Raw genomic sequence first — 55,587 nt, forward strand, 5'->3', positions numbered from 1 at the left:
AGCAGCCGCCGGTCGCTGTCGAGGCCGAGGGCGGGCCGGCCGAGCCGCAGTTCGATCCGCAGCTGGTCGTAGTCGACCTCGAAGCGGGAGTGCTCGGCCTTGCCGAGGAGCACGTCCTTGGAGAGCGGCGGACGGTCGTAGGGCGGGTGCGCCTCGGCCCCGAGCAGTACCAGGCCGCCGCCGTAGCCGCGCTCGCGCAGCGCGACGGCGGTCTGCAGCCCCGCCGTCCCGGCCCCCACCACGACGATCCGCTCCACTGTCGACTCCTCGGTCCGGCGCCCCGCGGCGCTCCGGCGCGGAACCCTGCGTCCGGCCCCGGCCACTGTACGGCCGGGCTCGCCCCGCCGGGCTCGAACGGTGAGCGACTACAGTGGGTTGCGCAATCACGGGAGCCCGGCGTTCCGGGCTGAGAGGCGGATGTCCGGGCGGTGACGCCCGCGGTCCGCGACCGTCCGAACCTGATCCGGATCATGCCGGCGAAGGGAGCGCAGGACAGTTGGCACGCGCCGAGAACGCGGACCCGAACCGCGGTGTCGACTCCAACCGCGGTGACGTGCTGGTCGTCGGCGGCGGCATCATCGGCCTCGGCGTCGCCTGGCGCGCGGCGCAGCGCGGCCTGGACGTCACCGTGCTCGACCCCGATCCGGGCCGCGGCGCCAACCGGGTCGCCGCCGGGATGCTCGCCCCGGTCACCGAACTCCAGTACGGCGAGGAGCAGTTGCTGCGCCTCGGGATCGCCTCCAACGAGCGCTGGGCGGACTTCGCCGCCGAGCTGACCGAGGCCACCGGCCTGGACACCGGCTACCGGGCCTGCGGCACCCTCGCCGTCGCCCTGGACGCCGACGACCGCGCCGAGCTGCGCGAACTGCTCGCCTTCCAGCAGCGCCTCGGGCTGGCCTCGGAGTGGCTGGGCGGACGCGACTGCCGTCGGCTCGAACCGATGCTGGCGCCCTCGGTGCGCGGCGGGCTGCTGGTGGCCGGGGACCACCAGGTCGACGGCCGGCGGCTGGGCACGGCCCTGGTCGAGGCCTGCGTCCGGGCCGGGGTCGCGCTGCGCCGGACGCGCGCCGCCGAGCTCACCGTGGACGGCGACCGGGCCACCGGCGTCCGGACCGAGGACGGCGCGCTGCTCACCGCCGGACAGACCGTGCTCGCGGCCGGCAGCTGGTCCGGCGAGCTGCCCGGGATCCCGGCCGAGGCCCGGCTGCCGGTCCGTCCGGTCAAGGGGCAGATCCTGCGGCTGCAGATGAGCAGCGCCTTCGGCGAGCCCTTCCTCTCCCGCAATCTGCGGGCCGTGGTCAAGGGCGTCCACCTCTACCTGGTGCCCCGCGCCGACGGCGAGCTGGTGGTCGGCGCGACCATGGAGGAGCAGGGCTTCGACACCGTGGTCACCGCCGGCGGTGTCTACGAACTGCTGCGCGACGCCCATGAGCTGGTCCCCGGGATCACCGAGCTCCCGCTGCGGGAGAGCAGCGCGGGCCTGCGCCCCGGCACCCCCGACAACGCCCCGCTGCTCGGCCCGACCGCCCTGCCCGGACTGGTCGCCGCGACCGGGCACCACCGCAACGGGGTGCTGCTCACCCCGGTCACCGCCGACGCCGTCGGCGGCTACCTGGCCACCGGCGTGCTGCCGGCCGAGGCCGCCCCGTTCACCCCCGCCCGCTTCCACCGCACCGCCACTCCCGCTCCGGAGGCCCTCCGATGACGTCCCAGCCCATCACCTCGCAGCCCGTCGCTTCGCAGCCGCTGACAGCGCTGCCCATCCGCGTCAACGGCGCCGCGCGCGGGATCGCGCCCGGCACCACCCTGGCCGAGGTCGTCGCCGACCTCAGCGCCGCGCCCTCGGGCGTGGCCGCCGCCGTCAACGAGGCCGTCGTCCCGCGCAGCGCCTGGGCCGGGACCGTGCTCGCCGCCGACGACCGGGTCGAGATCCTCACCGCCGTCCAGGGGGGCTGAGCCGCCATGGCCGACGACATCCTCACCATCGCCGGCCGCGGCTTCGGCTCGCGGCTGATCATGGGCACCGGCGGCGCGCCCAGCCTGGAGGTGCTGGAGCAGGCGCTCCGGGTCTCCGGGACCGAGCTCACCACCGTCGCCATGCGCCGGGTCAACCCGGCGGCGCGCGGCTCGGTGCTGGAGGTGCTGCAGCGCGCCGGCATCCAGGTGCTGCCGAACACCGCCGGCTGCTTCACCGCCGGCGAGGCCGTGCTCACCGCCCGGCTGGCCCGTGAGGCGCTGGGTACGAACTGGGTGAAACTGGAGGTGGTCGCGGACGAGCGGACGCTGCTCCCCGACCCGGTCGAACTGCTGGACGCCGCCGAGACCCTGGTGGACGACGGCTTCGTGGTCCTCCCGTACACCAACGACGACCCGGTGCTGGCGCGGAAGTTGGAGGACGTCGGCTGCGCCGCGGTGATGCCGTTGGGCTCGCCCATCGGCTCGGGGCTCGGCATCCGCAACCCGCACAACTTCCAGCTGATCGTGGAGCGGGCCGGGGTGCCGGTGATCCTCGACGCCGGGGCGGGCACCGCCTCCGATGCCGCACTGGCCATGGAGTTGGGCTGCGCGGCGGTGATGCTCGCCACCGCGGTCACCCGGGCCCAGGAGCCGGCGCTGATGGCGGAGGCCATGCGGCGCGGAGTGGAGGCGGGCCGGCTGGCGTACCGGGCGGGACGGATCCCCCGGCGCTTCCACGCGGAGGCGTCCTCGCCGATGGCCGGGCGCGCCGAGTTCGACCCGGAGGCGCCCGCGTTCTGAGCGGAAGGCGCAGCCCATCGGCCCCGCAGGCGGCGGCGCGGTTCTTACCGTTGCGCAACGATCGTGTCGCCCCTCAGCGTCCGACCCCCTTCCGGCCCTCTAAACTCGGTGGGATGGACACGACCCTGCACGACCCGCTCCTCGGGCGGATGCTCGACGGCCGCTACCGGGTCGAGCAACGCATCGCCGTCGGCGGCATGGCCACGGTCTACCGCGCCATGGACACCCGGCTCGACCGGGTCGTCGCCCTCAAGGCGATGCACACCGGGCTGGCCTCGGACCCCGACTTCACCGACCGCTTCATCCGCGAGGCCAAGGCCGTCGCCCGGCTGTCGCACCCCAATGTGGTCAATGTCTACGACCAGGGCGCGGACAACGGGGTGGTCTTCCTGACCATGGAGTACGTGCCCGGCTGGACCCTGCGCGACCTGCTGCGGGACCGGGGCGCGCTGAGCCCGCGGATGGTGCTGGACGTGCTGGAGCCGATCCTGGCCGCCCTCGGCGCCGCGCACCGCGCGGGACTGGTGCACCGCGATGTGAAGCCGGAGAACGTGCTGCTCAGCGAGGACGGCCGGGTCAAGGTCGCCGACTTCGGGCTGGTCCGGGCCATGAGCGGGGACAGCGCGGTGACCTCGGGTCAGGTCATGGGCACCGTCGCCTACCTGGCCCCGGAGCAGATCGAGCAGGGCGCCACGGATCCGCGCACCGACGTCTACGCCTGCGGCGTGATGATGTTCGAGATGCTGACCGGCGGCAAGCCGCACCAGGGCGAGTCGCCGATGCAGGTCCTCTACCAGGCGATGAGCAACGACGTCCCGCCGCCGTCCACCCTGCTGCCGGGCCTGCCCCCGCAGCTGGACGCCATAGTGCTGGCGGCCACGGCCCGCGACGCCGACCGCAGGCCGCGCGACGCGGTGGAGCTGCTGGCCACGCTCCAGCACATCCGGCCCGGCCTGACCCAGCAGCAGCTGGACGCCGAACCGGGCGCGACGCTGCACCTCCGCGTCCCCGGCGCCGTCCCCGGTCCCGCCGACAGGCAGGCGGTCGCGGACCGGACCACGGTGCTGCCGGCCGGCATGCCCGCGCCGCTGCCGCCCGATCCGGGGCTGGAGGCGCAGCTGAACCGCACCAGCATCATGCCGAGCATGCGCGACCTGCCGCCGGAGCTGATCATGCCCCGGCGCGAGGAGCCGGAGCAGTTCGCCCCGCCGCCGCCGCGCCGGGGCGGGCGCGGCGGCGGCCGGTCCAAGGGCCGCCGCAACCGCTGGGCGCTGCCGGTGACGGTGCTGGTGGTGCTGGCCCTGATCGTCGGCGGGGCGACCTGGGCGCTGAACAACGCGCTCTACACCACCATGCCCGGCGTGGTCGGGCTGACCCAGAGCGCGGCGCAGACCCAGCTGACCGCCGACGGGCTCTCGGTGAGCACGACGCCGGAGTTCAGCAGCTCCGTCCCGGCCGGCCAGGTGATCGCCAGCGACCCGGGGGCGGGCTCCCGGGTGCGCAAGGACTCGACGGTGACCCTGGACGTCTCCAAGGGCCCGAACCGCCCCAAGGTGCCGGACGTGGCCGGGAAGTCGCTGTCGGCCGCCGAGGCGGCCATCAGCGCGGCCGGCCTGACGCCGGGCACGGTCACCGAGCAGAGCAGCAGCACCGCCCAGGGCGACGTGGTCGGCACCGACCCGGCGGCCGGCACCGCGCACACCCCGAACACGGTGGTCAACCTGGTCGTCAGCTCCGGTCCCGCGCCGGTGGCCCTGCCGAACGTCGTCGGCGAGCCCCAGGACCAGGCCACCGGGGACCTCCGGGCGGCGGGCTTCAACGTCCAGGTGCAGTCGGGTGCGGTCAACTCCGGCGTGCCCGGCGGGTCCGTGGTCAGCGAGAGCCCGAACGGCCCCACGGCGGCGGCGGGCTCGACGGTGATCCTGACCATCTCCTCCGGACCGGTGCAGGTGACCGTGCCGGACGTGTCGGGCGACACCGAGGCCCAGGCCAGGGCGGCGCTGACGGCGGCCGGCTTCAAGGTGAAGGTCCACCGGTTCCTGCCCTTCGGCACGCCGACCGTGGCCGACCAGAGCCCGGCCGGCAACTCCCAGGCCGACCAGGGCAGTACGGTGACGATCTCACTGTTCTGAGCCGTGTCGGACGGCCCCCGCCCACAGCGCGGCGGGGGCCGCTCGGTAGGCTTCGGGCGCATGAGCTCATCTGCCCCGAATGACCTTTTCGAGAGCATGTCGACCATGCGGGCCATGCGTCGGCTGAGCACCGAACCGGTGCCGGACCACCTGCTGGAAAGACTGGTCCAGGCCGCCGTCTACGGTCCGAGCGGGGCCCACGCCCAGGAGTACGACTACCTCGTGGTGACGGACCGCCAGGTCATCGCCACCCTCGCCCCGCTGTGGACCCGCTGCGTCGACGCCTACCTGGGCTCGATCGGCCGGATCGTCCCCGCCTCGATGGACGAACCCAGCTACGAACTGGTGCGCGAGGAGATCGAGTACCAGCGCGACCACTTCGCGGACACGCCGGCGCTGGTCATCCCCTGCTACCGGGCACCGAAGATCAGCTCCGACCTGGACGGGCTGCGCGGCATGGTGACCCAGCTGGGCACCGCCGGACTGGGCCGCCTGGCCGCGCGCGGCGGACGGATGAGCACCCTGGCGGAGGCCGCCAGCGTCTACCCGGGCGTGCAGAACCTGCTGCTCACCGCCCGCTCCATCGGCCTCGGAGCGCATCTGACGCTCTGGCACCTGATGCTGGAGCGCGAGTGGAAGACCGCCCTGGGCATCCCCTCCGGCATCCACACCTTCGCGGTCATCCCGGTCGGCTGGCCGCTGGACGACTTCGGCCCGATCCACCGCCACCGTCCCCTCGCCGAGGTCCTGCACCGCGACCGCTGGTGACCTGCGAAGGTCTGGCATCGCCCCCGGCTCCACCGGGCTGACGGAACCCACGTCCGGGGGCACCCGGGAGGCGTACCCTCCTCGGCGTGGACGACCTCTACCTCACCCACGCCGACCGGCCGAAGCGCACTTGGCCTCAGAAGGCCGGTCCGCTGTTCGCGCTGCTCTGGCTCGGGCTCGGCCTGGCCCGGCCGGGCTCCCCCAGCGCCCGCATCGTGCTCTCGCTGATCATGGCGCTGCTCCTACTGCTCGGCGTCGTCGTCCAACACCGGGTAAAGCGTGCCTGGCTCAGGGTCGACGCGAGCGGGATCGGCTCCTACAGCGGGATCCGGCGACCGCTCCAACTGACCTGGCCGGAGGTGAACCGGATCGAGGTCCGCGAACGCGCGGTCCAGCAGAGAACCTTGCTCTCCCTGCAGGTCAGCACCGTGGCCGGGAAACGGTACACCCTGCCGATCGTGAGCCATGCGTCGACCCTGCCGAACCCGCGCTTCTTCGACCTCGCCGACGAGGTCCTCGCCGCCTGGGAGCACTACGGGGACTTCGACGCCGAGGAGGAAGAACCGGAGGGGAGCGGTCGGCCGGAGGCGGCTGAGTACTGGGCTGATCGCGGACACCGGCCGCCCAGGAATCCGGTCCTCGTCGACTGGCGGTTCATGGTCGCCTGTCTGACCGTCCTCGGCTGCCTCGGGATGCTCGGTCTGCGGTCCGCCGACCAGGACTCGGCCCAGTCCTACGGCCAAGAGCTGGCGAACACCAGGGTCGACGCCGACCTGATGCTGGCCGACCCGCAGTTCGCCTCTCCCACCACCGACTCCCCGACTCCTGTGGGCGTCGACCAGGCACAGACGCCGGACACCGCATCGCTCTACACCGTCTGCTGGCGCGGGCTGCTCCGCTCCTACTCGGCCGGGGACCGGTCCCCGCTCTGTCCGGCGATGACCGTGCTGACCGTTATGCAGACCGAGCCCCCGACCGGCCGCACAGGTACCTTCGTCCTGCGCCTGGACGGCGGTCTCGACACGTACCGGGTCGGCATCCCGCTGACCGCCGGAAATGCCTGGCTGGACCGACTCGCCCCCGGAAACCAGGTCTCCGGCTACCTGTACGACGGGGCGGTCACCACCATATCCACCGCAGACGACTCGGTGGAGACGACCACGTCACCCGTCCGCGCCCCGGCCAGGGACCTCGCCGCGACGCTGGCCTGGGCGGTACTCGCGCTGCTGCTCGGCCTCTGGACTGTGCTGCACCACCTGTGGCGGCCCCGCGAACACGGCAGGCTCGTCGACTGGTCGGCTGTCTGCGGCATCGTCCCCGCGGCGGCCGCCGCAGCCATAGTGACCATCGGCCAGTGGAGTTCCCCCGTACCGCTCACCGCCACGAGCTACACATGGCCACTGGTGCTGCTGGGTGTCGGAGCAGCCGTCGGGCTCGCGCTCGGCACCCTTCGGGGGCGGCAGGTCGTCAACGACGTGATCCCGCCCGATTGGAACCCCCTGGACAAGCCGTTCTGACCCCGGTGTGCACCGGCTCCCGCGCCCCGGTCAGGGCTCGGGGCCGTCGCCCGGTTCCTCCTGGTAGGAGTAGCGCTGCTCGGACCAGGGGTCGCCGAGGTTGTGGTAGCCGCGCTCCTCCCAGAAGCCGCGCCGGTCGGCGGTCATGTACTCGATCGCGCGGACCCACTTGGGGCCCTTCCAGGCGTAGAGCATCGGTGCGACCAGGCGCACCGGGAAGCCGTGCTCGGCGGTGAGCGGATCGCCGTTGCGGTGGGTGGCGAAGACGGTGGAGGCATCCGCGAAGTCGGCCAGCCGGAGGTTGGCGCTGTAGCCGTACTCGGCCCAGGCCATGACATGGGTGACCTCGGGCGCCGGGGGCGCCAGGGCCAGCAGGGTCGTGGCCGCGATGCCGCCCCAGCGGCTGCCCAGCATGGTGAAGCGGGTGACGCAGTGGAAGTCCGCGGTGACCGTGGACCGCGGCAGAGCCGTGAACTGCTCGTGGTTCCAGCTGTACTTCTCGCCGGAGGCGGTGGCCCCGAATATCTGGAAGTCCCAGCTGAGCGGCTTGAACCGAGGCACCGGGCCGTAGTGCAGAACCGGCCAACCGCGCTGCGCGCGCTGACCCGGCGGAAACCGTCCGGAGCCGTCCGGGTGGGCCCTGGCCTGCTCGTTCTCGGACTGACCCATGCCTCCATGGTGACAGATCGCGCCATACACCCGTGCGGAGGGTGCGACGGGGGCGGCTGGACGCCACGGGTGAGGGTGAACTTACTGGAACTCGTCCGGCTGCGGTGGAACGATTCCCCAAAACGTCACGAACGGCGCAGAAAGGGTGCAATCCATGCAGGGCGACCCCGAGATCATCGAACTCCTCAACGAGCAGCTCACCGCCGAGCTCACCGCCATCAACCAGTACTTCCTGCACGCGAAGATGCAGGAGAACAACGGCTGGCCGAAGCTGGCCAAGTACACCCGGCACGAGTCCTTCGACGAGATGAAGCACGCGGAGATCCTGACCGACCGCATCCTCTTCCTGGAGGGACTGCCCAACTACCAGCGGCTGTTCCACATCCGGATCGGGCAGACGGTCAAGGAGATGTTCGAGGCCGACCGCCAGGTCGAGGTGGAGGCGATCGACCGGCTGCGGCGCGGGGTGGTGGTGATGCGGGCCAAGGGCGACATCACCTCGGCCAACCTCTTCGAGGACATCCTCAAGGACGAGGAGCACCACATCGACTACCTGGACACCCAGCTTGAGCTGGTGGAACTGCTGGGCGAGCCGCTGTACGTCCAGTCGCTGATCGAGCAGCCGGAGAGCAGCTGAGCGCGGCGCCCGCGATCAGGCGGCCACTTCCGCCGCCTCTTCCGCCTCCTCCGGGGCCGCGAGGCCGAGCCGGGCGGCGAGGCGGGCGGTCGGGCAGGGACGCGCGCCCTCGTGCCCCAGGATCGCCTGGATCCGGCGGACGCAGGAGCCGCAGTCGGTGCCAGCCCGGCAGCCCCCGGCGACCTGGCGCGGGGTGGTCGCGCCGTTGGCGATCTCCTCGCGCACGCGCTGCTCGGTGACCGCATGGCACAGGCACACGTACATCGAAGTCACTCCCGGTTCTGCCGCGGCCAGTCGAACAAGCCAACGTCAGTCCGAGTCAGCTAAGGCTTACCTTACCCAATGGTTTCGGATGCGAAAAGCCCCCCTCGGCACCGGATCACCGGAACCGAGAGGGGCGTAGGTCACATCCCGAGGGGCGGGTGCTGCTAGCCGCGCAGCATCTCCGCGACCAGGAAGGCCAGGTCCAGCGACTGGCTGCGGTTGAGCCTGGGGTCACAGGCGGTCTCGTAGCGCTGGTGCAGGTCGTCCTCGAAGACCTCGTCGCCGCCGCCGACGCACTCGGTGACGTCGTCGCCGGTCAGCTCCACGTGGATGCCGCCCGGGTGGGTGCCCAGCGCGCGGTGCACCTCGAAGAAGCCCTTGACCTCGTCCAGGACGTCGTCGAAGCGACGGGTCTTGTGGCCGGTCTCCGCCTCGTAGGTGTTGCCGTGCATCGGGTCGCAGATCCAGACCACCTGGGCGCCGCTCTCGGTGACCTTCTTCACCAGCTCGGGCAGTCGCTCACGGATCTTGCCCGCGCCCATCCGGGTGATGAAGGTGAGCCGGCCGGGGATGCGCTCCGGGTCGAGCCGGTCGATCAGCGCCAGCGCCTCCTCGGCCGTGGTGGTCGGGCCGAGCTTCACCCCGATCGGGTTGCTGATCTGCGAGGCGAACTCGATGTGGGCGTGGTCCAGCTGCCGGGTCCGCTCGCCGATCCAGACCATGTGGCCGGAGACGTCGTAGAGCTTGCCGGTCCGCGAGTCGGTCCGGGTCAGCGCGGTCTCGTAGTCCAGCACCAGGGCCTCGTGCGAGGCGTAGAACTCGACCGTGCGGAACTCCTCCGGGTCGACCCCGCAGGCGTTCATGAAGGAGAGCGCGCTGTCGATCTCCTTGGCCAGGCGCTCGTAGCGCTGGCCCGAGGGCGAGCTGCGGACGAAGTCCTGGTTCCAGGCGTGGACCTGGCGCAGGTCGGCGTAGCCGCCGGTGGTGAACGCGCGGACCAGGTTGAGCGTCGAGGCGGAGGCGTTGTACATCCGCTTCAGCCGCTCCGGGTCCGGGCGGCGGGACTCCTCGGTGAAGGCGAAGCCGTTCACCGAGTCGCCCCGGTACACCGGGAGGGTCACCCCGTCACGGGTCTCGGTCGACTTGGAGCGCGGCTTGGAGTACTGGCCGGCGATCCGGCCGATCTTGACGACCGGCACCGACGCGGCGTAGGTCAGCACCACGGCCATCTGCAGCAGGGTCTTCAGCTTGTTGCGGATCTGGTCCGCCGACACACCGTCGAACGCCTCGGCGCAGTCGCCGCCCTGGAGCAGGAACGCCTCACCCCGGGCAACGGCCGCAAGCCGGGTGCGCAGCTGGTCGCACTCACCGGCGAAGACGAGTGGCGGATAGGACGCGAGGTCCGCGAGGGACGTGCGCAGAGCCTCGTGGTCCGGCCATTCAGGCTGCTGCGCCGCGGGAAGGGACTGCCAGGAGTAGACCTGGTCCGGGGATTCAACGTTCACGGTCACGGGGCCAAGGCTACGGGGTCGGGCAACCGAATTGTCCCAGCTGCCCGCCGACTGAGACACGCGGTGGAACGTCGCACGTCGGGCCGTTCCATCCGCTAGGGTCAACAGCGTGAACCCGATCGCGCACTCTGTGCAGCACACCTGCTCCTGGTGGTGGACCGTCCCCGAGGCGGCCCACTGATCGCGCGTTCACGCGCAGACTCAACGGCCGCCCTTCGGGGCGGCCGTTCTGCTTTCCCGGCAGAGACCCCCCGAGCACGACGACCGGCACCGCAGCAACCCGCCCCCGCCGCCCGCCACTTCGCCCGGAAGGTCCACCGCCGTGACCGACAGCAGCCAGTACCCGCTCGCACCGCAGGGCTCGACGACCCCGCAGCCCCGCGTCCCGCGCCCGGCCGCGCCGACCGACACCGCCGCCCTGGTCGCCCGGCTCGCGGAGGGCGGCGAGCCCTTCGCCCTGCTGCACCGCCGGGCGCCGCGCCTGGCCCTGGACACCGTCGAGATCCTGTTCGGCCCGGTCGAGACCCACGACACCCTGGCCGAGCTGCCGCTCCCGGCCGGGGCTCCGGGCCGCCCGGTGCACGACCTGCTCGCCCTGGTCCCCTACCGGCAGCTGCGCGAGCGCGGCTTCGAGGCCCGCGACGACGGGACGCCGCTGCGGGCGCTGCGGATCACCGAGTCGTACACCCTGCCGCTGGCCGAGCTGCGCGGCGCCCTGCCGCAGCTGCCGGTCCGGCTGGACGACGGCGGCTTCGACCTCGACGACGAGCAGTACGCGGACATCGTCCGCCGGGTCGTCGAGGACGAGATCGGCCGGGGCGAGGGCGCGAACTTCGTCATCCGCCGCGACTTCACCGGGACGCTGGACGGCTTCCGCCCGGCGCTGGCGCTGACCCTGTTCCGCCGGCTGCTGGAGCAGGAGCGCGGGGCCTACTGGACCTTCCTGGTGCACACCGGCGACCGGGTGCTGGTCGGCGCCAGCCCGGAGGTCCACGTCCGGCAGACCGGCGGGACCGTGGTGATGAACCCGATCTCCGGCACCTACCGCTATCCCGCCGCCGGCCCCTCGCTGGACTCGCTGCTGGCCTTCCTCAACGACCCCAAGGAGTTGGAGGAGCTGACCATGGTGGTGGACGAGGAGCTGAAGATGATGTGCGCCGTCGGCGACCTCGGCGGCCAGGTCCTCGGCCCCCGGCTCAAGGAGATGGCCAACCTCGCCCACACCGAGTACGAGCTGCGCGGACGCACCAGCCTCGACGTCCGGCAGGTGCTCCGGGACACGATGTTCGCCGCCACCGTCACCGGCAGCCCGCTGCAGAACGCCACCCGGGTCATCTCCCGCTACGAGCCCACCGGACGCGGCTACTACGCCGGCGCGCTGGCGCTGATCGGCCGCACCGCCGGCGGCGGGCAGACCATGGACTCCCCCATCCTGATCCGCACCGCCGACATCGACCCGGCGACCGGACGGCTGGCGGTCCGGGTCGGCGCGACCCTGGTCCGGCACTCCGATCCCTACGCCGAGGTCGCCGAGACCCATGCCAAGGCGGCCGGCGTGCTCGGCGCGATCGGCGCGCTGCCGCCGCGCGCGGAGCGCGACCGCCCGGCCCCGCGCCCGCTGCTGGCGGAGCACCACCGGGTGCAGAGCGCGCTGGACGCGCGCCGGACCAACCTCGCGCCGTTCTGGCTGCGGATGCAGTCCGCCCCGGTCGGCGTGAGCGGGCAGCACGTGCTGGTGGTCGACTGCGAGGACACCTTCACCTCGATGCTGGCGCACCTGCTGCGCTCGCTGGGGCACCGGGTCACCCTCCGCCGGTACGACCTGCCCGGTCTCGACCAGGCCGTCGCCGACCACCGCGGACCGCTGGTGCTGGGCCCGGGGCCGGGCGACCCGGCCGACCTGGCCGACCCGAAGATGCGCCAGATGCAGGGCCTGATCGGCGAGCTGATGGCCACCGGCCGCCCGGACGGGCTGCTCGCGGTCTGCCTCAGCCACCAGCTGCTGTGCGCCTCGCTGGGGCTGCCGCTGCGCCGCAAGGCCACGCCGTACCAGGGCGCCCAGGAGCAGATCGACCTGTTCGGCCGACCGCAGACGGTCGGCTTCTACAACACCTTCACCGCCGTCTGCGACGACGCCGACGCGGACCGGCTGGCGGAGCGGGGCGTCGAGCTCAGCCGCGACAGCGTGAGCCACGACGTGTTCGCGGTCCGCGGTCCGGGCTTCGCGGGGCTCCAGTTCCACCCGGAGTCGGTGCTCACCCTGGACGGCGTCGCCATCGTCGCCGACCTCCTCGCCACCCTGGCCCCACAACCCGCCTGAACCCCCGCCGGGGGCTCACTTCGCGGCGTCGAGGGCGCTCTGGAGCGAGCCGATGTAGCCCTGGCTGGTGAAGGTCGCGCCGGAGACCGCGTCGATGTTCGCGTTCTGCGCCGCCAGGGTCTCCTGGGTGAGCAGCGGCACCGCCTGGGCGTTGATCTGCTCGTCGCGCGGGGTGCTGTCCGGCTCCTCCAGCACGTCGACGCCGGTGATCTTCGTGCCGTCGAAGGTGACCTTGACCTGCACCGGCCCGAGCGGAGTCGGCACCGCTCCGCCGGTGACGGTGTGGACGCCGTCGACCGGGCCGGTCGCGCCCTGTGACGGCGCGGCGACGGCCGGCGCGGCGGACTCGTCCGTGCCGCCGACATGGTGCGGCTTCGCCGCGAGCAGCAGCAGTACGCCCAGGGCGGTGCCGCCCGCGGTCAGGGCCGTCCGACGCATCGGGGGCGCTCCTCTCCTACAGTTGGAAGGCTCGGAACTGGTCAGAATTCGAAGGACTCGTGGTGGATCCGGCGGGCCGGGACGCCCGCCGTGTCCAGCGCCTCGCGGGCGGTGGCCACCAGGCCGGCCGGTCCGCACAGGTAGACGTCGTGCTCGCGCAGGTCGGGCAACAGCCCCAGCAGGGTCCTGGTCTGCAGCGGTTCGCCGATCTCGGCCCGGGTCCCGACCAGGTAGTGGACGGTCGCGCCGCGCGCCGCCGCCACGGTGTCCAGCTCCTCGCGGAAGACCAGGTCCTCGGCCCGGCTCGCCCGGTAGACCAGGGTCAGGTCGCCCGGCTCGGCCGGGAGGGTCTCGAACAGCGCCCGCAGTGGGGTGATGCCGACGCCGCCGGCCAGCAGCAGCACCTTGGGCCGGCTGCGCCGGGCCGCGGTGAACGCGCCGTAGGGGCCCTCGGCCAGCACCCGGGTGCCGGGGCGCAGCGCGGCCAGCGCTCCGCTGTGGCCGCCGCGCTCCTTGACGGTGAGCCGCAGGTAACCGTCGTTCGGCGGGGCGGAGAGCGAGTAGGGGTTGGCGGCCCAGGCCAGGCCGGGCACGAGGAAGCGCCAGCGGAAGAACTGTCCCGGCCGGGTGCGGGCCACCAGCTCGTCCAGGTGGCGGCCGGTGACGAAGACCGAGACGACGCCGGGGGCTTCGGTCCGCACCTCGGCCACCCGCAGCCGGTGCCGGAGCGCGTCGCGGGCCGGAAGGGCGAAGCGGAAGCAGAGGATCACCGCCGCCGCCCCCAGGTAGAGGGTGTACCAGCAGGCCCGCGCGGCCTGGTCGCGGAGGAACTCGTCGCCGTTGCTCAGCTGGTGGAAGAAGACCAGGAAGATCGAGACATAGGTGGCCAGGTGGAGGTAGTACCAGGTCTCGTAGCGCAGCCGGCGGCGCGCGGCGCGGGCGGAGACCGCGGCGACGGTGAAGAGCAGCAGCGTGCCGCAGGTCGCCTTGAGCATGTCGGGGTAGTGGAAGACGATCTGCGTGGTCTGGTGGACCACGTTGCTGTCGTCGGTGAGCGAGTAGCCCCAGATGATCAGCGTCACGTGGGAGGCGACCAGGCCGACCATGTAGCGTCCGCCCATGGCGTGCCAGCGGGCCAGCCGGTCCGTGCCGAGGGTCCGGTCCAGCAGCGGTATTCGCGACATCAGCAGCACCAGGACCGGCGCGGTGTAGCCGGCCAGCAGGCCGCAGAGCCGGGCGCCGTTGGTGATCCACTGGGCGGCGCCGATGATCGTCCCGGTGTCGTTCCACCAGAGCAGGAGGACGGCGGCGGCGCCCGCCGCGATGACGGCGAGGAGCACCCGCGCCACCGTGTCCGAGTGGCGCAGCGCGGGACCCGCGTCGGTCTCCGTGCGCGACGCGACGGTGCTGGTCATCCTGGTGTCCTCCCGAACTGCTGCCGGAACGACACTCTGCCAGCGGATTCTGTGGAAAGGCTTGGAGCGGTGCGACCGTGAGCGGGACAATCCTACGCACGCCCCGGGCAGCGGATCGCACCGCAGGGTGCGGGAGCCCGACTCAGCCGAAGAAGACGTCGAACTCGGCGTAGAGCGCCGGCTCGACCGTCTTGATCCGGGCGGTGGCGACCGCCAGCGGCAGCCGGACGATGTCGGTGCCGCGCAGCGCGACCATGCTGCCGAAGTCGCCGTCGTGGACGGCGTCGACCGCGTGCAGGCCGAAGCGGGTGGCGAGCCAGCGGTCGAAGGCGCTGGGAGTGCCGCCGCGCTGGATGTGGCCGAGGACGGTGGTCCTGGCCTCCTTCCCGGTGCGGGCCTCGATCTCGTGGGCGAGCCACTCGCCGATGCCCGAGAGCCGGACATGGCCGAAGGCGTCCCGGGAGTCGTCCTTGACCACCATCTGGCCCTCGATCGGCATCGCCCCCTCCGCGACCACCACGATCGGGGCGTAGTTGATCCGGAACCGCTGCTCGACCCAGGCGCAGACCCGGTCCATGTCGAAGCGCTGCTCCGGGATGAGGATCACATTGGCGCCGCCGGCGATGCCGGAGTGCAGCGCGATCCAGCCCGCGTGCCGCCCCATCACCTCGATCACCAGCACCCGCTTGTGCGACTCGGCGGTGGTGTGCAGCCGGTCGATGGCCTCGGTGGCGATATTGACGGCGGTGTCGAAGCCGAAGGTGTAGTCGGTGCCGTCGAGGTCGTTGTCGATGGTCTTCGGCACTCCGACGATATTGACGCCGTGCCGGTGCAGTTCCGCCGCGACGCCGAGGGTGTCCTCGCCGCCGATCGCGATCAGCGCGTCCACCTCCTGCTTGGCCAGGTTCTCCTTGACCCGGCGGATGCCGTCGACCACCTGCAGCGGATTGGTCCGCGAGGAGCCGAGGACGGTGCCGCCGCGCGGCAGGATGCCGCGCACCTCGGCTATCCCGAGCGGCATCACCGCACCTTCGAGCGGTCCGCGCCAGCCGTCGCGGAAGCCGGTGAACTCGTAGTCGTAGACCTCCACGCCCTTGCGCACGATCCCTCGGATGACCGCGTTGAGCCCGGGGCAGTCCCCTCCGCCAGTGAGCACGCCGATACGCATATCCGTCCCCTCACGTGAGTATGACGAACTGTCACTTCACGGTAACGGCGCGCGGCCGAACCCGACCCCGAGCGTCACCCCCGACCTCGCCGGCCGGCCCGGCCGCCACTGCTCCCCCTCGGCCCGGACCATTGGTCCCGTGCCGCTGCCGGTGCGCGGCAATGTACGAAACCGCGCACGGCCTCGGTCAGCGCTACTACGTCCAGGCCCTCAAGCTCGCGTCGGAGGCCGGGGACAAGGTGACCTACTGCCGCACTCTGCGCGGGATGGCGCTGCAGGCGTCGAGCCTGGGGTACGGGTCGCGCACGCTGGAGCTGGCGGATGCGGCGGCCGAGGCGTCTCCGCAGGCGGGTCCACGGCTCCAGGCGTTCCTGTCCGGCCAGCAGGCGCACGGCGCCGCGATGATGGGCGACCGCCGGATGGCGTTCCAGCGGCTCCAGGAGACCGAGACGTCGCTCTCGCGCGCCGACGGCCGCAATGATGCCGTCGGTGGGTACGACGCGGCGGCGTACCACTTCCACGCCTCGCACGTGCTCTACGAACTGGGCGACCTTCCGGGCTCCATCCGGGAGCTGACGCTGTCGAACCGGGTCCGCCTCCCCGGCGAGCGCCAGGGCCGGGTGCATGCCATGGGCCTCCTCGCGCGAAGGCAGATGGAACTGGGGCACGTGGAGGAGTCCTGCCGGACCTGGGGGTTGTTCCTGGACGACTACACCGGCATCAGCTCGGTGCGCGGCGACGAACACTTCCGTCTGCTCCGGTCCGAGCTGGGCCGCCATCAGACGGTGCGGGCAGTCGCGGAGATCACGCCGAGAGTCCGCACCGTGGCCCGGCTCAAAGCAGCATAGAAGGCATCCGTCACCAAGCCCTGAGCTGTGCCGGTGAGGCGAACCTGGTGCCCGTGCCACTCCCGACGCCGACTACGGGCCACCTGCAACTCGGCGTCGCCCGGAGTGCGTCCGGTCGGCGGAGCTTCTATTTCCTGGGCTCGGCGGAGCACATCTCCTGGTCGACGAGCGCGACCATGGCGTGTTGGGTGCCCAGGCTGGCTGTCTCGCCGTCGCCGGTCGCTTCGACCACTGCGGCGTGGCGCCCGTCGGGAGTGATGCCGTCGAGGGTGGTGTAACCGGGGACGTCACCGCCATGGCTGTAGACGCCTCCTCCACAGCTGAGCGGGAGCCACATCAGTCCCAAGCCGTAGCGCGCACCGGGCCACAGCGAGTCGAACTCGTGGGCCGGTACGGTCGTCTCCATCTCGGCCAACTGGGCGGCCGGCAGCAACCGGCCGCCGAGCAGCGCCTGGTGGAAGCGGATCAGGTCGATGGTGGTACTGATCATGGATCCCGACGCGCCGGCATAGGTCATGTCGGCCGAGGTGACGTCGATCGCCGGCCCGGAGCCGAAGGCGGAGTAGCCGTGCAGATGCGGACCGGAGATGGACGGGTCGGTGCCGGGCGCGGTGGTGTGCCGCAGGCCCAGCGGCCGGATGATCCGGTCGAAGACCTCCTGCTGCCAGGTGCGTCCGGTGGCCTTGGCGATGATCATGCCGGCCAGGATGTAGTTGGTGTCGGAGTACTCCCAACTGGTGCCCGGAGCGAAGTCGGGCCGGTGCCGCATCGATATCGCCACCAATTGCCCCGGCGTGTACGTGGTGTACCGGTCGGCCTCGAAGGCGGCGGTCGAGTCGATCTCCGGGAAGTCGTCGGCGTAGTCGTACAGCCCGCTGGTGTGCTGGAGCAGCTCCCGGACGGTGATCCTGCTGCCGTCGTTGCCGTTGCCGGACACCACGCCCGGCAGCCAGTGCGCAACGGTGTCGTCCAACGAGAGCCGGTGCTCGGCGGCCAACTGGAGGACCACTGTGGCGACGAACGTCTTGGTGGCACTGCCGATGCGGAACTCGTCATCGGCCTGGACCGGCGCCCCGGTGGCGGTGTCGGCCTTTCCGACGGTGGCATACGCGGATCCACGCGGGCCGACCACCTCGGCCAGCACACCGACGGTCCCGGTCTGCTGCACCGCGTCCACTTGCTGTTGTAACGCGCCCTGGCCTGCGGCACCCGCCTCCGCCGACGGGTTGAACGCCGTCGTGAGAACCGCGGCGGCGAGCAACGCGGTCGTAACTGCACGCATGGTCCTGGTCATTGACTGAAGACTCCCCGTATGTGGCCCACGCACCGCGATCGCGGTACGCCCACCACACTAGGAACGCGCCTCACGGCCCGCCGTGCGGCCCACCCCCCAATCCGACAGGGGGCCGACAGGCTTGACAGCGTGGAGTTGTCACGGAGCACCAGGCCGTGGGGCGGCTGGTCGGGCAGCCGGGCGGGGCGGGGCGGGGCCGTTCGGGGCAGGGCTATGCTGGCGCGTCGAACGGACGGGCGGGTTCGACCAGGGGGTCGCGGTGGACAGGAACAGCAGTTTTGCGCGGGCGGCGAGGGTCGAGCAGTACCGCGGAGCAGCGAAGCCGCCGACCTGGGGCGGGACGATCTTCCTCAGCCTGTTCCTGCTCGTCCTCGTCGCCCTCGGGGTCGGCTTCGGGGTGTCCGCGTCGGAGGGCGCCGTGCAGGGCATGGGCTACGCCCTTCGGGACAGCGGGGTGCCGGGCACCCTGGTCATCGACAACTGCCTGACCAGCGGCACCGGTCACACCCTGCACACCAGCTGCTCCGGCGGGTTCACCGCGACCGACGGCCGGAGCGGCAATGTGTTCGGGCAGATCGACGCGAAGGTGAAGATCGGCACCACCCTCCAGGTCCAGGAGGAACCGGTGAGCGGCGACTGCTACCGGGTGGGTCCGGAGTGGGTGGCCGGCTGGGCCGCTATGGGCTTCACCGCCCTCGGGGCGCTGCTGATCGGCCTGCTCGGCGTCTACGGGATCTTCGCGGCGTTCCGCAGCTTCCTGCGGCACCGCGCGAATCCGGCCCCGGTACCGGCTCCTACGGGGAAGGGGCAGTCGGAACCGAAGCGGCCGAAGACCCCTCGCGAGCGGTTCAACAAGGGCTACTTCCTCACCGTCGCGGGATGCTTCGGACTGGCCGCGCTGTCGGGGGTGGTCGCCGGGGTCGCCGCGATCGCCGGCTGATCCGGATCCACTCCAGGGAACGGGAACTCAGGCCGGGTCGTCCAGGCCGCGCTCGATGGCGTAGCGGACCAGCTCGACCCGGTTGTGCAGCTGGAGCTTGCCCAGGGTGTTCTGCACGTGGTTCTGCACGGTGCGGTGCGAGAGCACCAGCCGGTCGGCGATCTGCTTGTAGGAGAGGCCCTTGGCGACCAGCCGCAGCACCTCCGTCTCCCGGTCGGTGAGCTGCGGCGCGGCCGGGGCGCGGGAGTCGGCGGGCGCGGGCTCGGCGGCCAGCCGGCGGTACTCGCCGAGGACCAGCCCGGCCAGGCCCGGGGTGAACACCGGGTCGCCGACGGCGGTGCGGCGGACCGCGTCCAGCAGTTCCTCGCGGCTGGCGGACTTCACCAGGTAGCCGGTGGCACCGGACTTCACCGCCTCCAGCACGTCGGCGTGCTCGCCGCTGGCGGTCAGCACCAGCACCCGGGTGGCCGGCTGGTGCAGCATCAGCTGACGGCAGACCTCCACCCCGGGCAAGTCGGGCAGGTTCAGGTCGAGCACCACCACCTGCGGGGCGACGGCCGGCGCGCGGCGGACCGCCTCGCGGCCGTCGCCGGCGGTGGCGACGACCTCGCAGCCCGCGTCGGCGAGGTCGCGGGCCACGGCCTCGCGCCACATCGGGTGGTCGTCGACCACCATCACCCTGATCGGCTGCTCGTCGCTGGTCATGTGCTGCTTCCTTCCCTGCTGCGATCGCTCTTGCCGTTGGCACCGCCGCCGCCCGCCCGGGGACGCGGCACCCGGAGTTCCACCTCGGTGCCCTGCCCGGCGGCCGAGAAGATGTCGGCGCTGCCGCCGAGGTCCCGCATCCGGCCCTGGATCGACTGGGACACCCCGAGCCGGCCCTCCCGTTCGGCCTCGCCCAGCCGGGCGGCGGAGTCGAAGCCGGGGCCGTCGTCGCGGACGCTCACCATCACCTGGTCCGGCTCGTCCTCGACCAGGATCCAGGCCTGGGCCCCGGTCCCGGCGTGCTTGCGGACATTGTCCAGCGCGGCGCTGACGGCCGCACCGAGTTCGGTCACCGTCCGTCCCGGCAGCAGCACCGGGGTGCCGGGCGCCGAGACGGTCACCCGGGCGCCCGCCATCGGCGCGATCAGCGAGCGCAGGTCCTGCACGGCCTCGGGCTGCTCGCTCCCCCGGTCCCGGCCGCGGCCCCGGCGGATCGCGGGGGCGGTGTAGGAGGGGTTGGGCGCCAGCCCCTCGGCGACCAGGGTGCGCAGCGCGACCTCCTGCTCCCCGGCCATCCGGCCGAGGTCCGCGGCCTCGCCGCCGACCTCCGCGCCGCGCCGCTGCACCATCGACAGGACCTGGAGCACGCTGTCGTGGATGTCGCGGGCCAGCCGTTCCCGCTCCCGGGTCGCGGCCTGGATCTCCAGCGCCCTGGCCAGGGTCTGCTCACTGGCCCGGGCGACCTCGATCACGTAGCCGATGGCGATCCCGGCCACCAGCAGCAGCACGATGTTGTGGAGGTCGCTCCGGGTCAGTCCACCGGCCTCGCCGATGTCGGCCAGGCCGACGATCAGACCGGCCACGGCCGCCGGCAGCCAGCCGCCCATCACCGCGAAGCCGAGGACGGCGCCGGCCGCGCGGATGGTCGGGATGGTGGGGTCGCCCGCGACCAGCCCGGGGCCGGAGTCGAAGGCCCGGGTCAGCAGTATGCCGAGGACGCACAGGGCCAGGTCGGTGCTCAGCCAGTACCAGTTGCAGCGCTGGTGCGAGGAGAAGGGTCGGACCGTGGCGAAGGTCCACAGGCCGAGCACGCCCAGGTAGACCCAGCCGGCGACGCGGTCGTGGAAGTGGCCGGCGATCCCGGCGTAGCTGACCGCCGCGTAGACCACCGTCAGCAGCCGGAAGGCCGAGACGGCACGCCACAGCGGCTTCTCGACCGAGAAACTTCCCCCGACGCGCTCCTTCGCCCCCACTGCCGACTCCCCGCTCCCCAGGACCGCTCCGCTACTCCGGCGCCTTGCCGCTCTGCTTCTTCTCGTCCTGAAGCCGGCGCTTCGCGGCCGTCGCATAGACGTCCACGTACTCCTGGCCGGACAGACGCATGATCTCGTACATCACCTCGTCCGTCACCGAACGGAGGATGAACCGGTCGTTCTCCATGCCCTGGTAGCGGGAGAAGTCCATCGGGGCGCCGATCCGGATGCCGGGGCGGACGCCGAAGTTGGGACGGACCTGGCCGGGCGGCTGGAGCTTCTCGGTGTCGATCATCGCGACCGGGATCACCGGGGCGCCGGTCGCCAGGGCGATCCGGGCCACACCGCCGACCTTGCCCCGGTAGAGCTTGCCGTCGGGCGAGCGGGTGCCCTCGGGGTAGACCCCGAACAGTTCGCCGCGCTCGATCACCGCGATGCCGCTGCGGATCGCCGCCTCGCCCGCGCCGCGCACCCCCGAGCGGTCCACCGGGAGCTGGCCGACACCGCGGAAGAAGGCAGCCGTCAACTTTCCCTTGATTCCCGTTCCGGTGAAGTACTCGGACTTGGCGATGAAGGTGACCCGCCGCTTCATCAGGGCCGGCAGGAAGAAGGAGTCCGAGAACGAGAGGTGGTTGCTGGCCAGGATCGCCGGTCCGGTACTGGGAATGTTGTCCATTCCCTCGACCCACGGACGGAAGAAGATCTTCAGCATCGGCGCGACGATCAACTTCATCAGTCGGTAGAACAACCCAGGCCTCCAGATTAGCGAACCACGCATGCACCTTAGTGCCTCCGCGCACTGTGAGCTGTACGGGTGCGGCGACGGCATGGGACGATGCGGCTGACCCCCTTGCGGAAGCCCCCACCTGTTGCCGAAGGATATGCAGATGCCGCTCTTGCCCGGTGCCGAGCCGTACCGCCACCAAGGCGGCCGCGTCGGCGTACTGGTCTGCCACGGGTTCACCGGTTCCCCGAACTCCATGCGGCCCTGGTCCGAGGCTCTGGCCGAGGCCGGCTACAGCGTCTCCCTGCCGCTGCTGCCGGGCCACGGCACCCACTGGCGCGACCTCAACACGACCCGCTGGCCGGACTGGTACGCCACCGTCGAACGCGAGTTCGACCTGCTGGCCAAGGAGTGCGAGCAGGTCTTCGTCTGCGGCCTGTCCATGGGCAGCGCGCTCTCGCTCCACCTCGCCGCGCAGCGCGGCGCCGCCGTCTCCGGCCTGGTCCTGGTCAACCCGCTGGTGCGGATGCCCGGACAGTCGCACCGGGCGCTGCCGCTGGTCCGGCACCTGGTCCCGAGCCTGCCCGGGATCGCCAACGACGTCGCCAGGCCCGGGGTGGACGAGGGCGGCTACACCCGCACCCCGCTGCACGCCGCGCACTCGATGGCGCAGTTCACCAGGGTCGTCCAGGCCGAGCTGCCGCAGATCACCCAACCGCTGCTGCTCTTCCGGAGCCCGCAGGACCACGTGGTGGAACCGGCCAGCAGTGCCATGCTGCTGGCCCGGATCTCCTCGACCGACGTGGAGGAGCGGCTCTGCGAGCGCAGCTTCCACGTCGCCACGCTCGACTACGACGCCGACTCCATCATCCAGGGCAGCATCGGCTTCATCGGCCGGCTCAGCGCCCCGGTGGAAGGGTGAGCGCGGTGCCGGAGCTCCCGGAGGTTCCCGAGCTCCCCGAGGGCGACCGTCCCGCCGACCGTCCGGCCGACCGGCCCGCCGACCTGCCGGACGGGTCGGCCGCGCACCCGGCCGCGACCGACGACGAGCTGTTCGCCCAGCTGATCGCGGGCTTCGACGACCCGGTCGACGAGCAGTCGCGGACCTGGCCGGAGGCCGAGGACGTGGCCGACCTCGGCGACCTCGCGCCCTCTCCCCGGCCGCGTCCGGCGATCGTCCGGCTGCCGGTGGTCCGGGCCATTCCGCCGGTCGACCCGCGCACCTGGACGCCGGCCGAGGACCCGGACGACGACCACTTCGTCCCCCCGCCGCCGCCCCCGCTGCCGCGCACCGCGGCGCAGACCAGGCTCGCGGTCGCGGCGCTGGTCGGCGGCCTGGTGCTGGTCTCGCTCTACATGTCCGGCCAGCTCCAGGGCATGGGCGGGATCCTCGGCGCGGCCATGTTCCTGGGCGGCGCGGGCACGCTGGTCGCCCGGCTCAAGGTCGACGACGAGGACGAGGACGACGACGACCCGGACAACGGCGCGGTGGTCTAGCGCCGGGCCGGTAGGCCGGCCCAGCCGGCGAGCGGGCCCGGCCGGTCAGCGGGCCCAGCCGGTCAGCGGGCCGGGATCCGCAGGACCGCCACCAGCGGCAGGTGGTCGGTGGCGGCCTGCAGGTCCTTGGCCCGCACTCCCCGCAGCCGGTCCGGGACGCCGCAAGCCAGCACCTCCACCCCGGGGGTGGCGAAGACCGCGTCGATCCGCTGGTAGGGGTTGTCCGGGACGGAGGTGAACTCGGAGCCCCAGGGCGCGGTGGCCCAGCCGTCCTGCAGCCGATCGGTCAGCAGCGCCCAACCCGGGTCGCCCGGGTACTCGTTGAAGTCCCCGCCGACGGCCGAGTAGCGGGCGCCGACCGCGCGCAGGCCGTCCAGGTGGTCGAGCAGCATCCCGCACTGGGCCAGCCGCTCCTCGGCGTTGAGCGAGAGGTGACAGCTGGTCACCGAGAACGGCGCCGCCCCGCCGATCCGGAGCAGGGTGGTCGCGAAGCCGCGCTGGTGCAGTCCGGGCGTGCGCGGCAGCAGCAGGTCGTGGACCGAGACCGGGACCGCGCGCAGCCGTCCCAGCAGCAGCGGACCCGAGGCGCTGGGGCCGCCGGAGAGCACGAAGAGACCAGTGGACCGGGCCAGCCAGGCCGCCTGCTGACGCGGCAGCCAGAACCGCGGCGACTCCTGGATGCAGACCAGGTCCGGATCGACCGCCCGGACCACCCGCACCACCGCGGTGCGGTCGTCGCGCAGCGAACGGATGTTGTAGCTGAGCAGCCGGACGATTTCGGAGCCGTCGGGCTGCGGTCCGGAAGCGGGGAGTTCGGTCGGGTCGTCGGCGGCCATGCACCGATTCTGGCAGTTCCTCCTGCCCGTGTCCGGGAAGACGTCCGGGACGATCAGTGCTGGCGCGCCAGGTCCGCCGCGCCGACGATGCCGGCCGAGGAGCCGAGGGTGGCCAGCACCACGTCTGCGCGCGGCCGGTGCACCCCGCCGATCAGGTACTTCTCGAAGGCCTTGGCGACCGGGTCGAGCAGCAGCGCGCCGGAGTCGGAGACGCCGCCGCCGAGCACGAAGACCGCCGGGTCGAACAGCGAGGCCAGGTCGCCCATGCCGCGCCCGAGCCAGTCGGCGAGCTCGTCGTAGACGTCGAGGGCGAGCGGGTCGCGCTCCTCGGCGGCCTGGGTGATCTGGCTGCCGGTGATGGTCTCGGCCACGCCCTCGTTGAGCTCCAGCAGCCGCTTGCCCAGCACCGGGTCGGCCGCGGCGCGCTCGCGGCCGTAGCGGCGCAGCGCCCGGCCGGAGGCGTACTGCTCCCAGCAGCCCTTGCTGCCGCAGCCGCAGGGAAGGCCGTCGGGGACCATGTTGAGGTGGCCGATCTCGCCCGCGACGCCGAAGCTGCCGCGGTGCATCCGGCCTTCGAGGACGATGCCGCCGCCGATGCCGGTGCCCACCGTGATCATGATCATGTCGTCGTGGGTCGCGGCCGCACCGAAGCGGAACTCGCCCCAGGCGGCGGCGTTGGCGTCGTTCTCGATCACCGTCGGGATGTGGACCAGGTCCTCGATCCGAGCCTTGAGCGGCTCGTTCTCCCAGTCGATGTTGGGTGCCATCAGCACGGTGGACCGACCGCGGTCGATGTAGCCGGGCGCACCGACGCCGACCGCGGTGATCTCGTGCTCGGCGCGGAGCTCCTTGATCGCGTCCGCGATGGCCCCGACGGCCCACTGCGGATCGGCGGGGGTGGGCACACGCGTGCGGGCCAGGATCGTGCCGGCCTCGTCCACGACACCGGCCGCGATCTTGGTTCCCCCGACGTCCACGCCGATGGTCAGTCCCATGTGCCCCTCAGTCTCCGCTGGCTTCTCCGCTGGCTTCCCCGCTGGCCGGCACGGTCCCCGCACGCACGGGCGCCTGTACGAGCCTGTGGGTACATTAGCCGAAGACAGAGGTCTTGAGTTAGCCCAGCGCGCCTTCAGAAGTTTTACGCAATGGGAAGGTTCGGCCGCTTCCGGCCCGCTGTCAGTCGAGATCGATCCGTTCGTTGCCGGAGGGCTTCTCCGAGGCCCAACGGCGCTCGGAGGCGCTGACTGCCGCCCGGTAGGCGGCGAGCAGTTCGCCACCTGCGGCGATCAGGTGGCCGTAGACCTCCGGGTGCTTGCTGCGCAGCGGGGCCGCCAACTGCTGAAGCCCCTGCATCCCGTCGCCGCCCAGCACCGACGAGGCCGAGTCGACCTTGCCGCCGACCGCCGAGGCGAACTTGCGGACCTCCTCCACCAGCGGCGCCAGGCCGGGGCCGAAGAGCTCCTCGACCGGCGACTTCGGCTGCTCCGCACCGGCACCGGCGCCGGCACCGTCAGCGGACTTCGCGCCGTCCTCGGACCGGGCCGCCCGGCGGGCGTCCTCCGCCTGCTGCTCCTGCTGCTTGGCATCCTCCGCCACAGCCTCCGCCCATACGTCCTCGCCGTGGCGGTCGTCGGCAGTCGTCATAGTGCTGCTCCTTCTGCGAGTGCTCCTGGAAAGGGAGGGTGGGACGCTTACTGAACCGCTGGGAGCCGCCGGAGGTTCCGCTGCTCCCCCAACTGTCAGGTACCCCGAAGTCGGCGCGCCATGACGCGTCAGCGCGGCCAGAGCCCGGGATCCGGCGCGAACCGCACCGCCAGCACGCCCTCGCGCAGCGCGGCGCCCGCCACCGTGCAGCGGCGCAGCGCCGAGGGCAGCGTCAGGGTCCGCCGGTAGGGGCCGACGCCGAGCACCAACTCGTCGCCCCGGCGCACCAGGTCGAGGTCCCGGCGGGTGGCGCCGGGCAGCGGGATCCGCCAGACCAGCACCTGTTCCGGGGTCCGCAGCAGGTCCTCGACCGGCCACTCGGCGGGCAGTCCGCCGCCGGGGCCGAGGGCCAGCGCCGGGGCGTGGGCCTCGGCCAGCGCGGCGAGGTCGGCCCAGCCCTGCGGTTCGTGGCCGAGGTGGGCGAGACCGTGCACCGGCACGTCCCACCCGTCGCGGAGGGCGGCGAGTTGCTGCTGCTGCGAGTCGTGCAGCGCGCCCAGGAAGCCCTCGCCCGCCGGGAGCAGCCGGTCGACCAGGACCGACTCGACCGGTCGCCCGTGCAGCGCCAGGCCGGCCCGGGCCGCGCCCAGCGCGGCCACCGCCAGCGGTCCGGCGGGGGCGTCCGCCACCAGCCGGACGGTGGTGCCCGGGGCATCGACCAGGGCGCGGACCTCGGCGAGTTCGGCCTCGGCCCAGGCCCGCGCCTCGAACAGCCAGTCCGCGGGCATCGGCACCCCGGCGAAGGCGGCCAGCACCGGGCGCAGCGCCCGGGCGGCCTGCCGCTGCTCGGGCAGCAGCCGGGCCAGGTAGCGGTCCAGCTGTTCGGGCAGGGCGAGCGCGGCGACCAGCTCGGCGACCGGGGGCGCGTCGATGACGACGGCGTCCCAGCGGGCGTCGTCGGCGTGGGTGCGGAGGGCGTCGAGCAGGGCCAGGTGGGCCGCGCCGGGGAGGGCGCTCAGCTCCTCCCGGTCCAGCGGCTCCACGCCGAGCAGGTCGAACAGCGTCCTGGCACGGCCGAGGACCCGGTCGGCGGCGTCGCGGAAGGCGGTCTGCTCGTCGAGCCGGGCGGCGAAGAGGCCGGGCCGCAGCTCGGCCGGGGCGGTGCCGAGTTCGGCGCCGAGCAGCCGGTCCAGGGTCCGGTGCGGGTCGGCGGCGGCCAGCAGCAGGGTGCGGCGGCCCTCCCCGGCGGCGAGCAGCGCGGTGGCGGCGGCGACGGTGGTGCGTCCACTGCCGCCGTCGCCGCTGACCAGGACGGTGCGCGGGGCGCCGGCGGGAGTGCGGGGCGGAACGGCCGGGGATCCGGTGCCGGTCATCAGGCCTCGGCGCCGGGGGCGGACTTGGCCCCGGACTCGACGCGCTTCTTCAGCCCGGCGAGGGCGCGGTCGATGATGACCTTCTCTGCCTTCCGCTTGATCATGCCGAGCATCGGGATCTTGACGTCCACGGCGAGCTGGTAGGTCACCTCGGTGCCGCCGCGCCCGGCCGGGGCCAGGCTGTAGGAGCCGTCCAGGGCCCGCAGCATCTGGCTCTTCACCAGGGTCCAGCTGACCTTGCGCTCGCCGTCCCAGGTGTAGGCGAGGACGTGCTCGTCCTTGATCGCCCCGGCGTCGAGCAGCAGCCGGACCTGCTCGGCGCGGCCGTCCGGGTGCTCGGCGAGCACCTCGATCTCCTTGACCTCGCCGGTCCACGCCGGGTAGGCCGCGAAGTCCGCGATGACCGCCATGATCTCGGCCGGGGTCGCGTCGATCGTGGTACTCGACCTGGTGTGCTCCGCCATCGGGTGGCCTCCGCGTCTCGTCATGCCTGGCTTGACCCTGGAAGGTTATCGCCTCACCACTCCATGACCCATGGCCGTCCCGTCGACCTGAAGTGCCCCACGTTGACGCACTCGGTCCGGCCGATCCGCATCCGCCGGGCGAGCGGCTGGTGGACATGGCCGAACAGCACGTGACCTGGGCGGTTTCGGTGGATCGCGTCCAGCACCGCCTCGCTCCCGCGCTCGAAGCGGCGGGCCACGGTGTCGTAGGTGAGGTCGGGGACGGCGGGCGGGATGTGGCAGCAGAGGACGTCGACCGCGCCCACCGCCGCGATCTTGGCGGCGTAGGTCTCCTCGTCCACCTCGTAGGGGGTGCGCATGGGCGAGGGCAGCCCGCCGCCGACGAAGCCGAAGGTCCGTCCGCCGAGCTCGATCACCTGGCCGTCGAGCACGGTCACCCCGTCGTGGGCGAACTCGGGCCAGAGCCGGGGGATGTCGACATTGCCGTAGGTGGCGTAGGTCGGGGTCGGGAAGGCGGCGAAGAGCTCCGCGTACTGCCGGCGGACGGCGGCCTCGGTGGCCTGCTCTCGGTCGATCTCCAGACCGGCCCAGAGCGCCCGGGAGAAGTCGCGCGCCTCGTCGAAGCGCCGGGCGTTCCGCAGCGCCACGATCCGGGAGGCGTTCTCGGCGCCGAAGAGGTCGGGGAAGATCCCCCGGGAGTGGTCGGCGTAGTCGAGGAAGAGGATCAGGTCGCCCAGGCAGAGCAGGGCGTCGGCGCCCTCCCCCGACCTGGCGAGCGCCTCGCTGTTGCCGTGTACGTCGCTGACCACATGCACCCTCATGGCGGCCACCCTAGAGCGCCCGGGGTTCTTACCGGCAGGTCACCTCCCTCCTGCCGTACTGTTCGACACGGCGCATGCACGGTCGTCCCCGGGTGGTCCCGGAGCCGGTCCGGGGTCCGGACCACCGGAAACCTGCCGCTCACACGAATGTGACACTTGGAACACAATCGCCTGAGCCCCTACCCGAGCATGCCTACTGGGAAGTAACGTCCTGGCGTCCCGCAGCGTCGCAGACCGAGGAGCAGTCGTGCGCGAGTTCAGCCTTCCGGCCCTTTACGAGGTGCCGAGCGGCGCAGACCTCACCGATTCCATCCACCGCAACGCCGAGCGCCATCCGGACGTCGCCGTGGTGAGCGGGAAGATCGACGGCCGGTGGCAGGACTTCACCGCCACCGAGTTCCTGGCCCAGGTCCGCGCCGCCGCCAAGGGCCTGGTCGCGGCCGGCGTCGAGGCCGGCGACCGGGTCGCGCTGATGTCCCGCACCCGGTACGAGTGGACGCTGCTCGACTTCGCCGTCTGGTGCGCCGGCGGGATCACCGTCCCGGTGTACGAGACCTCCTCCGCCGAGCAGGTCGAGTGGATCCTCGGCGACTCCGGCGCGGTCGCCTGCATCACCGAGCTGCCGCGCCACGACGCCGTGGTCGGCGAGATCCGGGAGCGGCTGCCGGCCCTGCGCGAGCTGTGGCAGATCGAGTCCGGGGCCGTCGCCGAGCTCACCCGGCTCGGCGCCGAGGTCCCGGACGCGGTGATCGAGGAGCGCCGGGCGACGCTGGGCCCGGACACCATCGCCACCATCGTCTACACCTCGGGCACCACCGGCCGCCCCAAGGGCTGTCAGCTGACCCACGCCAACTTCCTGGCCGAGCTGGGGAACGTCACCGCCCGGCTGACCCCGCTGTTCCGCACCGGCGAGTCCTCGGTGCTGCTGTTCCTGCCCGAGGCCCACGTCCTCGGCCGGATCGCCGAGATCGCCGCCGCGATGGCCCCGGTCCGGCTCGGCCACCTGCCCGACATCAAGGACGTCGTCGCCGAACTGGCGACGTTCCGGCCCACGCTGATCCTGGGCGTCCCCCGGGTCTTCGAGAAGGTCTACAACTCGGCCCGGGCCAAGGCGCAGAGCGAGGGCAAGGGCAGGATCTTCGACCGCGCCGCCGACATCGCCATCGCCTACAGCCGGGCCCTGGACCACGGCGGCCCCTCGCTGGCGCTCAAGATCCAGCACAAGTTCTACGACGCCCTGGTCTACGGCAAGCTGCGAGCCGCCCTCGGCGGCCGGGCCACCCACGCGATCTCCGGCGGCGCCCCGCTGGGCGAGCGGCTCGGCCACTTCTTCCGCGGCGTCGGCTTCACCGTGCTGGAGGGCTACGGCCTGACCGAGACCTGTGCGGCCACCGCCTTCAACCCGCACGACGCCCCGCGCATCGGCACCGTCGGCCAGCCGCTGCCGGGCTCCTCGATCCGGATCGCCGAGGACGGCGAGGTGCTGCTCAAGGGCCCGCAGGTGTTCACCGGCTACTGGCAGAACCCGACCGCCACCGCCGAGGCGCTGCACGACGGCTGGTTCGCCACCGGCGACGTCGGCAACCTGGACGCGGACGGCTACCTCACCATCACCGGCCGGAAGAAGGAGATCATCGTCACCGCCGGCGGCAAGAACGTCGCCCCGGCCGTGATCGAGGACCGGATCCGGGCCTACCCGCTGATCGGCGAGTGCATGGTGGTCGGCGACCGCCGCCCGTTCATCGCCTGTCTGATCACCATCGACCCGGACTTCTTCCCGACCTGGAAGAAGCTGAACAACAAGCCGGCCGGGGCCACCGTGGCCGACCTGCTGCAGGACGCCGACCTGCTGGCCGCCGTCCAGTCGGCGATCGACGACGGCAACGCGGCGGTCTCGCACGCCGAGGCGGTGAAGAAGTTCCACATCCTGGACAGCGTCCTGTCCGAGGAGTCCGGCCACCTCACCCCCTCGCTCAAGCTCAAGCGGGCGCTGGTGCTGAAGGACTTCGACGCCGAGATCGAGGCGCTCTACACCAAGCGCTGAGGCCTGCGGAGGGCCGCGCTACAGCAGACCCTCCAGCCGGTGGGCGAGCAGGTCCCAGCGCCAGTTCTGCTCGACCCACTCCCGGCCGCGCGCGCCCAGCCGGGCGCGCAGCTCCGGATCCTGAAGCAGCGTCAGCAGCCGCTCGGTGAGCGCCTGGAGGTCGCGCCCGGGGACGACGTAGCCGGTCTCGCCCTCCAGCACCGCGTCCGGGGCGCCGCCGGAGTCGCCGGCCACCACCGGCAGGCCGGTGGCGCTGGCCTCCAGGTAGACGATGCCCAGGCCCTCGACGTCGAGGCCGCCGCGCCGGGTCCGGCAGGGCATGGCGTAGACGTCGCCGGCCCCGTAGTGCGCCGGGAGCTCCGCCCAGGGCACGGCGCCGGTGAACCGGACCGAGCCGGCCACGCCGGTCCCGGCCGCGAGGCGTTCCAGGTCGGCCCGGTAGGGGCCGTCGCCGACGATCAGCAGCACCGCGTCCGGGATCCGGGCGAGCACCCCGGGCAGGGCGCGGATCAACGTGTCCTGGCCCTTGCGCGGCACCAGCCGGGAGACGCAGACGATCACCGGACGGTCCGTCAGCCCGAGCCGGGCCCGGACCTCGGCCCCGCCGGAGTCCGGGTGGAAGGTCTTCTCGTCCACGCCCGGCGGCACCTGCACCATCCGGGACGCGGCCTTCGGGCCGACCGCCGCGGCGATCCGGGAGCGGGTGTACTCGCCCAGATAGGTGAGGGTGTCGGTGCCCGCGCCGATCCGGTGCAGCAGCTGCCGGGAGCCCGGGAGCTGGGCCCAGGCGGCCTCGTGACCGTGCGTCATGCCGAGCAGCCGCTCCGCCCCGGCCCGGCGCAGCGCGGGCGCCATCAGCCCGAGCGGCGCCGCCGCGCCGAACCAGACCGAGCCGCAGTCCTCCGCCCGCAGGATCTCGACGGCCCGCCTGGTCACCCGGGCCGTGGGCAGCAGCATCGAGCTCCGGTCGCGGACCACCTGGAAGGGCTGCCCGGCGTCGAAGCGGGCGACCTCGCGCCCGTCCCGCCAGGTCGACGCGTAGACCACGATCCGTCCGGCGGGCATCCGCACCGCCATGTTGTGGACGAAGGTCTGAATGCCTCCGGGTCGGGGCGGGAAGTCGTTGGTGACGATCAGCGTGGTGTGCATGGTCCGGCGGCTTGCCCTTCGAGGTCCTCGGAGCGGGGGTGGCTGATCCGTACGATAGGGCAGCACGGCCGCCCCACCGACCGCCGGCCCGAGCGTCGGCCCGACCGTCAGCGAGGAACCATCGCCAGTCAGTCCGCCGTCCGGTCCCTCGTCCGCCGCCCGTGGGCGCCGCCGCTGGCCTGGGCGGTGAGCCGGACCCTGCTGCTGCTCGCGGTGACCGACGTGCTGCCGTTCGGCGGGCTCGCGCTCACCAGCGACGTCAAGGTGATCTACCAGGGCTGGGCCCAGGTGCTGCAGACCGGCACCTTCCCGCTGGACGACATGACCTGGCAGTATCCGCCGCTGGCGGCGCTGGTGATGGTGGCGCCGGGATGGCTGCCCTGCTCGTACTTCACCGGCTTCCTGGTGCTGGTGGTGGTCTGCGACGCGCTGGCCGGGGCGCTGCTGCTGCGGGCCGCGCGGCGCGGCGGCTCGGGCGCCGGGGTGTGGCTCTGGGTGGCCGGGGTGCCGCTGCTCGGGCCGACCGTGTACTGCCGCTTCGACCTGGTGGTGTCGGCGGTGGCGATGGCCGGCCTGCTGGCGGCGGCCCGGCGGCCGGTGCTCGGCGGGGTGCTGGCCGGGCTGGGCGCGATGCTGAAGGTCTGGCCGCTGCTGACGGTGCTGGGCCTGCCCCGGGGGCGGCGGACCCGGGACGCCTGGGCCGCCGTCGCCGGCTCGGCGCTGGCGGTCGGCTTCGTCTGCGCGGTGACCATGAACGGCGCCTTCTCCTTCCTCCGCTTCCAGGCCGACCGAGGGGTGGAGGTGGAGTCGCTGGGCGCGCTGCCGTTCGAGGCGGCGCACCTGTTCGGCTGGCCCGGCACCGCCGCGATGAACTACGGCTCGGTCGAACTCCTCGGCCCCGGCGTGGCGTTGGTCGGCCATGCGATGGTGGCGCTGTCGCTGGGCGGCTTCGGCTGGCTGCTGCTGTGGCGGGCCAGGTCCCGGCGCTGGAGCGCGGCCACGCCGGCCGACGCGGCGCTGGCCGCGCTGCTGCTGTTCGTGGTGACCAGCCGGGTGATCAGCCCGCAGTACCTGGTCTGGCTGATCGGGCTGGCCGCCGTCTGCCTGACCCACCGGCGGACCACCCAGCGGCCGGTGGCCTGGCTGCTGCTGGCGGCGGGCGCGATGACCTTCCTGGAGTTCCCGCTGCTGTTCGGCCAGGTGATGAACTTCGGCCTGTTCGGCAGCCTGGCGCTGGTGCTGCGCAACCTGCTGCTGGCGGCGGCGGCGCTGCTCTCCTGCCGTCGGCTGTGGCGCGGCAGCGTCGCGGCGGAGCCGGCGGTCAGCGCAGGGCCGCGAGCAGATCGGCTCGCCACAGCGCGGTGAAGTCGGCCAGCCCGGTGCCGATGGAGCGGCGCAGCCCGGTGTCGACGGCCGCCTGCTGCCCGCCGCTGCCGCCGGTGGCGGCGACCGCCCGGTAGAACGCCACCAGTCCGGGCTCGCCGTGCCGCAGCACGATGCTCCGGCAGGCGCACCAGGCCTGCTGGTAGTGGGCGGCCAGGTCGGGGGCGGTGCCGTCGAAGGCGTCGTCGGCGGGCAGGGCCTCCGGGACCCGGCCGGCGGCGAGGTCGGCGGCCAGCTCGGGGCAGATCTGCCGGGGGCTGCGGCCGGTGCCGAGGTAGCCGGTCCAGTTGGCGGCGCCCTCGGCGAGCCAGCGCGGGGTCCAGGTGTCGGTGATGGCCCGGGTCGCCACATGGGTGGTCTCGTGGGTGGTCACCACCCGTAGGCCGAGGTCGTTCAGGGTGGCCCAGACCGGCGGGTTGAGGGTGATCCGCTCGGTCCGCCCGGCCTCGGCCGCGCCGTACTCGCCGCTGGTGACGGCGGCGACGGCGGTGAAGTCGGCCGGGTCGACCCCGAGCAGGCTGCCGAACCCGGCGGCGGTGTCGGGCACCAGCAGCACGGTGCGCTGCCCCCAGCCGTCGCCCCAGACCGCGCTGACGTCGGTGACCGCCCGGTCCGCCAGCGCCGCGAGCGACCGCAGCCCGGCGGCTCCGCCCAGCCCGAGCACCAGGCTGTGGCGGCCGTGGACGGCGGTGACCGGGCCGAGGTCCCAGAGCTCGACGTCGCCGCCGGGGTGGTCGTCGTCCGAGCCGAGGTACCAGTCGCCCGAGCTGTCGCTGCTCGGCTGGGTGAAGGTCGGATACCAGGTGGCGGTGACCGGTTCGCTGTCGAATCCGGCCAGCCGGTAGTCCAGCCGCACCCGGGCCGCCTGTCGGGCGCCGGAGCCGAGGGCGGGCGGCAGCGGATAGGCGTCCAGCGCCAGCAGCCGGTACTGCCAGGACGCCAGCGGGACCTGGGCGAGGTTGCCCAGCCACTGCTGCTGGGCGGTGCGCAGCCCGGCCGACCCGGGGAGCACGGTCGCCGCCAGCGCGGCCGGGTCCCGTCGCAGCACGGCCGCGGCGCGCCGGTCCAGCGCCGCCTGGATCCCGGCGGCAGCGGTCGCGCGGCTGCCGCCGGAGTGCCGGAGCAGCGCCCCGCCGGCCACCACGCCCGCCGCCGCGACGCCGCCGGCCAGCAGCAGCCCGCGCCGCGAGGGCGCGCCGGGTATCGGCATCAGACTCGGACCATCAGACTCGGACCACCTCTGCGATCGGCATGTCGGCGGCGCGCTCGTAGCGCACCCGGGCTCCAGGGTAGGGGGCGTGGATGACCATCCCGTTGCCCGCGTACATCCCGACGTGGTGCCGGTCGCCGAAGAAGATCACCAGGTCGCCCGGCCGGGCCTGGCCGAACGGGATGCTGCGCCCGGCGAAGGCCTGGCCCTGCGAGGTGCGCGGCAGCGCCACCCCGGCGTGCCGCCAGGACCAGTACATCAGCCCCGAGCAGTCGAAGGCCCCGGGGCCGGTCGCCCCGTAGACGTAGGGCCGGCCGATGGCGCTGCGGGCCGCCGCCAGCGCGATCGCGGCGCCGCTGCTGGCCGGGCCCTGGTCGCCGGGCAGGGCCACCCCGGCGGCCTGCGCGGCCGCGGCCGCGGCCGAGTCCTCGGCCTGGGCGAGCTGGTCGCGCTCGCTGCCGCTGAGGGTGGACAGCAGCGCCTGGGCCCGGCCGAGCCGGTGCTGCACCTCGGCCTTGCTGCCGGCGATGAGCCGGCGGACCTGCTCCAGCCGGTTCAGCTCGGACAGCGCCACTCCCCGGTCCTCGGCCAGCTGCCGCTGCTCGTCGCGGACGTTCTGCAGCAGCGCCGCGAGCGAGCCGTCCGCCTGCTGCAGCGCGGTCGCGCGCTGCAGGTACTGCTCGGGGTCGGAGCTGAACATCAGGTCCATCAGCGGGTCGAGGCCGCCGCCCTGCCGGTACTCCGCGGCGGCGAGCGACCCCATGCTCTGGGTCAGGAGGTTGACGTCCTGCTGCTCGTCGGCGACGTGCTGCTCGATCAGCGCGACCTGTCGCTGCAGCGCGTGCTCCTGCTCGACCGCGCCGTCGTAGCGCTGGCCGGCCACCTCGGCCTGCCCGTAGAGCGCGTCGACCTGCTGCTTGACCCCGTCCGGCGTGGTCGGTGCGCCGGGGTCGGCGAGGGCGCTGCCACCGCCGGCCACCAGGGCGGCCGAGGCGGCGGCGAGGGTCACGGCGGTGCGGGAGAGTGATCCCACGCCGGAAAGCCGTCCCAGTGCTCGGGTACGTCGGTGGGACGCCACCTGGGCGAACTCCATTCGTCCGGTGCCCGGCCCGGGGGCGGGACGCCGGCTGCGTCCGCTCGGACCAGGCCGCCCCCGGTGCCGCCCGGGGAGGGCGGTCGACGCTGCGGAGGGCCGATCGCAGACGTTAGCGACTCGGACGTATCGCGTCCAAACCCCCCGCACTACGAAAATAAGTGCGAAATACGCTCATGGGGTTGAAATCGCACGTCGCACGGGGGTTGACGGGTGGTAACGCAACGGGCCCGACCCCTCGGGAGAGGTCGGGCCCGTACGGCCGTTTGGGTGTTCTGCCCGGCGGCGCTCCGCTCAGAAGTGGCGCATCGCGTAGATGGAGCCGACGGTGGCCAGTTCCTCGTAGCGGACGACCGCGCCGGGGTGCGGGGCGTGCAGCACGATGCCGTTGCCCGCGTACATGCCGACATGGGCATCGCCGTTGAAGAAGATCAGGTCGCCGACCTGCAGGTCGGCCACGCTGTTGACCGGCGTGCCCTCGTTGATCTGGCTGTAGGTGGTGCGGGTGATGTCCTCGCCGGCCTGGGCGTAGGCCCACATCATCAGGCCCGAGCAGTCGAACTCGTCCGGGCCGGTCGCGCCGAGGACGTACGGCTTTCCGATCCGGGTCTGCGCGGCGGCGAAGGCGCGGGCCTCCAGCGCGTCGCCGGGGGCCGAGCTGCCCAGGTCGGCGGTGGGGCCGTAGTCGGCGCCGCCCGGGGAGCCGACGGCACCGCTGCCGCCGCCACCGGTCACGGCCTGCTGCTGGGCCGCGGTGAGCGTGTTCAGCAGCGCCTGGGCCGCCGCCAGCTTCGCCTGCGCGGTCGCCTTGGCGGCGGCGAGGTCGTTGCTGACCGAGTCCAGGGCCGTGAGCTTGGCCTCGGCCTGGCTCTTCTCGGTGTCCAGGGTGGCCTGCTGGGCCTTGTACTGGGACAGCTCCGACGCCTGGCTGCTGTTCAGCTGGGCGAGCGTGGAGGCCTGGTCGAGGTAGTCCGTCGGGTCGGCGGCCAGCAGCAGCTGCATGGACGCGTCCACCGTCCCGCTGCGGTACTGGGCGGCGGCCACGGCGCCGAGGCTGGCGGACTTGGCGTTGAGGGCCGCCTGCTGCCGGGCCACCTGGTTCTGCAGCGTGGTCACCTGCGCCTGGAGCTCCTGCTGCTGCTGCTGGGCGCCGTCGTACTTCTGGATGGCGGTGTCGGCGGCGGTGTTCAGCTGGGCGATCTGGGCCTTGAGCGAGGCGGTGGTCGGCTGCGGCGCGGCCTGCGCCGACTGCGCGTTCGCGGTGATGGCGACGGCGGTGGCGGCAGCGGCGGTGAGCACGGTGACCCGGGTACGACTCGGATTCTTGGGACGACGATGGGACGCCACGAAGGCGAGCTCCTTCTTCCTACGTCCGCCTACCGGGTGAGCTGACGGGTTCGGGCTGGAAGATCGCCCTACAACGCCTCACCGGCAACCGCACCGGCCTGACGTCGATTCACCCCGAGGAACGAGTGGTTCCCCGGCTCCGAGTTGTCGACACTCCCCTGACGGGCGCACTGCGCACCCCTGCCACGCCTCGGACTCGGCGGGAACCGCCGCTGCCACCCGTGCTGGGCGGTCGACTGAGCGGTGGTTCGGAGATCGACCTTAGTGACCCAACCGTGATCCGTTCAAATCATTGTCAGCAAAAAGGCGACGGCCGACCGATCAACCGGCCGACACCTTACGCACCGAGGTCACTCTATGACCGAACGCCGACGACATGACGGCCAAAACGGTCAGATCACCATGACTGTCGTTATCTGTGTGCCATCTGTCACATGACGGGACGACAGTGGCTCCGCCCCGGGCGGGGAGCCCGGGGCGGAGCCACTGGTGGAACGGTTCGTCAGATCCCTCAGAACCGGCGGATCGCGACGATCTGGCCGAACCAGCTGATCGGCTGGACCGACACGTCGTAGCCGTACTCCGGGGCGTTGAGCAGCATGCCGTTGCCGGCGTAGAGGCCGACGTGGGCGCCGCTCTCCAGCACGATGATGTCGCCCACCTTGGCGTCGGCCAGCGAGGCGACCGGGCTGCCCTCGGTCTCGTCGGAGTAGGAGTAGTGCGGCAGCGTGATCCCGGCCTGGGCGTAGGCCCACATCACCAGGCCCGAGCAGTCGAACTCGTTCGGGCCGGAGCCCTGCCACGCGTACGGCGCGTTGCCGACCTTGCTCATGGCCGCCCGCATCGCGGTCGCCGCCGCGCTGGAGATGCCGTCCAGGCTGATGCCGCCCACGGAGCCGCTGCCGCCGTTGCCGCCGGCACTCGTGCCGCCACCGGCCGTCGTGCCGCCACCGGCCTTGGTGCCGCCGCCGCCCACGCCGGCGCTCGCCGCGACCTGGGCCCGCTCGGCCGCGGTGAGCGAGTCGAGCACGCTCTGCGCCGCCGCGAGCTTCGCCAGGGCGCTGGACTTCGCCTTCTGCATCTGCGCGAGCAGCGCCTGCTGCTGCTTGAGCTCGGCCGTGGCCTCGGCCTTCTCCCGGGCCAGGACGGTCTGCTGCGCCTTGACGCTGCCCAGCAGGTTGGCCTGGGTGGCGTCGAGCTCGCCCTGGGTGGACGCCTGGTCCAGGTAGTCCGTCGGGTCCGACGAGAGCATCAGCTGCATGGAGGGGTCGAACGCGCCGTCGCGGTACTGGGCCGCCGCCTGGGCGCCCAACTGCGCCAACTGCGCGTTGACCGCGGCCTGCTGGCGCGCTATCTCGTTCTGCAGCTGCGAGACCTTCTGCTGGATCGCCTGCTGCTCGCCCTGGGCCTGGTTGTACTGCTCGCCCTGGGTGGTGGCCGCCTGCCGGTCCGCCGCCACCTCGCTCCGGGCCTGGTCCAGGGTCAGCTTGGGCGCCGCCTGCGCTGCCGACTGCGCGGAGATCGCCACTGCGGTGGCGGCGGCGGCCGTGAGGACCACGGCCCGGGTACGGCTGGGCGCTTTGGGACGACGATGGGACGCCACGAAGGCGAGCTCCTTCTTCCTCGATCCGCCTACCGGGTGAGCTGACGGGTTCGGGCTGGAAGATCGCCCTACAACGCCTCACCGGCAACCACACCGGCCTGACGTCGATTCACCCCGAGGAACGAGTGGTTCCCCGGCTCCGAGTTGTCGGCACTCCCCTGACGGGTGCCCTGCGCACCCCTGCCACGCCTCGGACTCGGCGGGAACCCCGCCGCCACCCGAGGTGGGCGGTCGATTCAGCGGTGGTTCGGGAGTCGACACTAGTGACCCAACCGTGATCCGTTCAAATCATTGGAAGAAAGAAGTTCTTGATGACTCGTAGGGGTACCGACTCCCGTACGGTACGCAGTCGGAGTATGACCGTATGCCCACGACATCCGGACCAAAAAGGACGGAACGCCACAGCAGTCACAATCGCTGTGGCGCACGTCACACTGTGGGACGGAGGGGGAAGCGGCCGCCCGGACTCGACGGAGGGGTTCAGACCCGGCGGATGGCGACGATCCCGCCGAAGTCGCTGATCGGCATGATGGAGACGGTGTAGCCGTACTCGGGGGCGTTCACCACCATCCCGTTGCCGGCGTACATCCCGACGTGGGCGCCGTTCTCCAGCACCACGATGTCGCCGACCTGGATGTCGGAGAGCGAGACCGCACTGCCCACCGACTCGTCCGCGTAGGAGGAGTGCGGGAGCTGGATGCCGGCCTGGGCGTAGGACCACATCACCAGGCCCGAGCAGTCGAAGGAGTCGGGGCCGGCCGCGGCCCAGACGTAGGGGGCGACCCCGACCTTGCTCAGCGCCGCCCGCATGGCCGTGGCGGCGGCCGAGGAGATGCCGGAGAGGTCGACCTGGCTCGGCGACATGGTGCTGCCGTTGTGGGCGATGGTGCCGTAGCCGCCGCCCCCGCCGACCTGGTCCTGCTCGGCCGGGGTGAGCGCGTCCAGCACCGCCTGCGCCGACTTGAGCTTGCCCAGCGCGGTGGCCTTGGTGGACTGCATGGTGGACAGCAGCGCCTGCTGCTGCTGGAGCTCGGCCGTGGCCTCGGCCTTCTCCCGGGCCAGGATGGCCTCCGCCGCCGTGACATTGGACAGCAGGGCGGCCTGGGTGGAGTCGACCTCGCCCTGGGCCGAGGCCTGGTTCAGGTAGGCGCTCGGGTCCGAGGAGAGCATCAGCTGGACGGCGGGGTCCACCGCGCCGTCCCGGTACTGGGCCGCGGCCTCGCCGCCGAGCTGCGACAGCTCCTTGTTGATCGAGGCCTGCTGGGCGGCTATCTCGTTCTGCAGCAGCGTCACCTTCTGCTGGATCGCCTGCTGCTGGCTCTGCGCGTCGTCGTACTTCTGCGTCGCCACGTCCGCCGCCTGGCGGTCCGCCGCCACCTCGCTCTTCGCCTGGCTCAGCGTGAGCGTCGGTGCAGCCTGCGCCGCGGCCTGCGCCGAGAGCGCCACGGCCGTGGCCGCGGCCGCGGTGAGGACCGTCACGCGGGCACGGCTGGCTTGCTTGGGGCGGCGGTGTGAGGCCACGGAGGCTCGGTTCCCTTCCGGCAACCGTCGCTCGGCGACATGGCGCATCCCCCGATGCGGCGCCCAGGACGAGGACGGGAACCCCCGTGTCACCCGGCCGGGCGATCGTCAGGACAGAGGTTCGAGAGCAGAGACTAGTGAGACCGGCTCAATCTGTCGCCCTCGGGGCGAAAACAGTCTGCATATACGTCAAATGTCGGGATTGACCTATCAGGTGCGTACGAGTCGCCTGAGCAGCATCGACGAGGGCACCGGCCGGGCGCCCGCCTTCCGCACCCCGTCCGCCACCTCCCGGTCGGTGGAGACGACCACCACCGGGCGGCCCTCCGGCTCCGCCCTGACCAGTCGGCGGATCAGCTCGTCCGCCGTCTCCCCCGAGCGGCTGAACAGCACCCGCACCCCGCGCGGCGGGGCCATCGGCACCGGCGCGTCCAGGTCCTTGCCGTCGAAGACACAGGTCACCTCGGCCCCGCTGTGCGTCGCCAGCAGCGACAGGCCGTTCAGCAGCCGCGCCCGCTGCTTCTCCAGCGGCAGCGAGGGGTAGCCGGTCTTGGTCACGTTGTAGCCGTCGACCAGCAGGTGCACCAGCGGCAGCTGGAGCAGCTGGTCCAGCAGCGCCGGGTCGTCGGCGTCCAGCGCGCGCCGGGCGACGTCGTGCGGCGAGGCCGTGACCGGCCGTACCGCCTCCACCGACTCCGCCGGACGGCCCGAGAGCGGTGGCAGCCCCAGCTCCCGCTGGAGCCCCTGCGCCCCCTGCAGCACCACGTCCAGCAGCAGCCGCAGCCGCATGTCCTCGGCGCTGCGCCCCTCGCGGGAGGCCCGCTTGGCCGCCTCCAGTGCCGCCTCCGACTCGGCCAGCCGGTGCTTCAGCCGGCGCAGCTCACTGTCGGCCGAGCCGCGCTCGGTCGCCCCGGAGGAGCGCAGCGCGTCCAGCTCGGCCGTCACCTTGCGGGTGGCCGCCTCGGCCCGCTTGGTGTCCGCCTCCAGGCTGCGCAGCTTGCGGCGGAGCGCGTCGCCGTCCTTCTTCGCGGCCTCCAGGTCGATCCGGCTCCGCTCGGACTCGGCCCGGGTGGTCTCCCGCAGCGCCGACAGCTCCGCCTGCAGCTTCTCGATCAGCCGGGCGGACTCGGCGGCGGCGCCCTCGGACTCGGCCCGCTCGACCTCCTCGCCCGCGTCCGCGACCAGCTTGCTCCAGCCGGCCGGGCGCAGCAGGTAGGCCACGGCGGCGACGTCCTGGGGGTCGACCGCCGCCGGGACCAGGCCCGACTCCAGCGCGGTGACCAGGTCCGGCTGGCCGGTCCGGACCCGGTCCGCTATCCGCAGCCGGAACTGCGGCTCGGCCTCCAGCGCGGCGGCGATGGCGGTCGCCCCGCGCCGGGCCCGCTGGACCGGGGTGAACTTGGCGTACGGGCGCAGCCGGGCGGGCAGCTCGGCGGAGGGGACGGCGGCCAGCGCGTCGGCGGCGATGCCCACCACCCGCCGCCGCACGCCCTCCGGCAGCGGGCGGTCGAGCTGCTCCTCCGGCGGCGCGGCGGTCTCCGCCGCGGGCCCGGCGTCCGCAGTGGCCCCGGCGTCCGCTGTGGCCCCGGCATCCGCGCCGGGGCCGGCCGGCACGGCAGGGACCGGCGCCGCGCCGTCGGGCCCTCCCAGGCCCTCGGCGGCGTCCGCCCTGGCTCTCTCCACCACGTCCCGTACTCCGATCCGGTCGCCGGGCCGCACCGGCCCGTTGACCTATTCTCGCCCGTCCCGCCCCCCAGTCGTCACTCCGCCACTGCTCGAACCCGCTGTCCTACTCGGTCCGGGCCGCCTGCGCCGCCGCCTCGGCCTCGGCGCCGGGCCGGTCGACCAACTCGATCTGGTCCACCGCACTGCACCAGCGGCAGCGCACCGACTCGACGGTCTCGCTGAGCACCTCCTGCTCCTCGACCCGGGGCTCGCCGGCGAGGTCGAGGTGGACGAACTCGACCACCCGGGAGGAGCGGGTGACGTCGAAACGGGTCAGGTTGCCGCACAGGGTGCAGCGCCACCGGGTCCCCTCGGTGGGCAGGGGGACAGACATGGGGCGTCCTCTCGGTTCGCGGGGCGTCCGGAGCAGGCCGGACACGGCTACCCGAGCAACCCTAGGGCCTCCCCGTGACGGTGCGGCACCGTCCCCCACACGCCGCAGCCGACGGTGTCGTTTTTGTCCGGTCAAGGAATGCTTGGGACATGCTCCCCTTCTCCGGCGCACCCCCGCCCGCCCGCCCGTGGACCCTGCGCGCGACCGGCCTGCTGCGCACGGCGGCCACCGCCGGGACGGACGGACGGCTCCGCCGGCTGCCGCTGGTGACCTGTCTGCTGATCGCCGTCAACAGCGTGGTGTTCCTGATCGGGCCGGTCTCCGGGCTCGACCCGCTGTACGGGGAGGGCGCGCACCGCGCCGCCGCGATCGCGGCCTACTACCAGCACTGGGGAGTGGTCCCGCGCGAGCTGCTGGACAACCGGGCCGGGCCCGGGGAGTCCCTGGGCGTCCCGGCGCTCTCGGTGCTCAGCGCGATGTTCGTGCACGCCGGCTGGGTGCACCTGCTCGGCAACATGATCTTCCTGTACGTCTTCGGCACCCTGGTCGAGGCCAGGATGGGACGGCTCTCCTTCCTCCTCTTCTATGTCGCCGTCGGCTACCTGGCGACCTACGGCTACGCGCTGGTGGAGCAGCACGGCGCCAACGGCACGGTCAGCCTGGTGGGGGCCTCGGGGGCGATCGCCGGGGTGCTGGGCGCCTGCCTGCGGCTCTACCCGAGGGCGCGGGTGACCGTCGTGATCCCGCTGCTGCTGTTCCTGCCGCTGCGGTTCCCGGCCTGGCTGGTGCTGGTGCTGTGGTTCGCGATCCAGGCCCTCTCGGTGCGCAGCGCCGCCGCCGGGCAGCCCGACGTGGCGTACGTGGCGCACCTGATCGGCTTCACCGGGGGCTTCCTCTTCGCCTGGCTGCTCTACTGCCGACGGCGCGGCTACGCTGGGCCGTCCGCCCTTCCACCGTCCCTCCCACCGTCCCAGGAGACCCTCCAGTGATCACCGCGATCGTGCTCGTCAAGGCCAGTGTCGACCGGATCCCCGAGATCGCCGAGACCATCGCGGCGCTGGAGGGCGTCAGCGAGGTCTACTCCGTCACCGGCACCTACGACCTGGTGGCGATGGTCCGGGTGCGGGCGCACGAGGACCTGGCCGACGTGATCCCCGGCCTGCTGAACAAGGTGCCCGGCGTGGAGCAGACCGAGACCCACATCGCCTTCCGCACCTACTCGCGGCACGACCTGGACGCCGCCTTCGCCCTGGGGCTCGACGGCTGAGCAGGCCGGCCGCGAGGGCCGCGGGCGGTCAGACCCGGCGGGTGTCCGGGACGCAGCGCCCGCCCTCGGTCCGGTAGGCCCACTGCGCGCCCTGGGTGACCAGCTCGCGCACGGCGGCGACGAAGCGCTCCACGTGCTCGTCGGGGGTCCCCGCGCCGAAGCTCACCCGGATCGCGTTGAGGCTGCGCTCCCCCGGCAGCGAGGCCTCGGGGGCCCCGCACTCGGACGGGGCCGCCTCCTCGCCGCCGAGCAGGGTGCGCACCAGCGGGTGGGCGCAGAACAGTCCGTCGCGGACGCCGATGCCGTACTCGGCCGAGAGCGCGGCGGAGAAGTGCGAGCTGTTCCAGCCCTGGACCACGAAGGAGAGCACGCCGACGCGCGGGTGGGCGTCCCCGAACAGGGTGAGCACCCGCACCTCGGGGATGTCCGCGAGCCCCGCCCGCAGCCGGGCGATCAGCTGCTGTTCCCGGGCGACCAGCCGGTCGAAGCCGGCCTCGGTCAGCGCCCGGCAGGCGGAGGCGATGGAGTAGGCGCCGATGACGTTCGGCGATCCGGCCTCGTGCCGGGACGGGCCCTGGTGCCACTCGACCGCGACCGAGCCGTCCGCCTCGCGGGCGACGGTGCGGCTGGCGCCGCCGCCGGCCAGGTAGGGCTCGGCGGCGTCGAGCCAGTCGCTGCGGCCGGCCAGCACCCCCGCGCCGAAGGGCGCGTACAGCTTGTGGCCCGAGAAGGCGACCCAGTCGACGTCCAACTCCCGCACCGACACCGGGTGGTGGGGGGCGAGCTGGGCGGCGTCCAGGACGATCCGGGCACCGTGCCGGTGGGCGGTCGCGGCCAGCTCGCGGACCGGCCAGATCTCCCCGGTGACATTGGAGGCGCCGGTCACGCAGACCAGCGCGGGACCCGCCCCGGCCTCGGCACCGGCCTCGGCGAGGGCGGCGTCCAGGGCCGCCACCGCCTCCTCCGGCGAGCGCGGGGCGCGCAGGTAGCTGACGGTCAGCCCGTGCTTGCGCCAGGGCAGCAGCGAGGCGTGGTGCTCGGTCTCGAAGGCGAAGACCCGGGTGCCGGCCGGCAGCGCCCCGGCCAGCAGGTTGAGCGAGTCGGTGGTGGCCCGGGTGAAGACGACCTGGTCGTCGGCGCGCAGGTCGAGGAAGTCGGCGACGGTGGCCCGGCTCTGCTCGAACAGGTCGGTGGAGAGCTGGGAGAGGTAGCCGGCGCCGCGGTGCACGCTGCCGTAGTACGGGGCGTAGGCGGCGACGTCGTCCCAGACCCGCTGGAGGGCGGGGGCGCTGGCGGCGTAGTCGAGCGCGGCGTAGGTCACCTTCTCGCCGCTGACCAGCGGGACCTCGACGTCGCGGCCGAGCACGGCCAGCGGCGGACAGGCGACGGCGTCGGCAGCGGCGGTGGTGTTGGCTGCGGCACTGTTGAAAGAAAGCGGCGTCGACATGACGAGACCCCTCCAGGGCATCCAGTGGATCCCTGGCTACGCCGAAAAAGGGGGGATCCGCGCTTGCCCTGCGACGGGTCGTCGTAGGGCCCGGTCGTCACCTGGGAGCACCCCGCCACGGAAGGAGGGTTGCCGGACAGCTAGCCAGGGCCGGTGCGGTTCTGCGAACCGCGTGCTGTCACTCGTGACCTGTCCGTCAGTATGCCACGGGGTCCACCCCTCGGGTGAACCCCTGTCCGGCATCCGAGACCGCGCCGCTGCCCCTCAGCCGTGGGTGACGGCGGACCAGCGGGCCAGCACCTGCTCCGCCGCGCCGGTGTCGATGGACTCCGCGGTGCGCTTCATCGCCGCGGCCAGCTGCTCGGCCAGCGGGGCGTCGGTCTGGTCCAGGGCGACCAGCGCCGAGGCCGAGTTGAGCAGCACCGCGTCGCGCACCGGCCCCCGCTCCCCGGCCAGCACCCGGCGGGCGACCCCGGCGTTGTACTCGGCGTCCGCGCCGCGCAGCGCCTCGATCGGGGCGTACTCGACGCCGACCTCGCGCGGGTCGAAGACGGTCCGGTGGACCTCGCCGCCGCGCACCTGCCAGACGGTGGAGGTGCCGGTGACGGTCAGCTCGTCGAGACCGTCGTCGCCCCGGAAGACCAGGGCCGAGGAGCCGCGCCCGGCGAGCACCCCGGCGATCAGGCCGGCCATCCGGGTGTCGAAGCAGCCGACGGCGTTGGCGCCGACCCGGGCCGGGTTGGTCAGCGGCCCCAGCAGGTTGAAGGCGGTGGGCACGCCCAGGGCGACCCGGGTGGAGCCGGCGTGCCGCATCGAGGGGTGGAAGACCGGCGCCGGACAGTAGGTGATACCGGCCTCGGCGGCGACCTCGGCGATCCGCTGCGCCGTCAGCCCGAGATTGACGCCGAGCTTCTCCAGCACGTCGGTGGCGCCGCTGGCCGAGGAGGCGGCGCGGTTGCCGTGCTTGACGACCAGCGCGCCGGCCCCGGCCGCGACGATCGCCGACATGGTGGAGATGTTGACGGTCTTGGCCCGGTCGCCGCCGGTGCCGACGATGTCGACCGCGCGGCCGGGCACCTCGATCACGGTGGCGTGCGCGTACATGGACTCGACCAGGCCGGAGATCTCCTCGACGGTCTCGCCCTTGGCGCGCAGGCCCACCAGGAAGGCGGCGATCTGCGCGTCCCCGGCCTCGCCGCTCATGATCCGGTCCATCGCCCAGGCGGTGTCGCCGGACGACAGGTCGGTGCCGGAGATCAGCGCGCCGAGGACCTCCGGCCACGAGCGAGCCTGCACGGGGTTGTCGCCGCCGTTCGCAGGATGCACGTTCGCCATGGCCGTGGCCTCTCAGTCGTAATATTTGGAGGGCCCCAGCTTAGCGACTGCAAAGTGCGGCACAGCGGAGCCGCCCAGAGGGCGAGATCCGCGGTCCACCCGCCGGACTCAGCCGACCAGCCGCGCCCGCTCCGCCCGGAGCAGGGTGCTCGCGGTCTCGGCCAGGGCGACCGGGTCCACCGGCGCCGCGATCGCCGCGTCGGCCCGGCTCCAGACGGCGAGCCAGGAGTCCTGCGGACGGCCGATCAGGACCAGCACCGGCGGGCAGCCGTAGATCTCGTCCTTGAGCTGGCGGCAGAGGCCCATCCCGCCGACCGGGGTCGCCTCGCCGTCCAGCACCACCAGGTCCAGCCGGGCGCTGCCCTTGGCGTGCGCGTCCAGCGCCTTGACCACGGCCGGGGAGGTGGCGCACTCCAAGTACTGGACCTCGGGCAGGTCGGCGGCCGGCCGCCGGCCGAGCGCGAGCCTGACCTGTTCGCGCGTGCTGCGGTCGTCGCTGTAGACAAGAACGTTCAGTGCCATCGTCCGCATCCCCCTGGGGTGTGATCGGGACCACTTCGGCGTCTGCGCGGATGCTACTCCGGTATCTGACGCCTCAACAGCAGGCCGCGGGCCCTCCGCGCGCCGTGTTCCCTCCGCCGTCCGGCCCCACCCCCGGCTTTTCGGCCCGCCGTCCGCCGACCGCAGCCGTCCGGCCGCTCGGGGTTCACCATTTCGGGCGACCCGGCGGCCTGTCGCGGCAGGGCCCCAAAGCCCTCCGGTCCCCTGCCATTCGGGCTACCCACCTGGTCGTCGGTCCGTCGGAGGGTACGTCACAAGCCGGACACACCGAGGTACACCCCCCGAGGTGAGGGCGGAATAAGCGACCGACATAATGTCGGTCGTGGCGACAGCAACTGCAGTAGAAACCGGGCACGCACACGGATCGGTCAACCGGCCGAACCTCACCAGCGTCGGAACCATCGTCTGGCTGGCATCCGAGCTGATGTTCTTCGCGGCCCTCTTCGCGATGTACTTCACTCTCCGTTCGGTTACCGGGACGGCCTACTGGCATTCCCAGAACCATGTCCTCGACGTTCCCTTCGCGTCGGTGAACACCACGGTCCTGGTGCTCTCCTCCTTCACCTGCCAGATGGGTGTCTTCGCTGCTGAGCGCGGCGATGTGAAGAAGCTCCGGGCCTGGTTCATCACCACGTTCATCATGGGCGCGATGTTCATCGGCGGTCAGATCTACGAGTACACGGACCTGGTCAAGACCGACCACCTGTCCCTGTCCTCGTCCCCCTTCGGCTCGGTGTTCTACCTGACCACCGGCTTCCACGGCATGCACGTGACGGGTGGTCTGATCGCCTTCCTGCTGGTCCTCGCACGGACGTACGCCGCCAAGCGGTTCACGCACGAGCAGGCGACCGCGGCGATCGTGGTGTCGTACTACTGGCACTTCGTCGACGTGGTCTGGATCGGCCTCTTCGCGACCATCTATCTGATCAAGTAGGCAGGGTCGGACCGTCCCCTCGGCGCACCGCCGGGCGGTCCCCACAGACCGACCTGACGGTCAACCAGACTCCAGACGCTCCTGATCCTCACACCGGGGTTAATCCGTGAAAAAGCTCTCCGCACGACGGCGCCACCCGCTGGCAGCGCTCGTCGTCCTACTCTTTGCGCTGGCGACCACCGGGGGGCTGTACGCCGCGTTCGCGCCGACCAGCAGCGCGCAGGCCGACACCAGCCAGTCGCTGTCCGTGGAACAGGGCAAGAAGCTGTTCCAGGTCGGCTGCTCCAGCTGCCACGGCCTCAGCGGCGAAGGCACCAAGGACGGCCCGACGCTGGTCGGTGTGGGCGGCGCGGCCGTGGACTTCCAGGTGGGCACCGGCCGGATGCCGGCGCAGCAGCCGGGTCCGCAGATCCCTTCCAAGAAGGTCATCTACTCCCAGGCTCAGATCGACCAGCTCGCCGCGTACATCTCCACCCTCGGCGCCGGCCCGTCCATCCCGACGGCCAACCAGTACGCCGCGGGCAACGTGGCCGCGGGCGGGGAGCTGTTCCGCACCAACTGCGCGCAGTGCCACAACTTCGCGGGCTCCGGCGGCGCCCTCTCCGAGGGCAAGTACGCGCCGACGCTGGAAGGCGTCAGCTCCAAGCACATCTACGAGGCCATGCTGACCGGCCCGCAGAACATGCCGGCCTTCCCCGACACGACGATGCCCCAGCAGCAGAAGCAGGACATCATCGCGTTCATCCAGCACACCACGAACCCGTCGAAGAACCCCAACTACGGGGGCCTGACCCTCGGCTCCCTCGGTCCGGTGACTGAGGGCCTCTTCGGCTGGATCTTCGCGCTGGGCGCCCTGATCGGGATCGCGATCTGGATCGCCGCCCGCACCCCCAAGGCCAAGAAGTCATGACGAGCCAGGACAACATGTCTGAAGAACACCTGCCGGAGGCCGTAGGGCCCCACGGCGGAGCAGTCGCCGTACACGACGACCCCTTCGCCGACCCGGGGCTGCCGCCCCACGAGCCGCGCCGGACCGACATCGACGAGCGCGCAGCCGCTCGGGCGGAGCGTCAGGTCGCGCGCTGGTTCATCCTGTCGATGATCGCCACGGTCGGCTTCATCGCCTCGTACGTGGCGATCAAGCCGTCCAACGGCGACGGCACCACGGGTGTCATCTACATCTTCACCCTGGGCCACATCAGCGCGCTCAACTTCGCGCTCGGCACCACGCTCGGCATCTCCCTCTTCGGCATCGGCGCCGGCGCGGTCCACTGGGCCCGCACGCTGATGTCCGACGAGGAGCACATCGCCGAGCGCCACCCGATCGAGTCGACCCCCGAGGTCCGCGCGCAGGTCTTCGCGGACTTCCGCCAGGGTGCGGCCGAGAGTGGCTTCGGCCGTCGCAAGCTGATCCGCAACACGATGATCGGCGCCATGGCGATGCTGCCGCTGTCCGCGATCGTGCTGTTCCGCGACCTCGGCCCGCTGCCGGAGAAGAAGCTCGACACGACCGACTGGTCCGCCGGCAAGCAGCTGATCAACATGAACACCAACGAGCCGCTGCAGCCCTCGGACATCACCGTCGGTTCGCTGACGTTCGCCATGCCGCCCGGCCTCAACCCGGACGACCCCAACGCCGACCCGACGTTCCAGGAGGTCATCGCCACCTCGGCGCTGCTGCTGGTCCGGATGGAGCCGAGCGACATCAAGGACGCCAAGTCCGCGTCCTGGGGTTACGACGGCATCCTCGCCTTCTCCAAGATCTGCACCCACGTCGGCTGCCCGATCAGCCTGTACGAGCAGCAGACGCACCACGTCCTCTGCCCGTGCCACCAGTCGACGTTCGACCTGTCCGACGGCGGCCGGGTGATCTTCGGTCCGGCCGGGCACCCCCTGCCGCAGCTGCAGATCACGGTCAACGCCGATGGCAACCTCGCGGCTGTGCGCGACTTCACCCAGCCCGTCGGCCCCGGTTTCTGGGAGCGCTCATGAGTACCCACATCGCAGACGGCGCGGCCGACGCGCACGAGCAGCTCGGCCACAGCGAGGCCGGTGTCCACCAGGCCCACGCCGGTGAGAAGGCGGCCGACTGGGTCGACGGACGGCTCGGCATCTACGGGCTGGCCAAGGCCAACCTGCGGAAGATCTTCCCGGACCATTGGTCCTTCATGCTCGGGGAGATCTGCCTCTACAGCTTCATCATCATCATCCTGACCGGTGTCTACCTGACGCTGTTCTTCCAGCCGAGCATGGCCGAGGTCGTCTACCACGGCAGCTACACGCCGCTGGACGGCATCTCCATGTCCGAGGCGTACAAGTCGGCGCTGGACATCAGCTTCGAGGTCCGCGGCGGTCTGCTGATCCGTCAGATCCACCACTGGGCGGCCATCGTCTTCGTGGCGGCCATGCTGGTCCACATGATGCGCGTCTTCTTCACCGGCGCGTTCCGCAAGCCCCGTGAGATCAACTGGCTCTTCGGGTTCCTGCTGCTCTTCCTGGGCATGTTCGACGGCTTCATGGGCTACTCGCTCCCGGACGACCTGCTGTCCGGTACCGGTATCCGCTTCATGGAGGGCGCGATCCTGTCGGTGCCGATCGTCGGCTCCTACATCGCGATGTTCCTCTACGGGGGCCCGTTCCCCGGCGACGACATCATCCCGCGCTTCTACACCATCCACGTGCTGCTGATCCCGGGCATCATGCTGGGCCTGCTGGTCGCCCACCTGATCCTGGTCTTCTACCACAAGCACACCCAGTTCGCGGGCCCCGGCCGCACCGAGAAGAACGTCGTCGGCATGCCGCTGATGCCGGTCTACATGGCCAAGGCCGGTGGCTTCTTCTTCCTGGTGTTCGGCGTCATCGCCTTCGTCTCGGCGATCGCCTCGGTCAACCCGATCTGGGCGTACGGCCCGTACCGCCCCGACCAGGTGTCCACCGACGCCCAGCCGGACTGGTACATGGGCTTCTCCGAGGGCCTGATCCGCATCATGCCGGGCTGGGAGATCCGCGCCTGGGGCCACACCCTGGAACTCGGCGTCTTCATCCCGCTGGTGGTCTTCGGCGGCGTGATGATGGTCATCGCGGCCTACCCCTTCCTGGAGGGCTGGGTCACCGGCGACAAGCGCGAGCACCACATCCTGGACCGCCCGCGCAACGCCCCGATCCGCACCGCCTTCGGCGTGGCCTGGATCGCGGAGTACATCATCCTGCTGGTCGCGGGTGGCAACGACCTCTTCGCCACCCACTTCCACCTGTCGATCGACACGATCACCTGGGCCTGCCGGATCCTGTTCTTCGTCGGCCCGGTCATCGCCTTCACGGTCACCAAGCGCTGGTGCCTCGGCCTCCAGCGCGCCGACCGCGACAAGCTGCTGCACGGTCGCGAGACCGGCACCATCAAGCGGCTGCCGCACGGTGAGTTCATCGAGGTGCACGAGCAGCTGCCGCAGGAGGAGCGCTTCCGCCTCACGGCGCACGAGCAGCCCCAGCCGATCGAGCTGCCGGCCGCGGTGGACGAGAACGGCGTCAAGCGCAAGGTCGGCCTCATCGCCAAGACCCGCGCGAAGCTGTCCGAGGGCTTCTACGGCGACGCGGCGCAGATCCCGAAGCCGACCGTCGAGGAGCACCAGGAGATCACCAGCGGCCACGGCCACCACTGATCCCCTGCTCCACCCGCAGCACCCGTAGCACCTGCAGCACCACGAAGGGCCCCGTCCGGTTCGCCGGACGGGGCCCTTCGTCGCTGCTCAGCCGGCCCGGTAGGCACGGAGGAAGGCCGCCACCCCGCTCGCGATCAGACGGTCGCTCTGCTGCCGCGGGACCGGGGTGACGCCGTAGTGGGTGACCTGCACGATCGCGTGCGAGGTGAGCGCCATGAAGTGGCTGCCCGCCATCCCGGCGTCCCCGTGCAGGTCGAGCAGGCCCGCTTCGGCGAGGGCGGTCATCGCGTCCGCGAACGCCCGGCCGACCGGCCCGGGACCGGCGTTGGTCCAGGCCTCCAGCACCTCCGGCGGCACGTGGTCGGCCTCGCTGTGGATGTGCCGGACCAGCGCGAAGTGGTCCGGGTACTGGGCCATCAGGCCGACGAACGCGTGGCCCAGGGCGACCAGGTCCCGCTCCAGGTCGTCCGCGTGCGGTGGCCGCTCGGGGGCCAGGAAGGCGTCGATCAGCGCGAGTTGGGCGTCCCGCACCTGTCCGGAGGTCCAGCTCACCACGGTCTGGAACAGCTGCGCCTTGCCGCCGGGGAAGTGGTTGTAGAGGGTGCGGGTCGAGACGCCGGCCGCCTCGGCCAGGGTGTCGACCGAGGCGCGCGCATAGCCCTCCCGGCCGAAGACCGTGCAGGCCGCGCTCGCCATGGCGACCTGCTTCGCCAGCTTCCGCGCCGGGACGCCCTGTGGTTCCTGCTCCAACCTGCCACCCCTTAAGAGTTACAACGGCCGTTGCACTTTCGACAACGTTCGTTGTAGTTTACCGGAGGGCGGTCGCACTGGGCGGCCGGCCCGCCCAACAAGGGGGAACCACCATGTCCAGCAAGGGTTTCAACGAGGACGCACCGCTCCGGGTCGCCGTGGTCGTCGGCAGCGTCCGCGAGGGCCGCCAGGGCCGGCGCGTGACCGACTGGTTCCTCGGCACCGCCGCCGCCCACGGCGACCTGGAGCTCGACGTCATCGACCTCGCCGACTTCGACCTGCCGCTGGTGATGCCCGGCTGGGGCGGCACCGTGGACCCGCGGGCCGCCGCCGTCCTGGCGGAGGTGACCCCGCGGCTGGCCGCCGCCGACGCCTTCGTCCTGGTCACCCCGGAGTACAACCACAGCTTCCCGGCCGCCCTGAAGAACCTCATCGACTGGCACCACGGCGAGTGGCAGGCCAAGCCGGTCGGCTTCGTCTCCTACGGCGGGCTGGCCGGCGGCGTCCGCGCCGTCGAGCAGCTCCGGCTGGTCCTCGCCGAGCTGCACGCCATGACCGTGCGCGACGCGGTCAGCCTGCACGGGCCGTGGTCCGGGCTCGGCGAGGACGGCGCACCGCTGGACACCGCGGTCTGCGAGGGGGCGGCCAAGGGCATGCTCAACCAGCTGACCTGGTGGGCCCACGCCCTGCGCACCGCCCGCCACAGCCGTCCCTACCAGGCCTGAGGGGGTCGGCAGATGGCCACCGCCCAGTTCGCCGGGGTCGGCGCCGCAGCGCCCCCGGCCGACCCCGCCGCCCTGCGCCGCACCGCCACCGTGGTGGTCCTCGGCTCGGTGATGTCGGTGCTCGACATGACCATCGTCAATGTCGCGCTGCACCGCCTCTCCGCGGCCTTCCACGCCCCGCTGGAGACCATCCAGTGGACCGCCACCGCCTACACCCTGGCGCTCGCCGCCGTCGTCCCCACCGCGGCCTGGGCCATGGGGCGGTTCGGCGGCAGGCGCACCTACCTGACCGCACTGGCGCTGTTCACCCTCGGCTCGCTGCTCGCGGCCTGCGCCTGGGACGTGCAGAGCCTGATCGCCTTCCGGGCGCTCCAGGGCCTCGGCGGCGGGCTGCTGATGCCGGTCGGCATGGCGATGGTGATGCGCACCGCCGACCCGGCCCGGTTCGGCCGGGTGATGGCCGTGCTCGGGCTCCCGATCGTCGTCGGCCCGGCCCTCGGCCCGGTGCTCGGCGGCTGGCTGATCGACGCCGTGGACTGGCACTGGATCTTCCTGGTCAACCTGCCGGTGGGCGCGGCGGCACTGCTCCTCGGGCTGCGGCTGCTGCGCGCCGACCCGCCCGCCGACCGGGCGGCGGCGCCCGCCCTGGACCTCCCGGGGCTGCTGATGCTCTCCCCCGGCCTCGCCCTGCTGCTGTTCGGGCTGGCCCGGGGCACCGGACACGGCGGCTTCGGCGCACCCGGCGCACTGCTCCCGGCCCTCCTCGGAGCCGCACTGGTGGCCGGCTTCGTCCGGCGGGCGCTGACGGTCCGCGCGCCGCTGATCGACCTCGGGCTGCTGCGCGAGCGGGCCTTCGCCGCCGGGATCGGCACCCTGGCGCTGTTCACCTGCGGCTACTTCGGCTCGATGCTGCTGGGGCCGATGTACTGGCAGCAGGTGCGCGGCCTGAGCCCGACCGTGGCCGGGCTGCTGGGCGCACCAGCCGGCCTCGCCGTCGGCATCACCATGCAGATCGCCACCCGCCGGCTCGACCGGGTGTCGCCGCGCCGGCTGATCCGCTCCGGCATCGCGGTGGGCTGCGCCGGAATGGCGCTGACCGCGCTCCAGATCGGTTCCGCCGACGTGGCGGCCTGGCGCATCGTCGGCTCCGGGGTGCTGCTGGGCATCGGCTCCGGCATGGTGCTGATGCCCACCATGACCACCGCGGGACGCGGCCTGCCCAGGGAGCGGATGGCCGCGGCGAGCACCGCGCTGAGCATCAACTCCCAACTGGGGGCCTCGGTGGGGACGGCCTTCGTCTCCACCGTGCTCACCTCGGCGGGCACCACTCCGGCGGGCTTCCGGACCACCTACGCGGTCGCCGCGGTGCTGCTCGCCCTCGCCCTCGTCCCTGCCGGCCTGCTGCCCCGGCAGCGGCCCTGACCGGGCCGCTGCCGTCCCCCCGGGGCTCTCGGCGCTCTCAGGGCTCTCAGGGCTCTCAGGGCTCCAGTCGGGCGCCGACGTGCCGGAGGAAGGCCTCCCAGCGGACCACGAAGTCCGGGTCGTGCGGGCCCTGGCCGGTGGCCATCCGGGTGATCTGCGGGAGCAGGTTCGGGTAGCTGGCCAGGGCGAAGACCATCAGCCGGAACAGCGCCGGGTCGCAGTCGGGGTTGATCAGGCCCGACTGCTGGCGGTGGACGATCTCGTCCACCTGGGCCTGGATCACCGGCTGCCGCTCCTCCTCGTGCGGCACCGGCCGGTCGCCGTAGGCGAGGGCCTCGCGCTGGAGGTAGGCGAGCCAGGAGGCGTCCCCGGCCTCGTGCTCGTGGTAGTGGTAGGCCAGGAACTCCCCGACCGGGTCGGGCGCCTGCTCGGCGCGCTCCAGCCGGGTGCTGCGGATCCGCGCCAGCAGGTCGGTGAAGAGGCTGTCGCCGACCCGGCCGCCGGTGGACAGGAACATCGACCAGGCGAAGCCGCCGGCCCAGCCGGGCAGCCGCTCGACCAGGGCGTTGGAGGGCTGCCCCGGGGTGTGCGGCAGTCGGAAGGCCAGCACCGCCGCGATCAGCAGCAGCCCGGCGGAGGCCGGCAGCACCTCGGCGAAGGCCGAGGCGTAGGCCGCACCGGGGTGCGCCCGGCCCACCAGGTCGAAGAAGACCAGGCCGTAGAGGGCCACCCCGAGCACGTTGGCGGTCTGCATCGAGGTGGTGACGATCCCGGAGGCGGAGCCCGCGTCCTCGGGCGCCACGCCGGAGATGATGGTGCCGACCAGCGGGCTCATCCCCAGCCCCTGCCCGAGGCCGGTCAGCAGCAGCGTGGGGGCCAGCGTCCAGACCGTCAGCGAGGTGCCGGCCGCGTACGCGGTGGCGGCGGTGGCCAGCAGCCCCAGGGCGGCCAGGGCGTAGCCGAAGGTCAGCACGTGCCGGCCGAGCACCGGCACCAGCCGGGGCGCGGCCAGCGAGGTGATGAAGAAGCCGATCGCCGAGGGCGTGTACACCAGCGCCGACCTGATCGGCGAGAAGCCGAGCCCGGACTGGAGGTAGACCGCGAGCATGAACAGGAAGCCCGCGTAGGAGGCCATGAACAGCACCGCGATCGGCACGCCGCCGCGGAAGCCGCGGTTGCGGAAGAGGTCGAGCCGGACCAGCGGCTGCCCGCCGCCGGCGCCGAGCCGCTGCTCGTAGCGGACGAAGGCGTAGCCCGCCGGGACGGCGGCGACCAGGCAGGCCAGCAGCCAGCCGGGCCAGCCCTGGTCACGGCCGATCAGCAGCGGCACCGAGAGCAGCAGCAGGAACAGCGTGACCAGCCCCACCCCGCCCAGGTCGAGCCTGGTCTGCCCGTTCGGGCGGTCGTCCGGCAGCCAGACCACGGCGGCGATCGTGGCCACCACTCCGATCGGCACGTTGACCAGGAACACCGGGCGCCAGGTCCAGCCGAAGAGGTCGGCCGCGAGCAGCCCGCCGCCGATCAGCTGACCGGCGATGGAGGCGATGCCGATGACCGCGCCGAAGGTCCCCAGCGCCCGCCCCCTGGCCTCGCCGCTGAAGCTGGTCTGGATGATCGCCAGCACCTGCGGGTAGAGCATCGCGCCGCCGACCCCCTGCAGCACCCGGGCCAGCACCAGCACGCCGATGCTGGGCGCGGCCCCGCACAGGGCGGAGGCGGCGGAGAACACCAGCAGGCCGGTGACGAACATCCGCTTGCGGCCGAAGATGTCGCCCAGCCGGCCGCCGGTCACCAGTAAGGAGGCGTAGGCGATGGTGTAGCCGGAGACCACCAGTTCCACCGCGCCGAAGCCGGCGTGCAGCCCCTCCCGGATGGACGGGATCGCCACGTTGACGATGGCGACGTCGAGGATCGCCATGAACGTGCCGACCAGGACGACGGGCAGCACCATCCGGTGCTGCCCCGCCACCCCGCCCGGCGGGGCGGCGGTGGTGCGGACGTCGGTTGTGCGTATCGACACGGCTGGTCCCCTCCCGGATCCGCTGCTGACCCACTGATTGTTGTGGTGATCCGGTCGGAGCGC

Annotated in this window: 51 protein-coding genes, 1 pseudogene and 4 riboswitches (1 of these 56 cut by a window edge); of the genes and pseudogenes, 22 read left to right on the forward strand and 30 right to left on the reverse strand. The window is 72.5% G+C overall.

Annotation, left to right across the window (positions count from 1 at the left end):
• Positions 1-257, reverse strand: partial view of an NAD(P)/FAD-dependent oxidoreductase gene (locus BS75_RS09165; RefSeq protein WP_034087857.1) — the 5' end (the start) only. 949 nt of this gene lie to the left of the window's left edge; only the first 257 of its 1,206 coding nucleotides appear in the window; it begins with the start codon at positions 255-257; the stop codon falls past the left edge of the window.
• Between the two features lie 118 nt (positions 258-375).
• Positions 376-502, forward strand: a riboswitch (TPP riboswitch).
• Here BS75_RS09165 and thiO point away from each other — a divergent pair.
• The 6 genes from thiO (at position 497) to BS75_RS09195 (ending at position 7,174) form a co-directional block, all read left to right on the forward strand.
• A complete protein-coding gene (gene thiO, locus BS75_RS09170) occupies positions 497-1,705 on the forward strand; it encodes a glycine oxidase ThiO (protein WP_042439296.1) in 1,209 nt (402 codons plus the stop codon). Its footprint overlaps the riboswitch before it by 6 nt.
• The gene (thiS, locus tag BS75_RS09175; RefSeq protein ID WP_081982204.1) at positions 1,702-1,956 is read left to right on the forward strand and encodes a sulfur carrier protein ThiS; all 255 of its coding nucleotides are present in this window, start codon (positions 1,702-1,704) and stop codon (positions 1,954-1,956) included. Before thiO ends, thiS begins: the two co-directional genes overlap by 4 nt.
• A gap of 6 nt (positions 1,957-1,962) precedes the next feature.
• Complete coding sequence (locus BS75_RS09180; protein WP_034087858.1) at positions 1,963-2,757, forward strand: thiazole synthase; 795 nt, start codon at positions 1,963-1,965, stop codon at positions 2,755-2,757.
• 113 nt (positions 2,758-2,870) lie between these two features.
• Positions 2,871-4,889, forward strand: coding sequence for a Stk1 family PASTA domain-containing Ser/Thr kinase (gene pknB / locus BS75_RS09185; protein ID WP_034087859.1), 2,019 nt, complete (start codon positions 2,871-2,873; stop codon positions 4,887-4,889).
• Positions 4,890-4,994: 105 nt separating this feature from the next.
• Positions 4,995-5,657, forward strand: a complete 663-nt coding sequence (locus BS75_RS09190; protein WP_231607726.1) for a nitroreductase family protein — start codon at positions 4,995-4,997, stop codon at positions 5,655-5,657.
• Between the two features lie 86 nt (positions 5,658-5,743).
• Positions 5,744-7,174, forward strand: coding sequence for a hypothetical protein (locus BS75_RS09195; protein WP_034087861.1), 1,431 nt, complete (start codon positions 5,744-5,746; stop codon positions 7,172-7,174).
• Between the two features lie 30 nt (positions 7,175-7,204).
• On the opposite strand, the gene BS75_RS09200 is transcribed toward BS75_RS09195, so the two are convergent.
• Complete coding sequence (locus tag BS75_RS09200; RefSeq protein ID WP_034087862.1) at positions 7,205-7,843, reverse strand: sulfite oxidase-like oxidoreductase; 639 nt, start codon at positions 7,841-7,843, stop codon at positions 7,205-7,207.
• A gap of 154 nt (positions 7,844-7,997) precedes the next feature.
• Between BS75_RS09200 and bfr the strand changes: the two genes are divergently transcribed.
• Complete coding sequence (bfr, locus tag BS75_RS09205; RefSeq protein ID WP_034087863.1) at positions 7,998-8,480, forward strand: bacterioferritin; 483 nt, start codon at positions 7,998-8,000, stop codon at positions 8,478-8,480.
• 15 nt (positions 8,481-8,495) lie between these two features.
• On the opposite strand, the gene BS75_RS09210 is transcribed toward bfr, so the two are convergent.
• Entirely contained in the window at positions 8,496-8,744 is a 249-nt protein-coding gene (locus BS75_RS09210; RefSeq protein WP_034087864.1) for a (2Fe-2S)-binding protein, read from the reverse strand.
• A gap of 164 nt (positions 8,745-8,908) precedes the next feature.
• Complete coding sequence (locus BS75_RS09215) at positions 8,909-10,255, reverse strand: class II 3-deoxy-7-phosphoheptulonate synthase (protein ID WP_034087865.1); 1,347 nt, start codon at positions 10,253-10,255, stop codon at positions 8,909-8,911.
• A 418-nt stretch (positions 10,256-10,673) separates the two neighbouring features.
• Here BS75_RS09215 and BS75_RS09220 point away from each other — a divergent pair, with 418 nt between their 5' ends.
• Complete coding sequence (locus BS75_RS09220; RefSeq protein ID WP_034092701.1) at positions 10,674-12,575, forward strand: chorismate-binding protein; 1,902 nt, start codon at positions 10,674-10,676, stop codon at positions 12,573-12,575.
• 15 nt (positions 12,576-12,590) lie between these two features.
• Here the strand turns inward: BS75_RS09220 and BS75_RS09225 are convergent, their stop codons facing one another.
• From BS75_RS09225 to BS75_RS09235, 3 genes are all read right to left on the reverse strand, one after another.
• Positions 12,591-13,013 (reverse strand): FMN-binding protein, encoded by a 423-nt coding sequence (locus tag BS75_RS09225; RefSeq protein WP_034087866.1) that lies wholly within the window; start codon positions 13,011-13,013, stop codon positions 12,591-12,593.
• A 41-nt stretch (positions 13,014-13,054) separates the two neighbouring features.
• On the reverse strand, positions 13,055-14,428 hold the full coding sequence (locus BS75_RS09230) for a ferredoxin reductase family protein (protein ID WP_034087867.1): 1,374 nt from the start codon (positions 14,426-14,428) through the stop codon (positions 13,055-13,057).
• A 142-nt stretch (positions 14,429-14,570) separates the two neighbouring features.
• Positions 14,571-15,596, reverse strand: coding sequence for a 6-phosphofructokinase (locus tag BS75_RS09235; protein WP_034087868.1), 1,026 nt, complete (start codon positions 15,594-15,596; stop codon positions 14,571-14,573).
• 158 nt (positions 15,597-15,754) lie between these two features.
• Between BS75_RS09235 and BS75_RS09240 the strand changes: the two are divergent.
• A pseudogene (locus tag BS75_RS09240) lies at positions 15,755-16,444 on the forward strand (hypothetical protein); the annotation flags it as partial.
• Between the two features lie 127 nt (positions 16,445-16,571).
• Here BS75_RS09240 and BS75_RS09245 read toward each other — a convergent pair.
• Positions 16,572-17,726: a serine hydrolase domain-containing protein gene (locus BS75_RS09245; protein ID WP_081983242.1), complete on the reverse strand. Its 1,155-nt coding sequence runs from the start codon at positions 17,724-17,726 to the stop codon at positions 16,572-16,574.
• Positions 17,727-17,997: 271 nt separating this feature from the next.
• On the opposite strand from BS75_RS09245, the gene BS75_RS09250 reads away from it, so the two are divergent.
• On the forward strand, positions 17,998-18,678 hold the full coding sequence (locus BS75_RS09250) for a hypothetical protein (RefSeq protein WP_034087869.1): 681 nt from the start codon (positions 17,998-18,000) through the stop codon (positions 18,676-18,678).
• Between the two features lie 27 nt (positions 18,679-18,705).
• Here the strand turns inward: BS75_RS09250 and BS75_RS09255 are convergent, their stop codons facing one another.
• The 3 genes from BS75_RS09255 to BS75_RS09265 are packed head-to-tail and all read right to left on the reverse strand — an operon-like array spanning position 18,706 to position 21,369.
• A complete protein-coding gene (locus BS75_RS09255) occupies positions 18,706-19,383 on the reverse strand; it encodes a response regulator (RefSeq protein WP_034087870.1) in 678 nt (225 codons plus the stop codon).
• Complete coding sequence (macS, locus tag BS75_RS09260; protein WP_034087871.1) at positions 19,380-20,636, reverse strand: MacS family sensor histidine kinase; 1,257 nt, start codon at positions 20,634-20,636, stop codon at positions 19,380-19,382. The genes BS75_RS09255 and macS overlap by 4 nt, the downstream gene beginning before the upstream one ends.
• A 31-nt stretch (positions 20,637-20,667) precedes the next feature.
• Complete coding sequence (locus tag BS75_RS09265; RefSeq protein WP_034092704.1) at positions 20,668-21,369, reverse strand: lysophospholipid acyltransferase family protein; 702 nt, start codon at positions 21,367-21,369, stop codon at positions 20,668-20,670.
• Positions 21,370-21,523: 154 nt separating this feature from the next.
• Between BS75_RS09265 and BS75_RS09270 the strand changes: the two genes are divergently transcribed.
• Together BS75_RS09270 and BS75_RS44070 are read left to right on the forward strand one after the other, a co-directional pair.
• On the forward strand, positions 21,524-22,282 hold the full coding sequence (locus tag BS75_RS09270) for an alpha/beta hydrolase (protein WP_034087872.1): 759 nt from the start codon (positions 21,524-21,526) through the stop codon (positions 22,280-22,282).
• Between the two features lie 5 nt (positions 22,283-22,287).
• Entirely contained in the window at positions 22,288-22,857 is a 570-nt protein-coding gene (locus tag BS75_RS44070) for a hypothetical protein (RefSeq protein ID WP_231607727.1), read from the forward strand.
• Positions 22,858-22,919: 62 nt separating this feature from the next.
• On the opposite strand, the gene BS75_RS09280 is transcribed toward BS75_RS44070, so the two are convergent.
• From BS75_RS09280 to BS75_RS09305, 6 genes are all read right to left on the reverse strand, one after another.
• Positions 22,920-23,693 carry an endonuclease/exonuclease/phosphatase family protein gene (locus BS75_RS09280; protein WP_034087873.1) on the reverse strand — a complete coding sequence of 258 codons (774 nt, stop codon included), beginning with the start codon at positions 23,691-23,693 and terminating at the stop codon, positions 22,920-22,922.
• Between the two features lie 53 nt (positions 23,694-23,746).
• Entirely contained in the window at positions 23,747-24,688 is a 942-nt protein-coding gene (locus tag BS75_RS09285) for an ROK family glucokinase (protein WP_034087874.1), read from the reverse strand.
• 181 nt (positions 24,689-24,869) lie between these two features.
• Positions 24,870-25,337 (reverse strand): DUF5304 family protein, encoded by a 468-nt coding sequence (locus BS75_RS09290; RefSeq protein WP_052069297.1) that lies wholly within the window; start codon positions 25,335-25,337, stop codon positions 24,870-24,872.
• 128 nt (positions 25,338-25,465) lie between these two features.
• A complete protein-coding gene (locus BS75_RS09295) occupies positions 25,466-26,710 on the reverse strand; it encodes an ArsA family ATPase (protein ID WP_042439300.1) in 1,245 nt (414 codons plus the stop codon).
• Complete coding sequence (locus BS75_RS09300) at positions 26,710-27,174, reverse strand: SRPBCC family protein (RefSeq protein ID WP_034087875.1); 465 nt, start codon at positions 27,172-27,174, stop codon at positions 26,710-26,712. Before BS75_RS09300 ends, BS75_RS09295 begins: the two co-directional genes overlap by 1 nt.
• Before the next feature lie 53 nt (positions 27,175-27,227).
• A complete protein-coding gene (locus BS75_RS09305) occupies positions 27,228-27,995 on the reverse strand; it encodes a metallophosphoesterase family protein (RefSeq protein ID WP_034092708.1) in 768 nt (255 codons plus the stop codon).
• A gap of 247 nt (positions 27,996-28,242) precedes the next feature.
• Between BS75_RS09305 and BS75_RS09310 the strand changes: the two genes are divergently transcribed.
• Complete coding sequence (locus BS75_RS09310) at positions 28,243-30,039, forward strand: AMP-dependent synthetase/ligase (RefSeq protein WP_034087876.1); 1,797 nt, start codon at positions 28,243-28,245, stop codon at positions 30,037-30,039.
• A gap of 18 nt (positions 30,040-30,057) precedes the next feature.
• Here the strand turns inward: BS75_RS09310 and BS75_RS09315 are convergent, their stop codons facing one another.
• Entirely contained in the window at positions 30,058-31,188 is a 1,131-nt protein-coding gene (locus BS75_RS09315; protein WP_034087877.1) for a glycosyltransferase family 4 protein, read from the reverse strand.
• A gap of 186 nt (positions 31,189-31,374) precedes the next feature.
• On the opposite strand from BS75_RS09315, the gene BS75_RS09320 reads away from it, so the two are divergent.
• Positions 31,375-32,553, forward strand: a complete 1,179-nt coding sequence (locus tag BS75_RS09320) for a glycosyltransferase family 87 protein (RefSeq protein ID WP_152646056.1) — start codon at positions 31,375-31,377, stop codon at positions 32,551-32,553.
• On the opposite strand, the gene BS75_RS09325 is transcribed toward BS75_RS09320, so the two are convergent.
• From BS75_RS09325 to BS75_RS09355, 7 genes are all read right to left on the reverse strand, one after another.
• Positions 32,510-33,781: a hypothetical protein gene (locus BS75_RS09325; protein ID WP_052069298.1), complete on the reverse strand. Its 1,272-nt coding sequence runs from the start codon at positions 33,779-33,781 to the stop codon at positions 32,510-32,512. The two genes, BS75_RS09320 and BS75_RS09325, sit on opposite strands and share 44 nt — an antisense overlap.
• Positions 33,782-33,794: 13 nt before the next feature.
• Positions 33,795-34,814 (reverse strand): C40 family peptidase, encoded by a 1,020-nt coding sequence (locus BS75_RS09330; RefSeq protein WP_152646057.1) that lies wholly within the window; start codon positions 34,812-34,814, stop codon positions 33,795-33,797.
• 354 nt (positions 34,815-35,168) lie between these two features.
• Positions 35,169-36,221, reverse strand: coding sequence for a C40 family peptidase (locus BS75_RS09335; protein WP_034087878.1), 1,053 nt, complete (start codon positions 36,219-36,221; stop codon positions 35,169-35,171).
• A 10-nt stretch (positions 36,222-36,231) separates the two neighbouring features.
• Positions 36,232-36,399, reverse strand: a riboswitch (cyclic di-AMP (ydaO/yuaA leader).
• Between the two features lie 333 nt (positions 36,400-36,732).
• Positions 36,733-37,824: a C40 family peptidase gene (locus BS75_RS09340; protein ID WP_034087879.1), complete on the reverse strand. Its 1,092-nt coding sequence runs from the start codon at positions 37,822-37,824 to the stop codon at positions 36,733-36,735.
• Between the two features lie 10 nt (positions 37,825-37,834).
• A riboswitch (cyclic di-AMP (ydaO/yuaA leader) is annotated at positions 37,835-37,987 on the reverse strand.
• A 317-nt stretch (positions 37,988-38,304) separates the two neighbouring features.
• Positions 38,305-39,303: a C40 family peptidase gene (locus BS75_RS09345; protein ID WP_052069301.1), complete on the reverse strand. Its 999-nt coding sequence runs from the start codon at positions 39,301-39,303 to the stop codon at positions 38,305-38,307.
• 252 nt (positions 39,304-39,555) lie between these two features.
• Positions 39,556-41,031 carry an NYN domain-containing protein gene (locus BS75_RS09350; RefSeq protein WP_081982208.1) on the reverse strand — a complete coding sequence of 492 codons (1,476 nt, stop codon included), beginning with the start codon at positions 41,029-41,031 and terminating at the stop codon, positions 39,556-39,558.
• Between the two features lie 103 nt (positions 41,032-41,134).
• On the reverse strand, positions 41,135-41,404 hold the full coding sequence (locus BS75_RS09355) for a hypothetical protein (RefSeq protein WP_034087880.1): 270 nt from the start codon (positions 41,402-41,404) through the stop codon (positions 41,135-41,137).
• A gap of 149 nt (positions 41,405-41,553) precedes the next feature.
• On the opposite strand from BS75_RS09355, the gene BS75_RS09360 reads away from it, so the two are divergent.
• Entirely contained in the window at positions 41,554-42,393 is an 840-nt protein-coding gene (locus BS75_RS09360) for a rhomboid family intramembrane serine protease (RefSeq protein WP_063771542.1), read from the forward strand.
• Entirely contained in the window at positions 42,390-42,671 is a 282-nt protein-coding gene (locus BS75_RS09365; protein WP_034087881.1) for an Lrp/AsnC family transcriptional regulator, read from the forward strand. Before BS75_RS09360 ends, BS75_RS09365 begins: the two co-directional genes overlap by 4 nt.
• 28 nt (positions 42,672-42,699) lie before the next feature.
• Here BS75_RS09365 and BS75_RS09370 read toward each other — a convergent pair whose 3' ends face one another.
• The 3 genes from BS75_RS09370 to BS75_RS09380 all read right to left on the reverse strand — a co-directional run bounded on the left by BS75_RS09370 (position 42,700) and on the right by BS75_RS09380 (position 45,984).
• Positions 42,700-44,118, reverse strand: coding sequence for an aminotransferase class V-fold PLP-dependent enzyme (locus BS75_RS09370; RefSeq protein WP_034087882.1), 1,419 nt, complete (start codon positions 44,116-44,118; stop codon positions 42,700-42,702).
• A gap of 54 nt (positions 44,119-44,172) precedes the next feature.
• Positions 44,173-44,308: riboswitch (SAM riboswitch) on the reverse strand.
• Positions 44,309-44,382: 74 nt separating this feature from the next.
• Positions 44,383-45,453, reverse strand: a complete 1,071-nt coding sequence (gene trpD, locus BS75_RS09375) for an anthranilate phosphoribosyltransferase (protein WP_034087883.1) — start codon at positions 45,451-45,453, stop codon at positions 44,383-44,385.
• 108 nt (positions 45,454-45,561) lie between these two features.
• Positions 45,562-45,984 (reverse strand): DNA-binding transcriptional response regulator, encoded by a 423-nt coding sequence (locus BS75_RS09380; protein WP_034087884.1) that lies wholly within the window; start codon positions 45,982-45,984, stop codon positions 45,562-45,564.
• 343 nt (positions 45,985-46,327) lie between these two features.
• On the opposite strand from BS75_RS09380, the gene ctaE reads away from it, so the two are divergent.
• From ctaE to qcrB, 4 genes are all read left to right on the forward strand, one after another.
• Positions 46,328-46,948, forward strand: a complete 621-nt coding sequence (gene ctaE, locus BS75_RS09385; RefSeq protein WP_034087885.1) for an aa3-type cytochrome oxidase subunit III — start codon at positions 46,328-46,330, stop codon at positions 46,946-46,948.
• A 106-nt stretch (positions 46,949-47,054) separates the two neighbouring features.
• The gene (gene qcrC / locus BS75_RS09390; protein ID WP_034087886.1) at positions 47,055-47,858 is read left to right on the forward strand and encodes a cytochrome bc1 complex diheme cytochrome c subunit; all 804 of its coding nucleotides are present in this window, start codon (positions 47,055-47,057) and stop codon (positions 47,856-47,858) included.
• Positions 47,855-48,940 carry a cytochrome bc1 complex Rieske iron-sulfur subunit gene (gene qcrA, locus BS75_RS09395; protein WP_034087887.1) on the forward strand — a complete coding sequence of 362 codons (1,086 nt, stop codon included), beginning with the start codon at positions 47,855-47,857 and terminating at the stop codon, positions 48,938-48,940. The genes qcrC and qcrA overlap by 4 nt, the downstream gene beginning before the upstream one ends.
• A complete protein-coding gene (qcrB, locus tag BS75_RS09400; RefSeq protein ID WP_081982209.1) occupies positions 48,937-50,607 on the forward strand; it encodes a cytochrome bc1 complex cytochrome b subunit in 1,671 nt (556 codons plus the stop codon). The genes qcrA and qcrB overlap by 4 nt, the downstream gene beginning before the upstream one ends.
• Positions 50,608-50,694: 87 nt before the next feature.
• Here the strand turns inward: qcrB and BS75_RS09405 are convergent, their stop codons facing one another.
• Positions 50,695-51,357 carry a TetR/AcrR family transcriptional regulator gene (locus tag BS75_RS09405; RefSeq protein ID WP_034087888.1) on the reverse strand — a complete coding sequence of 221 codons (663 nt, stop codon included), beginning with the start codon at positions 51,355-51,357 and terminating at the stop codon, positions 50,695-50,697.
• Between the two features lie 113 nt (positions 51,358-51,470).
• Here BS75_RS09405 and BS75_RS09410 point away from each other — a divergent pair, with 113 nt between their 5' ends.
• Entirely contained in the window at positions 51,471-52,082 is a 612-nt protein-coding gene (locus BS75_RS09410; RefSeq protein ID WP_034087889.1) for an NADPH-dependent FMN reductase, read from the forward strand.
• Positions 52,083-52,094: 12 nt separating this feature from the next.
• Positions 52,095-53,504 carry a DHA2 family efflux MFS transporter permease subunit gene (locus BS75_RS09415; RefSeq protein ID WP_034087890.1) on the forward strand — a complete coding sequence of 470 codons (1,410 nt, stop codon included), beginning with the start codon at positions 52,095-52,097 and terminating at the stop codon, positions 53,502-53,504.
• 55 nt (positions 53,505-53,559) lie between these two features.
• Here BS75_RS09415 and BS75_RS09420 read toward each other — a convergent pair whose 3' ends face one another.
• Positions 53,560-55,524, reverse strand: coding sequence for an MFS transporter (locus BS75_RS09420; RefSeq protein WP_063771543.1), 1,965 nt, complete (start codon positions 55,522-55,524; stop codon positions 53,560-53,562).
• Positions 55,525-55,587 lie beyond the last annotated feature (63 nt).

The organism is Streptacidiphilus albus JL83, from assembly GCF_000744705.1.
GTDB classification, from domain to species: Bacteria; Actinomycetota; Actinomycetes; order Streptomycetales; family Streptomycetaceae; genus Streptacidiphilus; species Streptacidiphilus albus.

What these genes read in the sequence shown, in the direction of transcription:
- thiS (WP_081982204.1), top strand. Translation starts at nt 1,702, where the DNA reads ATGACGTCCCAGCCCATCACCTCGCAGCCCGTCGCTTCGCAGCCGCTG.
- BS75_RS09180 (WP_034087858.1), top strand. Translation starts at nt 1,963, where the DNA reads ATGGCCGACGACATCCTCACCATCGCCGGCCGCGGCTTCGGCTCGCGG.
- pknB (WP_034087859.1), top strand. Translation starts at nt 2,871, where the DNA reads ATGGACACGACCCTGCACGACCCGCTCCTCGGGCGGATGCTCGACGGC.
- BS75_RS09190 (WP_231607726.1), top strand. Translation starts at nt 4,995, where the DNA reads ATGCGGGCCATGCGTCGGCTGAGCACCGAACCGGTGCCGGACCACCTG.
- BS75_RS09200 (WP_034087862.1), bottom strand. Translation starts at nt 7,843, where the DNA reads ATGGGTCAGTCCGAGAACGAGCAGGCCAGGGCCCACCCGGACGGCTCC.
- bfr (WP_034087863.1), top strand. Translation starts at nt 7,998, where the DNA reads ATGCAGGGCGACCCCGAGATCATCGAACTCCTCAACGAGCAGCTCACC.
- BS75_RS09210 (WP_034087864.1), bottom strand. Translation starts at nt 8,744, where the DNA reads ATGTACGTGTGCCTGTGCCATGCGGTCACCGAGCAGCGCGTGCGCGAG.
- BS75_RS09225 (WP_034087866.1), bottom strand. Translation starts at nt 13,013, where the DNA reads ATGCGTCGGACGGCCCTGACCGCGGGCGGCACCGCCCTGGGCGTACTG.
- BS75_RS09230 (WP_034087867.1), bottom strand. Translation starts at nt 14,428, where the DNA reads ATGACCAGCACCGTCGCGTCGCGCACGGAGACCGACGCGGGTCCCGCG.
- BS75_RS09235 (WP_034087868.1), bottom strand. Translation starts at nt 15,596, where the DNA reads ATGCGTATCGGCGTGCTCACTGGCGGAGGGGACTGCCCCGGGCTCAAC.
- BS75_RS09245 (WP_081983242.1), bottom strand. Translation starts at nt 17,726, where the DNA reads ATGCGTGCAGTTACGACCGCGTTGCTCGCCGCCGCGGTTCTCACGACG.
- BS75_RS09255 (WP_034087870.1), bottom strand. Translation starts at nt 19,383, where the DNA reads ATGACCAGCGACGAGCAGCCGATCAGGGTGATGGTGGTCGACGACCAC.
- BS75_RS09265 (WP_034092704.1), bottom strand. Translation starts at nt 21,369, where the DNA reads ATGAAGTTGATCGTCGCGCCGATGCTGAAGATCTTCTTCCGTCCGTGG.
- BS75_RS09270 (WP_034087872.1), top strand. Translation starts at nt 21,524, where the DNA reads ATGCCGCTCTTGCCCGGTGCCGAGCCGTACCGCCACCAAGGCGGCCGC.
- BS75_RS09280 (WP_034087873.1), bottom strand. Translation starts at nt 23,693, where the DNA reads ATGGCCGCCGACGACCCGACCGAACTCCCCGCTTCCGGACCGCAGCCC.
- BS75_RS09285 (WP_034087874.1), bottom strand. Translation starts at nt 24,688, where the DNA reads ATGGGACTGACCATCGGCGTGGACGTCGGGGGAACCAAGATCGCGGCC.
- BS75_RS09290 (WP_052069297.1), bottom strand. Translation starts at nt 25,337, where the DNA reads ATGACGACTGCCGACGACCGCCACGGCGAGGACGTATGGGCGGAGGCT.
- BS75_RS09295 (WP_042439300.1), bottom strand. Translation starts at nt 26,710, where the DNA reads ATGACCGGCACCGGATCCCCGGCCGTTCCGCCCCGCACTCCCGCCGGC.
- BS75_RS09300 (WP_034087875.1), bottom strand. Translation starts at nt 27,174, where the DNA reads ATGGCGGAGCACACCAGGTCGAGTACCACGATCGACGCGACCCCGGCC.
- BS75_RS09305 (WP_034092708.1), bottom strand. Translation starts at nt 27,995, where the DNA reads ATGAGGGTGCATGTGGTCAGCGACGTACACGGCAACAGCGAGGCGCTC.
- BS75_RS09315 (WP_034087877.1), bottom strand. Translation starts at nt 31,188, where the DNA reads ATGCACACCACGCTGATCGTCACCAACGACTTCCCGCCCCGACCCGGA.
- BS75_RS09325 (WP_052069298.1), bottom strand. Translation starts at nt 33,781, where the DNA reads ATGCCGATACCCGGCGCGCCCTCGCGGCGCGGGCTGCTGCTGGCCGGC.
- BS75_RS09355 (WP_034087880.1), bottom strand. Translation starts at nt 41,404, where the DNA reads ATGTCTGTCCCCCTGCCCACCGAGGGGACCCGGTGGCGCTGCACCCTG.
- BS75_RS09360 (WP_063771542.1), top strand. Translation starts at nt 41,554, where the DNA reads ATGCTCCCCTTCTCCGGCGCACCCCCGCCCGCCCGCCCGTGGACCCTG.
- BS75_RS09370 (WP_034087882.1), bottom strand. Translation starts at nt 44,118, where the DNA reads ATGTCGACGCCGCTTTCTTTCAACAGTGCCGCAGCCAACACCACCGCC.
- trpD (WP_034087883.1), bottom strand. Translation starts at nt 45,453, where the DNA reads ATGGCGAACGTGCATCCTGCGAACGGCGGCGACAACCCCGTGCAGGCT.
- BS75_RS09380 (WP_034087884.1), bottom strand. Translation starts at nt 45,984, where the DNA reads ATGCGGACGATGGCACTGAACGTTCTTGTCTACAGCGACGACCGCAGC.
- ctaE (WP_034087885.1), top strand. Translation starts at nt 46,328, where the DNA reads ATGTCGGTCGTGGCGACAGCAACTGCAGTAGAAACCGGGCACGCACAC.
- qcrA (WP_034087887.1), top strand. Translation starts at nt 47,855, where the DNA reads ATGACGAGCCAGGACAACATGTCTGAAGAACACCTGCCGGAGGCCGTA.
- qcrB (WP_081982209.1), top strand. Translation starts at nt 48,937, where the DNA reads ATGAGTACCCACATCGCAGACGGCGCGGCCGACGCGCACGAGCAGCTC.
- BS75_RS09410 (WP_034087889.1), top strand. Translation starts at nt 51,471, where the DNA reads ATGTCCAGCAAGGGTTTCAACGAGGACGCACCGCTCCGGGTCGCCGTG.
- BS75_RS09415 (WP_034087890.1), top strand. Translation starts at nt 52,095, where the DNA reads ATGGCCACCGCCCAGTTCGCCGGGGTCGGCGCCGCAGCGCCCCCGGCC.